This is a genomic window from Serratia sp. G204Y, assembly GCF_051172435.1.
Classification (GTDB): Bacteria; Pseudomonadota; Gammaproteobacteria; order Enterobacterales; family Enterobacteriaceae; genus Serratia; species Serratia sarumanii.
Genome location: NZ_JBPIZA010000001.1, coordinates 617224 through 673824, shown reverse-complemented (window position 1 = coordinate 673824; position 56601 = coordinate 617224). Strand labels below are relative to the sequence as shown.

Here is a 56601-nt window from a genome sequence, read left to right as displayed (position 1 = left end):
GACCATTCTCGGTCGCCCCGACAACGAGGAGAACAGCTAGCCACCGACCTTTGTTCTCTTGACGCATCCGATACCGTCTGCCCCTGCGCAGACCCGAATCAGAACCTGACTCTCCCAGCCGGACGAGGCGCGTTCCCAATCGCCATTAGATGGAGTAAATCATGTCAAACTCGAAATCCCGCAGCGGGCAGAAATTCATCGCCCGCAACCGCGCGCCGCGCGTACAGATTGAATACGATGTCGAAATTTATGGCGCAGAGCGCAAAATCCAGCTGCCGTTCGTGATGGGCGTGATGGCGGATCTGGTGGGGAAAGCGGTCGATCCGCAAGCCAGCGTGGAAGAGCGCAAGTTCATGGAGATCGACGTCGACAACTTCGACGAGCGCATGAAATCGCTGAAGCCGCGCGTCGCTTATCAGGTCGACAACACCCTGACCGGCGAAGGCAAGCTGAACATCGATCTGACCTTCGAAAGCATGGAAGACTTCTCCCCCGCCGCCATCGCCCGCAAGGTCGACGCGCTGGACAATCTGCTGGACGCCCGCACCCAGCTTTCCAACCTGCTGTCCTACATGGACGGCAAGAACGGTGCCGAAGAGCTGATCTCCAAGATCCTGCAAAATCCGGCGCTGCTGCAATCCCTGACCGACGCGCCGAAGCCGGCGGTTAACGACGAAAACAACGAGCGTGAGGATTAATCGATGAGCAACTCGCCTCAGCAACAAAATGCGTTGCAGACCACCGAGACTTTTTCCAGCGATGAATTCAGCGCGCTGCTGAACAAAGAGTTCCGGCCGAAGACCGATCAGGCCAAAGAAGCGGTCGAGAACGCGGTGAAAACCCTGGCGCAGCAGGCGCTGGAAAACACCGTCACCGTTTCTTCCGACGCCTACCGCACCATCCAGGCGCTGATCGCGGAAATCGACGAAAAGCTGTCGCAGCAGATCAACCAGATCATTCACCACGACGACTTCCAGAAGCTGGAAGGCGCCTGGCACGGCCTGCATTATCTGGTCAACAACTCCGAAACCGACGAGATGCTGAAGATCCGCTTCATGAGCATTTCCAAGCAGGAGCTGGGCCGCACGCTGAAGCGTTATAAAGGCGTGGGCTGGGACCAGAGCCCGATCTTCAAGAAAGTCTACGAAGAAGAGTATGGCCAGTTCGGCGGCGAACCGTTCGGCTGCCTGGTGGGCGACTACTACTTCGATCACAGCCCGCAGGACGTGGAGCTGCTGGGCGAAATGGCCAAGATCGGCGCCGCCTCGCACTGCCCGTTCATCGCCGGCACCGCGCCAAGCGTGATGCAGATGGAGTCCTGGCAGGAGCTCTCCAACCCGCGCGATCTGACCAAGATTTTCCAGAACACCGAGTACGCCGCCTGGCGCAGCCTGCGCGAGTCGGAAGACGCGCGCTACCTGGGCCTGGTGATGCCGCGCTTCCTGGCGCGCCTGCCGTACGGCATCCGCACCAACCCGGTGGACGAGTTTGACTTCGAAGAAGACACCGACGGCGCGACCCACGGCAACTACACCTGGACCAACGCCGCCTACGCCATGGCCGCCAACATCAACCGTTCGTTCAAAGAGTTCGGCTGGTGCACCGCCATTCGCGGGGTGGAATCCGGCGGCGCGGTGGAAAACCTGCCGTGCCACACCTTCCCGAGCGACGACGGCGGCGTGGACATGAAGTGCCCGACTGAGATCGCCATCAGCGATCGCCGCGAAGCCGAGCTGGCCAAAAACGGCTTTATGCCGCTGGTGCACCGCAAAAACTCCGACTTCGCCGCCTTTATCGGCGCGCAGTCGCTGCAGAAGCCGGCGGAATACTACGATGCCGACGCCTCCGCCAACGCCCAGCTTTCCGCGCGCCTGCCGTACCTGTTCGCCTGCTGCCGCTTCGCGCATTACCTGAAGTGCATCGTGCGCGACAAAATTGGCTCCTTCCGCGAGCGCGACGACATGGAACGCTGGCTGAACGACTGGATCATGAACTACGTGGACGGCGATCCGGCCAACTCCTCGCAGGAAACCAAGTCGCGCAAACCGCTGGCCGCGGCGGAAGTGCAGGTGGAAGAGATCGAAGACAACCCGGGCTATTACAGCGCCAAGTTCTTCCTGCGCCCGCACTACCAGCTGGAAGGCCTGACCGTCTCCCTGCGCCTGGTGTCGAAGCTGCCTTCGCTGAAGCAAAACGACGCGTCCTGATGGGCTGAAGTCAGGCCGCGATAGTGCGGCCTGGCTGATACATCAACCTCATCACAGGGAAAGAAAGATGAAGACAAAACGGTTTTATCTGGCATCGCTGTTGGCAGTCGTCTGTTCGCTCTCCGCCGCGCCGCCAGCTTTCGCAGAGCAGACAACGAGACAGCATTTGACGTCCGATGATGTCAATCTGCCAGGCAGCGACTTTTTCCGTTTCTATCGCAGTGCAGATAAACAGGAAAAAGAGAAAGCGCGGATTTATTTGCTGGGCGTGCTGGACGCGACGGAAGGAAAAAGCTGGTGCCAATACAGCCAGCTACAAACCGTCACTCTGCAGGAGTTTGTGTTCGAATTCTTTAATAAACTTCCCGCTGCGCGCCTGCACGAAAGGGCAGCCTCCCTGATTGAAGAGGCTCTGGCGACTCGCTTCCCCTGCAAAGGAGGCAAAGCATGAAACCATTATATCGTCAGCTAAAAAGCAGCCATTACTCCTCTGATTACTCTAGCCCGGGATATTTGGCAGCAGAAGCCGTTTACGCCGAGATTGGTTATGAGCTTGATACGCTTCTAAAGCAAAACCCTGGTTATGCCAATACCTGTGCCGTCCGCATGAGCCTGGCGCTGTTGAAAGCTGGCATCAGCTTCAAAGGCCGCCTGCCAATCAAAAAAGGCGCCTATAAGGGTAAAACTATTGAACCTGGAGCCAAACTGCTGGCCGATCAGTTACATCGCTCCAGTAGTTTTGGCAAAGCCAAAATTTTCTTTAATGCTCCAGATGCAGAGAAGGGTATCGGCAATAAAAAAGGCGTCGTGTTCTTCAATAAAATAACCAACTATGATGGCGGACACATTGATCTGATCGAACCAGAAAACTCGCTATTGACCTGCCATTCCCATTGCTATTTTAACTGCAAAGAAGTCTGGTTTTGGGAATTAAGCTAGTGTTCCATCGGCTTGTCAGTAAATGCATGAGGTTTGGTTTAACTGCATGCTTGCAGATCGAAAAAAACCAGAACATACATTGAACCCAGACAACGCGAAATAATTAAGCATTGAGCCATTAGCACTTAATAGTGGCTCGGTAACCCGTACCGATAGTTTTCGGTATTTAATAAGGTGCATGGCACAAGGATATAAATTGGTAATGCATTACCACACTTGCAATTCCTGCTGCTATTACCTGAGTTTTTCAACGTAACGTTAATACTACTGTTAACCCTTAATAAAGAGTGAAGAAACTATGGCTATTGATATGTTCCTGAAAGTTGAAGGTGCCAGCGGCGAATCTAAAGATTCGAATCACAAAGGCTGGACCGACATTACTTCTTTCTCCTGGGGCGCTTCTCAACCGGGCAATATGGGCGTTGGCGGCGGCGGTGGCGCCGGTAAAGTGTGCTTCAACGATCTGCACGTTAACGCGCTGGTCGACAAGTCAACCCCGGCGCTGCTGAAGCATTGCTCCAGCGGTAAGCACCTGACCAAGGTTGAGTTGTCTGTCTGCAAGGCGGGCGGTACTCAGGTTGAGTACGTTAAAATCACCCTGGACGACGTGCTGGTCACCGCCGTGCAGTACACCGGCGCAGGCGGCGAAGACACCGTGGGCGTCACCTACTCCTTCCAGGCGGCGAAAGTGAAACAGCAATACTGGGAGCAGAGCGACAAAGGCGGCAAAGGCGCCGAAAGCAGCGCAGGTTGGAACATCAAGGAAAACCGCGAAGCTTAATTTGTATGCCCCCCGGTTACGGCCGGGGGTCTAATATAGGGAAATAACAATGAATAATAACCGCCCCATTTTTTCAGCCGCATGGGCTGCAAGCACTAAAATATATAACGCGCAATATTCAGCTCAGAATGTTGCCGAGATTATCGGTGGGCGTGTAGCCATGAATATTGCGCCTAATGGAAAGTGGGAAAACACCTGCGCTGTACGCATGAGCTACATCTTGAATAAATCTGGCTTTCCCATTCCTTATGTAAAAGATCAGACCGTATCAGGTGCCGATCGTCAATGGTATTTTTTTAGAGTTAAAGATCTTATCGCTTATTTGACAAAGATCTGGGGCAAACCCGACCTTCGAGTCAAGTTCCCTCCTCCAGGTGGTGGTGAATTAGCAGGAAAGAAGGGGATCATATTGTTTGAAATTGCAGGTTGGAGCGATGCCGGAGGGCATGCTACGCTCTGGAATGGGAACGGCGATTGTTATGATCATTGTTATTTCAATGAACCAGAAGCTCGCTATACAACAAATTACGCTAACTTTTGGGTATTAAGATGAAAAAAATCCTTATCTCCTTTTTTTGTCTATATGCCACTTGTGCTATAGCACAGAAAAATCAAGAAGAACCTATTGAAAAGTGGCCACCGCAGGCAGCATACAGAAACTATTTGCAAAACTATAAAGATATCGCTCTAACCTACTGCATTTCAGTCGCTTATAAGACATCACCAGAAGCCAGCAAAGATGCAATTGCCTCATCGAATGGAATCGATGCGTGGTCATACTATGCAATTCGTGATGAAGAATCCCCTATCATTGCGCTGACAAAGCAGTACTTGCAAAAGAATTACAATGCTAAGGATGGGAAAAGCCGCTTAGACTTAATGAAGTGCATGGATATGTACCATAGTAAAGATCTTGACAAACTTGCGAAAGACTATGTACAGCGCCCTAATGATAATTGGGTGAAAGACAATCCGGATAGAATAAATGAAAATCCTCCTCGGAAATAATCAGTGAAAAGAATCTTACTGACTGTGGCCATCGCCGCAACGTTGAACGCTAATGCAGCGACAAAAATTGACTACTCCCCTGCCGAGTACCTCAAAAACTACGCGCTTAGCGTTTGTATCGCCGAGGGGTACTCAGCAAAAGAAGTCAAAAACGATGCCGCCGCCGCTGCTCGGGGTTACACGGAATTCGGCGATTATTCTCTGGAAGCGCATACCGCTGTCAGGGCGCTGGCAAAAGAATTTCTGGCAAAGCCCTATGACAGCATGTCTGGGGAGCCGATGACGATGGCAAAGTGCATCGACCTTGTACACAGCCAAGCGTTGCAAGCCATCATCAAGAAATACCAAGGGAAAGACGACAACTGATATCAGAGTTGCTCAAACGACGGCTCATATCAAAGGTTATCTCGGATGAGAAGATACACGTACTTTTTAATGTCTCTGCTGCTCGGAAGCCATGTAGTCCTTGCTGAAAACTCGCTTAATGCTTTATCGCAAGAGGCACTATATAAAAATTGGTTAACCAGCCGCTGCATTGGGAAATCCACTGACTCAGAAAGAACCAAACAAGACGCCTTCCGTTCCGCTTCCGCCTATTTAGAATTGAGTAAACTGCCGATGGATGCATTTGAACAAGGTGAAAAACTGGCTGAACAGTACGCAAATAAAAATAGCCAAGGCTCAGTTCAAGGGACTTACCATACTTTAGATTGTCTTTCACTGCAGAGCGCCAGTGAAGCTAACGTCATCTTTTCTCGCTACTCTAATCAGTAAATTAGTTATAAGAGGGTAGTTACCTTGGGATAATCAAGAAATCTAATTTCAATTCTCTAATCAACAAGCCTTCAATTAATAACAAAAGCATTTCGTAAAATTAAGACCACAACAAGCCTTAGTGAACGAGTTAAGAAACAACTTAACGGCTTGCCAAAATACCCGCCAATTTTGGCAAGCCACAGATCGAATCATTAATTATTGCACTACCTCCTAATCAGCAGGAATGCCTTATGCGATTTTCCATTGTAAAAAATAAAAGCGGCCAGGTTCCGCCGCAGAGCAGTTGCGATTTTCTGCCGCCGGGCGGCACCATCGGCCGCAGCGTGGACAACAACCTGGTGCTGCCGGACGAAGAGCGCGCCATTTCCCGTCTGCAGGCGATCGTGCATATTTCCGCTGACGGCGAATGCCGCATCACTAACCGCGGCAACGTTACCCGCGTGCTGCTGAACGACATTCCGCTGGAACGTGGCCGCCAGGTTGAACTGCAGGACGGCGACGTGCTCGGCATCGACGATTACCAGATTGAAGTCAGCGCGCTGCAACAGCACGCCGCGCCACAGGCTCAACCGGTGGCCAAGGCCGCCGCCGTTGCCGCTGCTGCGGCCCCTGCAGCCGCCGCCAAAGAAAAATCCGCCGCGCCAATCCCCAACGAAATCTGGGACAGCCTGGTGGAAGAATTCACGCCGAATGCGCCGGCCGCCGCCACAGCCACACCGCCGCCGGTCGCCAATCCAGGCAACCACCCGCTGCTGGACACTCCCGCTCGCGAGCTGAACCCGGCCGATCCGCTGGCTCAGCTGGCGGGCGATGTCGATCTGCGCCAGCTGCAGCAGCAGCAAACCGATCCGGCGGCGCTGTTCAACACCGACACCACCTTTGAGCGCGAACACATCCTGGCCGATACCACCCCCAGCGCGCTGCTGGCGGAGCAGGCTGCGCCGCCGCGCCCGGCGGCTCCCACCCAAAAAACGCAGCAACCGGAGCAAGAGCTGGATCCGCTGGCGCTGTTTGGCGGTTCATCCGCACCCGCTTCGCCAGAAGCGTTGAACAGCAACGATCCGCTGGGGCTGCTGATGGGCGGCGCCGTGCCGCTGGCCCAGCCGGAGGAACCGGTACAGCCGCCCGCGCCGCCGATCGCCGCACAACCGCAAGCGCCGCGCCCACAGCCGACGCCACCGCCCGTGCAAATCCCCGAGCCGCAGCCCCAACCCGCGCCGCAGTTCAGCCAGCAGGAACCACCCGTGCAGCCGCCGCGCCCGCGCCAGGGCAACCGCCTGGGCATCGATCCGGTCGCCTACCAGTCCGCCCAGCGGCAACATGCCGCCGCGCCGAATGGCGACACATTGGAAGGGCCGTTGCTGGCGGCGCTGTTGCAAGGCATCGGCCTCGACGATCTGCAGCCACAGCCGCACTTCGACGAACAACAGATCCGCCAGGCTGGTCGCCTGCTGAGCCTGTTCTCGCAAGGCACCGTCGCCCTGCTCTCATCCCGCTCGATCCTCAAGCGCGGCGTGAAGGCCGAGATGACCATGATCCTCGACGAGGCCAACAACCCGTTCAAGCTGCTGCCTTCGGGCAAAACGGTGCTGATGCAGATGTTCGGCAGCCAGATGCCGGGCTTTATGCCGCCGGAACAGGCGGTGCGCGACGCGCTGATCGACCTGCAGGCGCACCAGCTGGGGATGATCGCCGGTATTCGCGCCATCATCGCCGCCATGCTGCAGTCGTTCAACCCGGAGCGTCTCGAAGAGGAAGCGCGCAAGGAAGGCGTGGCGCCGCGTCTGTCGCTGCCCGCCAACCGCAAGGCTGCGCTGTGGGACTACTTCGTGAAGAACTATCAGCAAACCTCCGGCGAGATCGAGGACGATTTCCACACCCTGTTCGGCGAAGCCTTCCTGCACGCCTATGACGTTGAAGTGAATCAATACAAAGACTCACAGACCAAACCGGACGCGTAATGAATATCACCATAGCCTCTACCTCCAACCAGGGCGGCCGCGCCTCCAACCAGGATCAGACCGGCGAGGTGCTCGGCAACCGCGCCGCCTGCTTCGTGGTGTGCGACGGCATCGCCGGCTTTCCGGGCGGCGATATCGCCGCCAAACTGGCGCGCGACACCATTTTGCAAAACTTCGACGGCGAAAAGCACCTGAACGCCCAGAGCATTCGCCAGCACATCACGCGCGCCAACGCCGCCATCCACCAGCAGCAGCGGCAGTCGGACGAATACAGCAAGATGGGCACCACGCTGGTCAGCCTGTTTATCGATCGCGATTATCAGCTGGCCTACTGGGCGCACGCCGGCGACAGTCGCCTGTATCTGTTCCGCCGCGGCTACCTGCATGCCGTTACCACCGACCACAGCCTGATCCAACAGATGCAGGACGCCGGTTATCAGACCAACGGCATCAACAGCAACCTGCTGTATTTCGCGCTGGGGCTCAATGAAGAGCGCGACGCCACCTACAGCGACGTGCTGCAGCTGGAAGACGGCGACGTTTTCCTGCTGTGCACCGACGGCTTCTGGCACAGCTTCAGCCAGGCCGAACTGGAACAGTCGCTGCACATGGTCAACTCCCCCAGCGAGTGGATCGCCCTGATGCAGCAGGCATGGAAGAAAAACAATAACAGCGATAACTACAGCGCTATCGCCGTCTGGATTGGCTCACCGCAGGAAACCACCCTGCTGCATTCGCTGGCGGATGCGGAGCGGTTTCTGAGCCGCGACTGAGCAGCGCACATTCACAGCAAGGTTCACTATGAAATATTGGATGCCGGGGCTCGTCGCCCTGATGGCGGTGCCGACCGCGCAGGCGATGAACTATCGCCTGGTTTACTCCCCCAGCCAGAAGCTGGAAGTGTTTATCGATGACGTCAAAAACAGCAATCCGGCAAGCTGGTGCGGCAAAAGCATCCCGCTGCGCATCGTCTCGGCGCAAAGCCAGGATCCGGCGGTGCTGAACGACTTCCTGCCGCGCGTCGGCAATCTGCTGGAAAAGCAGTGCCCGAAAACCGGCCACCTGCCCTGGACGCTGACCGACAAGCGCGGTGAGAAGCTGGCCAGCGGCGAGGCCGCCAAAGCGCGCGGCTGGAAACCGGTGGTCAAACAGGAGGCCGTCGAGCAGCCGCAGACCCCGCCGCAGCCGGCGATCCCTGCGGCAGTAGCCGTGACCTCTCCGCAAGCGGACACCGCGCCGGCTCAGCGTTTCAGCCTGCCGCAGGGCTGCCACTTCCGCACCTTCTGGCGTGACGAAGCCAACGGCGGCGCGCTGTTCATTCCCGCCGGCGACGCGCTGCGCTGCGGCGAGGACGGCTGGCTGCAGGGCAGCGGCGCGGTCACGCTGCAACAGGGCGGCCAAACCCTCTCGCCGACGCTGTGGTTCCTGCAAGGCTATCCGCTGGCGCAGATCAACGGCGGCGATCGCGCGCTGACCGTCGTCAGCGCCAACGCCCAGCGGCTGGTTCTGGGCGGCAACCCGCAGGCACCGGGCAGCTTCCTGCTGCTGAGCTTCGAACCGAAGCTGCACGCGTGGGCGTTCAACGGCGAAGCGATCGTTGAAATGCCGCGCGTCGACGCCGCAGACGAGAACAAGATCAAACAGCGCCTGCAGCAGGCGCAAACCGCCTGGCAACCGCTGCTGAGCGCCCCCGCTCCGCTGACCTTCAAGCTGGTGGAAAAGCTGGCCGCAGACCGGGTCGATCCCGCTAGCGGCAGCTACCTGTCGGTTAACGGCGCCACTCACTGATTATAAGGAAAGCCTGTGAAATCATTAGCAAGCATGCTGCAAGGTCAGTCGATCGGCGCGGCCATCACCGCCGTCGAAAACGATATCAAGGCGAAACCGGCGGATGCCGACCTGCGCGCCGCGCTGGTGCAACTGCTGTGCCTGAGCGGCAACTGGACGCGCGCCAACGCGCAGCTGAAATCCTGGCAGGCGTTGAAACCGATCGCTCAACCGACCACGCTGCTGCTGATGCAGTCGGTCAACGCCGAGCTGCAACGCCAGGCGGTGTTTGCCGGCACGGCCGCGCCGGCGCTGCTGCGGCAGGATCAGCCCTGGCTGAAACTGATGGTGCAGGCGCTGCATCAGGATGCGCAAGGGGCGGCCGAACAGGCCCAGGCGTTGCGCGATGAAGCGCTGGAGGCCGCCCCGGCCGGCGCCGGGCGGTTAACGCTGGCCGAAGGCGACCAAGAACGGCAACTGCGTTTCGACTGGCTGACCGACGGTGACGGCCGCCTCGGCCCGGTATGCGAGCTGGCGCTGAACGGCGTTTACTACTGGCTGCCGTTCGCCGACATCGCCGCGATCCAGTTCCAGGCGCCGCAGAGCGCCATCGATCTGGTGTGGAGCCATGCGCTGGTGCGCCTGACCGACGGCCGCGAACAGGTGTGCCAACTGCCCGCCCGCTACCCGCTGGCCGAAGACAGCGACGACGCGCTGCTGCTGGGCAAACGCACCGAATGGCAACCGCTGGGCGACGGCACCCACTATGCGGGGCTGGGCTTGAAGACCTGGCTCAGCGAAAGCGACGAATTCCCGCTGCACAGCCTGCGGCAGCTGAGCTTCGACGCGAGCGCCTGAACATGAACGATAAGCGCCCACCCCACTACGACGGCGGCGATCTGCACCGCCAGGGCTATCGCTATCGTCAGGACAGCGAACGCCTGACGTCGCGCGACAAAATGCAGCCGGTGCTGCTCGACATGCTGACCGACGACGAGCCGCAGAAAAAACAGGAGGCGCAGGTGCGCAACCTGGTGTCGCACAGCGAACTGCGCCGCCGGGTGCTGCGCGATCTGCAGTGGCTGTTCAACTGCGTCAACAGCGAATCCAATCTGGATCTCGGCGATTTTCCGCAGGTGCGGCGCTCCACCCTGAATTACGGCATCGCCTCACTGGCGGGCAAGCGCATGTCGGACATCGAATGGCTCGACATTCAGCGCGCGCTGACCGAGTCCATTCTCCATTTCGAGCCGCGCATTTTGCCCGAAGGGTTGCAAGTGCGCTGCATCTCGGACACCGGCTCGCTGGAGCTGCACAACGTGTTGTCGATCGAAATCAAGGGCCGCCTGTGGTGCGTGCCCTATCCGCTGGAGTTTCTGTTCCGTACCGACGTGGATCTGGAAAACGGCCACTTCGATCTGAAAGACATAGGGTAAGGCGATGGACAGTAAACTTTTAGACTATTACAACCGCGAGCTGGCCTATCTGCGCGAGATGGGCGCCGAGTTCGCCGAACAGTACCCGAAGGTCGCGGGCCGTCTCGGCATGCGCGGCATCGACGTGGCGGATCCTTATATCGAGCGCCTGATGGAGGGCTTCGCCTTCCTCACCTCGCGCGTGCAGCTGAAAATGGACGCCGAGTTTCCGCGCTTTTCTCAGCGCTTGCTGGAGATCATCTACCCCAACTACCTGTCGCCGACGCCGTCGATGGCGATCGCCGAACTGCAGCCGGACAGCAGCAAAGGTGACATCAGCAACGGCTTCGTGGTGCCGCGCGGCACCATGATGGACAGCCAGACGCTGAAGAAAAGCGGCATCACCTGCAGCTACGCCACCGCCCATGACGTCACGCTGCAGCCGGTGCGCATCGCCGCCGTCGAGCTGGGCGGCATTCCGGCCGATATTCCGCTGGCCTCGCTGGGGCTGCAGCACAGCGGCTGCGTCAGCGCGCTACGCATTCGTCTCGAGTGCTACGAAAGCGTGACGCTCAACAACCTGCAGCTGGATCAGCTGATGTTTTACCTGGCCGGGCCGGACATGCAGGCGCAGCAGCTGCTGGAACTGCTGATGCAGCACAGCGTCGGGCTTGTCTGCCAAACGGTGGAGCCGCAGCCGCAGCGGCGGGCGCTGGCGCTGGACGGGCTGCGGCAGGAGGGCTTCGCCGCCGAACAGGCGCTGCTGCCCAACGACCTGCGCAACTTCGAAGGCTACCGGCTGCTGCAGGAGTACTTCGCCTTCCCGGCGCGCTTCCAGTTCTTCAGCGTCAACGGCCTGCGCCCGCTGCTGCAGAGCGTGCGCGAAGGGAAAAAGGCGCTGCGCCAGTTCGAAATCGTGGTGCTGCTGGATCGGCACGACGCCGCGCTGGAACGGGTGGTCGACGCCGCCCATTTGGCGCTGCACTGCACGCCGGTGATCAACCTGTTTCCGAAGGTCGCCGAACGCATCGCGATCAACGAAAAAAACCACGAATACCATCTGGTGGTCGACAATATCCGGCCGCTGGATTACGAAGTGTTCTCGGTGCAGCGGCTCGGCGGCAGCGCCAGCGAAAAACGCTACGAGCAGGAGTTTCGGCCGTTTTACAGCACCCTGAGCGCGGACGACGGCAACTATGGCGCCTACTTCTCGCTGCGGCGCGAACAGCGCACGCTGTCGGAGCACGCCCGCCGCTACGGCACCCGCACCGGCTATGCCGGTTCGGAAGTGTTCGTGTCGCTGGTGGACGAGCGGCAATCGCCGTGGCACAGCGATCTGAAATACCTCACCGCCGACGTGCTGTGCACCAGCCGCGACCTGCCGTTGATGTTGCTGCAACAGGATCAGGGCAACTTCGTGATGCCCGATTCGATCCCGATCAAGCAGGTCTCGCTGCGCAAAGGCCCCACCCCGCCGCGCCCGGCGCTGGCCGAAGGCATGATCACCTGGCGGCTGATCAGCCAGCTGCAGCTGAACTACCTCAGCATGATGGACGGCGATCCGGAACAGGGCGCCGCCAGCCTGCGCCAGTTGCTGGGGCTGTACGGCAACCTGAGCGAGCCGGCGATCGCCAAACAGATCCAGGGCGTGCGCCATTGCAACCTGCGGCCGGTTTATCGGCGAGTGCCGGAGCCGGGCCCCATCGTGTTCGCGCGCGGCATCGCCATCGATCTGACGGTCGATGAGCAGGCGTTCTCCGGCAACAGCCCTTATCTGCTCGGCAGCGTGCTGGAGCGCCTGTTCTCACGCCTGGTGGCGATGAACACCTTCACCGAGATGACGCTCTCCAGCCAGCAGCGCGGCGAAATCGCCCACTGGCAGGCGCGCATGGGCAAAAGGACGCTGATATGAGCGCGGAGATGATTGACACCGAACTGGCGCCGCCGCAGATCAACGCGCTGTATCGCCTGCCGGACGACTTCTGGCCGCGGCTGCGCAGCGCGCCTTACAAGCACGATCTGTTTCAGCTGCTGCGCCGCATCGACGCCCAGGGCGGCCAGCCTTACCTGCTGGGGCGCGCGCCGCTGCCGCGCCACGAGATGCTGCGCCTGGGCCAGGAGCCGTCGCTGTCGTTCGCGCCCTCCACGCTGGCGCAGGTGGCGCCGCGCGCCAACAGCCCGCTGCACGACGTCTCGATCTTCAGCTTCGGCCTGTTCGGCCCCAACGGGCCGCTGCCGCTGCACCTGACCGAATACGTGCGCGAACGGGTGTACCACCACCAGGACACCACCCTGCTGGCGTTCACCAACCTGTTCCATCACCGGCTGACGCTGCTGTTTTACCGCGCCTGGGCCGACGCGCAGCCGACGGTGTCGCTGGATCGTCCGGACAACCGGCGCTTCGACGAGTACCTGTCGAGCCTGATCGGCATCGGCCAGCCGGCGCAGCAGGAACGCGACAGCATCAACGCCCACGCCAAACATTTTATGGCCGGTCATCTGATTCGCCACAGCCGCGATCCGGAAGGCCTGAGCAAGATTTTGCAGCAGTATTTCAAGGTGCCAGTGCGCATCGTCGAAAACGTGCCGCACTGGCTGCGGGTGGAACCGCGCGAACAAGCTCGGCTCAAGGCCGGGCGTGGTGCGCCGCGGCTCGGCGAGTCGGCCTTTCTCGGCATCGCGGTGCGCGATATTCAGCACAAATTCCGCATCGAGCTGGGGCCGATGCCGCAGCAAGACTATGACCGCTTCCTGCCCGGCGCCGACCTGTGCCGGCAGCTGCGCGACTGGGTGCGCCAATATCTGGGCATCGAGTTCGTCTGGGAAGTGCGCCTGATCCTGGCGAAGGAACAGGCGCACGGCATCCAGCTCGGCGGCGCGCAGCGACTGGGCCTGAGCAGCTGGCTGGCCGACGATCGGCGGCAACGCGATCTCGACGATCTGATCTTCAGCCCTGAACCGCTGGAAAATCCGTTCTGACCCTATTTCGGCCGGCGCCCTGCGGCGCCAGGCCACTCTGAGACCTGAGGAAAACCATGTCTGAAATCAGCCGCTCGGTATTATTTGGCAAACTGGATAGCCTGTTATTCACCTCTCTGGAAAGTGCGACGGCGTTTTGCAAGCTGCGCGGTAACCCCTACGTCGAACTGGCGCACTGGCTGCATCAGCTGATGCAATCGCCGGACGGCGATCTGCAGCAGATCGTCCGCCACTTCGCGCTGGACGAGGCGCAGCTGGCGCGCGATATCGTCGAGGCGCTCGATCGCCTGCCCCGCGGCGCCAGCGCCATTTCCGATCTGTCCGAGCACATCGACAGCGCGGTGGAACGCGCCTGGGTCTATGGCTCATTGAAATTCGGCGCGGCGCGCATCCGCGGCGGCCACCTGCTGCTCGGCATCCTGAAAACCTACAGCCTGCGCCATCTGCTGAAGGCCATTTCCCCGCAGTTCGAGCGCATCAACGCCGATCTGTTGATGGAGCAGTTCGCCGCCATCACCGCTCACTCGGCGGAAAACGCCCAGGATGCGCCGGCGGAAAGCGGCGTCGAGAACGTATCCGGCGCGGCGCGCAGCGGTGAAAGCGTGCTGGCGCAGTATGCCCAGGATCTGACCGCCAGAGCGCGCAACGGCGAGATCGATCCGGTGGCCGGGCGCGATGAGGAGATCCGGCAAATCATCGATATCCTGATGCGCCGCCGCCAGAACAACCCGCTGCTGACCGGCGAGGCCGGCGTCGGGAAAACCGCGGTGGTGGAAGGCCTGGCGCTGCGCATCGTGGCCGGCGACGTGCCGCCGCAGCTGCGCGACGTGAAACTGTGCCTGCTGGACATCGGCATGCTGCAGGCCGGCGCCGGTGTCAAAGGCGAGTTTGAAAAACGGCTGCAGGCGGTGATCGACGAAGTGCAGTCCAGCCCGACGCCGATCATCCTGTTTATCGACGAAATTCACACCCTGATCGGCGCCGGCGGCGCCCAGGGCACCGGCGACGCCGCCAACCTGCTGAAACCGGCGCTGGCGCGCGGCCAGCTGCGCACCCTCGGCGCCACCACCTGGTCGGAATACAAGAAATACATCGAGAAGGATCCGGCGCTCACCCGCCGTTTCCAGGTGGTCCAGGTACACGAGCCGAGCGAAGACAAAGCGCTGCTGATGCTGCGCAGCACCGTCAGCCCGCTGGAGCAACACCACCGCGTGCTGCTGCTGGATGAAGCGGTGGACGCCGCGGTGCGGCTTTCGCATCGCTATATTCCTGCCCGCCAGTTGCCGGACAAGGCGGTGGCGCTGCTGGATACCGCCTGCGCGCGCGTGGCGGTCAGCCAACATGCCGAGCCTGCTCAGGTCGAAGACTGCCGCCACCGCATCGATGCGCTGCAGATAGAGTTGGATATCGCCCGCCGCGAGGCCAAGGTCGGCATCGGCGATCCCCTGCGCACGCAGGAGATTGAAGCCCAGCTGACCGCGCTGCGCCAGGAATTGGAACAGCTGACCGAGCGCTGGCAGCAGGAGCTGGCGCTGATCCAAGAGATCATCACACTGCGCGCTCAGCTACACCAACAGGAAGCGGAACCTGCCGACGAAGAGACGCAGGCTGGCCCTGACGCCGACGCGCTGCGCGCCCAGTTGGGCGAACTGCAGCAGCAGTTGAGCGCGCTGCAGGGCGAAGCGCCGCTGATCTTCGCCGCCGTCGACGCCAACATCGTGGCGGCGGTAGTGGCCGACTGGACCGGCATCCCGCTGGGCCGCATGGTGAAAAACGAGATTGAGGCGGTGCTGCAACTCTCCGACACCCTGAACCAGCGCGTGATCGGCCAACGCCATGCGCTGGATCTGATCGCCCGCCGGGTGCGCACTTCGCGGGCGCGGCTGGACGATCCGAACAAGCCGGTCGGGGTGTTCCTGCTGGCCGGGCCGTCCGGCGTCGGCAAGACCGAAACCGCGCTGGCGCTGGCGGAAACCCTGTACGGCGGCGAGCAGAACGTCATCACCATCAACATGAGCGAATTCCAGGAGTCGCACACCGTTTCGACGCTGAAAGGCGCGCCCCCGGGCTATGTCGGCTACGGCGAAGGCGGCGTGCTGACCGAGGCGGTACGCCGCCGCCCTTACAGCGTGGTGCTGCTGGACGAAATCGAGAAGGCGCACCCGGACGTGCATGAAATCTTCTTCCAGGTGTTCGACAAGGGCTGGATGGAGGACGGCGAAGGCCGCCATATCGATTTCCGCAACACCATCATCATCCTGACCTCCAACGTCGGCACCGATCTGATCGCCGGACTGTGCAGCGATCCGGAGCTGCTGCCGGAGCCGGATGCGCTGAGCGGCGCACTGCGCCAGCCGCTGCTGTCGGTGTTCCCGGCCGCCTTGCTCGGCCGCCTGCTGGTGGTGCCGTATTACCCGCTGACCGACGCTACGCTGGGCAACATCGTGCGCCTGCAGCTGGGCCGCATCCAGCGTCGCCTGGCGGAGAATCACGACATCGTCTGCACCTTCGACGACGCGGTCATCGAGCAGATCGTCAGCCGCTGCACCGAGGTGGAGTCCGGCGGCCGCATGGTCGACGCCATCCTGACCAACACCCTGCTGCCGCAGATCAGCCACACCCTGCTGACCGGCAGCGCCAACGACCAGCGCTATCGCCAGCTGCATATCGCGCTGCAGAACAACGAATTCATTTGTCAATTTCAGGCATAACGCCACGGCCGCCGAGGCGGCGGCCCTTTGAACACAGAGAGTCATCACTATGTCGGGAACCGGGATAACCAAACCGAATTCGAACAGCCTGCCGAGCGGCTATCGATTCAACGAATTCGAGATCCAGGAAGCGATCGGCGAAGGCGGCTTCGGTATAGTCTACCGCGCCTACGATCACCAACTGGAACGCACCATCGCCATCAAGGAGTACATGCCGACCTCGCTGGCGAAACGCAACGACGATCTCAGCATCGGGCTGCGCGGCGAGCGCTTCGGCAAAACCTTCCAGGCCGGGCTGAACAGCTTTATTCAGGAGGCGCGCCTGCTGGCGCGCTTCTCGCACCCCGGCCTGCTGCACGTGCTGCGCTTCTGGGAAGAGAACGGCACCGCCTACATGGGCACCCAGTTTTACAGCGGTACCACGCTGAAGAACCTGCAGGCGCAGCAGCCGGAGAAAATCGACGAGGCGTGGATCCGGCGGCTGCTGCCGCCGCTGTTCAGCGCCATCAACACCATCCATCAGGAAGGCTACCTGCACCGCGACATCTCACTGGATAACATCCAAATCCAGGAGAGCCAGCTGCCGGTACTGCTGGACTTCGGGTCGGCGCGCAAAGAGATCGGCAACCTGTCGGACGAAACGGAGATCATGCTGAAACCGGGTTTCGCGCCGATCGAGCAGTACACCGAGAACAGCGACGGCGAACAGGGGCCCTGGACCGATATTTATGCACTGGGCGCCGTGCTGCACACGCTGATCGTCGGTTCGCCGCCGCCGGTCAGCGTGGTGCGCAGCATCGAAGACAGCTATCAGCCGCTGGCCGAGCGCCGTCCCGCCGGCTACTCGCCGGAGCTGCTGCGCACCGTCGACCGCGCGCTGGCGCTGAAACCGGAAGACCGCCCGCAGACCATCGATGAAATGGCCGAGCTGTTGCATCTGCCGATCGCCGATGAAAATGAAATCATCAGCACCCCGGCCGCCGCGCCGGAGAACCTGCTGGTGGCCGCCAACCCGGCTGCGGCCGCCGCGGCCGCCGGCGCCGTTACCGCGCGCAGCACCCAATTCTCGCGGCCGATGATGGCCGGCGCCGGCGTCGCGGCGCTGCTGGCGATCGGCGCCGTCGCCTGGCTGAGCGGCGGCGAGGATGATACCCCGGCCGTAGCGCAAAACACCGAGACGTCACCGGCGCAGAAAACCCTGACGGAGCAGCCGAGCGCGCCGCAAATCGCGCCATCTGCGCCGGTGGAACCGCAAAAGGCGGCGCCGCCACCGCAGCCGGTGGCACTGGTGTACTTCAAACTGCAGCCGGGCGAGCAGGTCAGCCTCGACGGCAAGCCGCAGCAGGTGACGCCGGGCGAAAACGGCTTCGCCAGCCTGAATCTGGCGCCGGGTCGTTATCAGCTGGAGATCCGCCACAACGATCGGCTCCGCCAGCAGCAACTCAGCATCGACAACGCCGGCACCTGGCTGGTCAATCCGGCCACCGCCGGTTAATCCCGTTCTGCCCCCCGCCGCCGCGGGGGTTCCCTTTTTCATGAGACTGACGCACCACTGCCCACCATCATTGGCCGCGCGGCAAGGCCGCTGCAACGTCGGGGTATGCAGGGCACGACGTCAATCACAGAGGATGTTCTCATGTTGGATCGCATTATTGCGCACACGCCGCTGGGCCAGGAGCAGCTGCTGTTCCGCTCGCTGGACGGTATCGAGGCGCTTTCCACCCCTTTCGACTTCTCTATTGAATTGCTGAGCACCGACGCGCGGCTCGATCGCAAAGCGCTGCTCGGCCAACCGCTGACGCTGGAGATCCCGACTCAGGGCTTTCTCAGCGCCCCGCGCTACCTGAATGGCAAGATCACCGCCATCGCCGTCAGCAGCGAAGAGATCGGCGGCACGCGCTACGCGGTGTATAACCTGCACGTACAGCCGGATCTGTGGCCGATGACCAAGGATCGCAACTTCCGCATCTTCCAGGAACAAACGGTGCCGCAGATCGTCAAGACTCTGCTGGCGGAGCACAACGTGCAGTTGGAAGATCAGCTGACCGGCGACTATCGCCTGTGGGGCTACTGCGTGCAGTACAACGAAAGCAGCTTCAACTTCATCAGCCGCCTGATGGAGTTGGAGGGCATCTATTACTATTTCAAACACGAGATGGGCAAACACACGCTGGTGCTCGGGGATGCGCCCCACCACCACCAGCCCTATCCCGGCTACGAGATGATCCCCTACCACCTGACGCCGTCCGGCGGCAGCACCAGCGAGGAAGGCATAAGCCAGTGGACGTTGTCCGATCGCGTCACGCCGGGCATCTACAGCCTGGACGACTACGATTTCCGCAAGCCGAACGCCTGGCTGTTCCAGGCGCGGCAAAACCCGGTCTCGCCGACGCCGGGGCAGATCGACGTCTACGACTGGCCGGGCCGCTACACCGAGCATCAGCAGGGGGAGTTCTACGCCCGCGTGCGCCAGGAAGCCTGGCAGGCCGAGCATCAGCAGATCCGGGGCACCGCCACCGCGATGGGCATCGCTCCCGGCAGCACCTTTACGCTGTATAACGCCCCGCACGCCGACGACAACCGCGAGTACCTGACGCTGCAGGCCAACTACCATCTGAAAGAGAACCGCTACGCCAGCGGCGACGATCAGAGCAGCGAACACCGTATCGACTTCACCGTGCTGCCGGCGGACGTGCCCTGGCACCCGCCGCAGCAGGCCACCTGGCCGAAAACCCACGGGCCGCAGACCGCCCGGGTGGTCGGCCCGGCCGGCGAATCAATTTGGACCGACAAATACGGCCGCATCAAGGTGAAATTCCACTGGGACCGCTTCGGGCCGAAGGACGACGGCAGCTCCTGCTGGGTGCGCGTCTCCAGCGCCTGGGCCGGCCAGGGCTACGGCGGCGTGCAGATCCCGCGCGTCAACGACGAAGTGGTGGTGGACTTTATCAACGGCGATCCGGATCGGCCGATCGTCACCGGACGCGTTTATAACGAAGCCAGCATGCCGCCGTGGGCGCTGCCGGCCGCCGCCACCCAAATGGGCTTTATGAGCCGTTCCAAAGATGGCACCGCCGACAACGCCAACGCCCTGCGTTTCGAAGACAAGGCCGGCGCCGAACAGGTGTGGATCCAGGCGGAACGCAACATGGACACCCAGGTCAAAAACGATGAGAGCCACAGCATCGCTAACGACCACACCCACCTGGTGGGTGGCAACCAGATCAAACGGGTGGTGCTCAATCAGGCCAGCGGCGTCAAAGGCGAGGCCTCGGCGCTGACCGGCAAAACGCGCAGCGACGCCGTGGTCAACGCCTTTACCCTCGGCTCCGGCGAATCGCTGCGGCTGGAGTGCGGCGAAAGCGTGATCGAGCTGCTGGCGAACGGCCAAATCAACATCACCGGCACCAGCTTCAATATCACGGTGAAAGAAGACGGGGAGATCAATACCGGCGGCCAGCTGGATCTCAACCAGCCCGGCGGCGCCGCACGCACCGCCGCGCCGGGCGGCGGCCATCAGGCGGCGATCCAGAGCGCCGTCGATCAGCTGTTCCCTAAAGAGTAGCCAAGTGGTACGTCGGGAAAGCCGGTTAACGCCGGCTTTCGGGCGGCGGCGCCGGCAAAACCGGCTGCCGCTGTAACCCCTTTTGGCAAGGAGGTGAATGCGCTGGCGGCAAGGTCACCGACGTTTAGCCAAAACAACGGGCTGAAGCTGTCCCGTTCATCGCTTCAGCCTTCCTTATCATCAACGCCCCCTCACCACTTCTTCACCGTCTGGTAAATATCGAGGTCGAAATAGCCGTCGGCTTCGCAGTCGTTGAGATAGTGCTCATAGCTTACCCCCTCAACCGGCTGATAGCCGCTGGCCGGCAACAGCTTCTGGTAGAACTCGCCCCACACCCGCTCGAAGTCGCCATCGCTGATGCGCACGTGGTAGACCGCGTACTGCCCGGCGGGCAGCGTCTGCACGGTAACGCCCTCGCTCTCCGCCGGCAGCGCGAAATCGTCCGCCACGCTCATCACCACGTCGGCGCGCAGCTTTTCCGGCGCCACTTCCGCCGGATCGTCCCAATACAGCACCAGCCATTTGCCGAACGGCACGCCGTGGCGCTGCCGCCATGCCAGCAGTTGCTGCGAGCCCTGTGGGATCGTCTGCGGATACGGCCCCACGACTCTCACCCCCACCACCTTCTCCGCCGCCTTATCGATAATCCTCACGCTCATCGCCCTTCCCCCCCACATTGTCTCAGGCGCCGATTTCGGTACGTACGTCCAGCAGCTCGGGGAAAAAGGTCAGATCCAACGCCTTTTTCAGGAAGCTGACGCCGCTGGAACCGCCGGTGCCCGACTTAAAGCCAATGATCCGCTCCACCGTTTTCATATGGCGGAAGCGCCACAGATGGAAGCTCTCTTCGATATCCACCAGCTTCTCCGCCATTTCATAAGCTTCCCAGTAGGTTTGCGGGTTGTCGTAGATCACTTTGAACGCCGGCAGCAGATCCGGGTTGCGCTGGTAGGGCTGCGTCCAGTCGCGCTCGAGGCACTCCTGCGGGATCGGCAGGCCGTGGCGCGCCAGGTACAGCAAGTATTCGTCGTACAGGCTTGGCGCTTCGAGGATCGCCTTCAACGCGGCGTGTTTTTCCGCGTCGCTGCTGAACACCGCCAGCATCGCCGCATTCTTGTTGCCGAGCAGGAACTCGATCGAGCGATATTGGTGCGACTGGAAGCCCGACGAGCTGCCCAGCACGTCGCGAAACTCGACGTACTCCGACGGCGTCAGCGTTTCCAGCACCGCCCACTGTTCGAACAACAGCCGCTGGATCTGTTTGACGCGCGCCAGGATTTTGAAGCAGTGGCTGAGTTTGTCCTGCTGCACCAGCCGCAGCGCCGCCTGCAGCTCATGCAGCATCAACTTCATCCACAGCTCGGAGGTTTGGTGCTGTATCACGAACAGCATTTCATCATGATGCGGCGGGTTGGAGAGCGGGTGCTGGCAGTCCAGCAGTTGGTCCAGGCACAGGTAGTCGCCGTAGCTCATGCGTTTGGAAAAATCGGTGACAATCGCGCTTTCTAATTCCCGTTTGTTCATCTGTGATCTCCGTTGCGCCCAGCGCCCCATCGGCCTGGAACGTGCCGCAAAGAGAAAACAATAGTACAGAACCCGCCGCCCCGAAGGGCGATAAACGAGAGGTGCTTCGCAGATCTCACTCATCTGCGCCGCCCCTCTCGCCCCGCTTTACCCTATCAGCCCAAACAGGTCGTTGAGCGACTCGCTCATGGTCGGATGGGTGAACAGCTGATCGCGCAGCCGGGTATAGGGCAGCCCGGCGTCCATCGCCGTTTTGACGATGTTGATCATCTCGTGGGCATCGCGGCACAGCAGCGCCACGCCGAGGATCTGGCCGGTCTGCGCATCGACCACCGCCTTCAGCAGGCCGCGCGTGTCGCCCAGCACGCGGGCGCGCGGGATCGCCGCCGCCGGCAGCGTGGCGACCTTAATGTCGCGCCCCTGCTGCCGGGCCTGATCTTCGCTGAGGCCGATGCGCGAGAAGCTGGGGGTGATGAACACCGAGTAAGGCACTGCGCCGCGATCGGCCGTGCTGCGTTTACCCGCGCCGAACAGGCTGTCGCGCACAATGCGGAAATCGTCCAGCGAGATATAGGTAAACTGCGGCCCGCCGTTGACGTCCCCCAGCGCCCAAATATGCGGCACGCTACTGCGCAGCTGCGCGTCCACCCGCACGGCGCCGCGCTCATCCGTCTCAACGCCAGCGCGCACCAACTGCAAACCTGCGGTGTTCGGCGCGCGCCCGGCCGCCACCAGCAGCGCATCGAACGACTGCACGCCGCCCTGATGCACCACCTCAACTCCCCCTTCCACATCGCGCACCTGCTTCACGCCGGCGTTAAACGTGAAGCTGACCCCGGCGTCGCTCAGGATTTGCTGTATCGCCTGCGCCATATCGCGGTCTTCCCGGCCGAGCAACGCATCCGCCTCTTCGAATACCGTCACGGCGCTGCCGAACTGCGCGAACATCGAAGCGAACTCCAGCCCGATATAACCGCCGCCAATAATGCCCAACCGCGCGGGCCGCTGCGTCAACTGCAGCAGGCCGGTGCTGTCGTAACTCCGCTGCGAGCGCTCCAACCCGTCGATCGCCGGCCGGCGGCTGACGGCCCCGGTGTTGATGAAGATGCGCTCGCCGCTCAGCACCTGCGTTCCCGCCGCGCCCTGCACGCTGATGCGATGCGGATCGATAAACTCCGCCCGTCCGTCGATCACCGTAACCTGTTCAAGCCCCGCCAGGTTTTGATAATTTTTCTCCCGCAGCAGGCCGGTCACCTGCCGCTTGCGCGCCATCGCCTGGCTGAACGCCTGTTCGCCCGGCCCGTGAAGCTCGGCATCGTGCACCAGCGTTTTGGTCGGGATGCAGCCGATGTTGATGCAGGTGCCGCCATACATCTGCGCCGACGCCTCCACCATCGCCACGCGCCATCCCTGCCCGGCCAGAAAGGCCGCCAGCGTTTTGCCGGCCTTGCCAAAACCGATGATAATCGCCTGATAATCGTACATTGTGTCGCCTCGTCTCGTGATGTTCATCGCCGGTCAATCAGCGTATTGCGGCCTCAACTAGCCGCTCCAGCGGCCTCAGCGCCGCGATCTGTCGTTCGTCGGCCCCGGCGCTCCGCTTCAGACTTTCCGCCGGGTGGTAGCTGACCTGCGTTTTGCCCCGTTCGTCTTGCGCAATCAGCACCCTGAACGGCAGATCCAGCGCCAACGCCGGCCGCGCCAGCATCAGCGGCGTGCCCGCCAGCGGGTTGCCCAGCACCAGCACCGTGGTGGGCGGCATCGCCAGATGATGCTCACGCGCCGCTTTCGCGTGATCGAACTCGGCGAACAGCGTCACGCCCTTCTGCTCGGCCGTGCTGATAATGCGCTGACGCGTTTGCTGATAAGCGTAGGCGCTCTCTACCGTTCGGATTTCTTGCCCCATCGTCCCCTCCGCCACGGCAGAACAGGCCAGCATCATCAGGCTGCCGGCCACGGCCCGGTTCATGACGCTCATGCGACCTTCCCTCGCCACTGTTTCTCGAGCAAACTGCGCGCCGAATCCGCCATGATCATCACCGCGCCCGCCAACATCAGGGTGTCCTTCAGCACCAGGCGCCCGGCGCCGGAGAGATAAGGGAAACCGTGATGCGCATCGCCCAGCGCGGGCACCCAGGCCTCCGGGGTGGTGATCAAAAAGGTCAGCGTCACCAGCGGCGTGCAAAAGGAGAGTATGCCGCCCAATAGCCCCAGCCATTTGGAGAACGGGTTGGCCAGCACCAGCAGCGCGATCGCCACCTCCACCACGCCCAGGCCGTTGGAGAAGCCATAGGTATTGTTGGCCTGCTGCCAGGCGCGGGCGGCGAGGTTCAGTTCGCCTTCGTGCGTCAGATGCGCCTGATAGTCCTGCGGCATGTCATAGAAAAACGACATCAGCGGGCTGTTGGCGACGAACGGCGTGATGCTGTCCGCTTCGTAAGGGATGAATTTGAGCAGGCCAATCCATAAGAAAACGATGGCGATGCTGAGGCGAATCAGCGTTAATCCCAGCTTGTCGCCCTTGCTCAGAAAGAATAGTATTTTCATTACCGGCTCCATGTCATTGATAACTCATGCATCGCAGCGGCGCCCTCCGCATCGCTGCACTATCGAACCGATCTTAGTGCTTCGCATTACGCCGGCCCATTGCCGAAACAATCAGCTTCTTAGCCAGGAGTCTCAAAATGGATCCGCTCAGCCAACTGTTGATGCTTAACGACATGCGCGGTTATGTGGCGCGCGATTGCCATTTCAGCGGCGAGTGGCGCTCGCCGCATGCCGCCGGGGAGTGGAGTCAGATCCGCTGGCACATGGTGCTAGCGGGCAGCTGTCGGCTGGAGATCCCCGGCGGCCGGCCGGTACCGCTGGAGCAAGGCAGCCTGCTGTTCTTGCCGCACAACTCCGCCCACCGCCTGCTGCCGGAGAGGGCCGACAGCGCCACGCACCTGCTGTGCGGCGTGCAAATCTTGCCGCACAGCGCGTCGCCGCTGCTGGCGAGCCTGCCGGAATGTTTGCTGTTCAACAGCCGCCAACAAGGGCGGCTGGCGCTGCTGCAGGCGACCGGCCAGCTGCTGAGCGATGAGTTCAGCCAACAGGGCCAGGGGCACAACGCCATTGTCAGCCAGACCATGGCGCTGCTGTTCGCGCTGGCGATCCGCGCCTGGCTGGCCCAGCCAAATCAGAGCGGCAATCTGGTCGCCGCGTTGCTGCATCCGCAGTTGGGCAACGTGGTTGAACAGATGCTGCGCCGCCCGCAACATCCCTGGACGCTGGTTGAACTGAGCAAACAGGCCCATATGTCGCGCGCCAACTTCGCCCGCGTCTTTCGTCAGGTCACGCAGCAAACGCCGCTGCAGGCCCTTACCGCCATCCGCATGCAGCTGGCGGCCCGGCTGCTGGCGCGCCAGGCGTTGCCGCTGAGCCGTATCGCCGAACAGGTCGGCTATTCGTCGGAGGTGGCGCTGCACAAAGCCTTCACCCGCCACTTCGGCCTGACGCCGGGAAAATTCCGCCAGCAGGCCGCCGAGACACCGCCGGACGCTTGCCCGATCCCGGCGTAACCTCCCACCCCGCCTTACTGTTTAGTAAACAACTCGGCCGCCGCCTGACAACTCTCACAAATGCGCGATCCCATGCGGGTTTCGCCCCGGTTGCGGCTTGCCTGCGCCTGTCTTCCCTTATAGATTGCAGGCTAACGGCAGGCAGCAAGGTATCGGCAAATGGCAAATATTCGAGACGTCGCGCGGTTGGCCGGCGTGTCCATCAGCAGCGTGTCGAACCTGCTGAATAACCGCAGCCACCAGATGAGCGCGCAGACCCGTGAGCGCATCGAACAAGCGATGGCGACCCTGGGATACCGGCCGGCCCGAACGGCGGCGGCACCCGCGCCGCAGGCGAAGATCATCGGTCTGCTGCTGCCGTCGATCGTCAACCCGAGCTTTTCAGCGCTGGCGCATGCGGTCGACGGTGCGGCGCGGGCTCACCGTTACCGCGTCTTGCTCGGCAACGCCTACCGCCAGGAACAGGAAGAGGCCGCGTTTATCGACGATATGTTCCTGCACGGCGTGCGCGGCATCATCGTGGCGGCGAGCGACATTCGCCAGACCCATTTTGTCCGGGCGGCCGAGAGAGGCATGAAGATCGTCAGCTACGACAGCCCGTTCGCCGAGCCGATGGCCACCGATGCCCGGCTGTTCGACAGCGTGTCGATGGACAATATCGCCGCCGGGCGCCTGGCCGCGCAGCACCTGCTCGAACGCGGCTGCCGACACATTGTGTTCGCCACCGAAGCGACGCTGACCGTCGGGCGCAGCCACAAGATCGACGGTTTTCTAAGTGCGCTGGGGCACAGCCTGAGCGAACGCCAACGGGTGATCGAAGGCAAAGCCAACAGCGCCTACGGCGACACGGAAATGTTCGAATTAGGGCTGACGCTGGCGCCGCGCGTGCTCGCGCTGACGCCGCGCCCGGACGGCATCGTGGCGATTAACGATGCGCTGGGCATCGGGCTGATGGTGGGGCTGCGCGCCGCCGGCGTCCAGGTGCCCGCAGACATCTCGGTGATCGGCATCGACAATATCGCGCTGGCCGGCCTGGCCGAACCGGGACTGACGTCCGTCAGGCCGCCGCTGGCGGAGATGGCGCAGCTGATGGTCGAGCGCCTGATCGGCCGTATCAACGATGATGCGCAACCGCCCGGCGAGTTTCTCTTCCCGCCGACGGTCATCAGCCGGCGCTCGGTCAAAGCCGCCGGCTAAATGAAATAACAGCGTCTTCCCCAGGCGATGCGCCGCGGCATCGTCCGGATCGGTGTCAGCCAAAACAAAGGAACAGGCCGTCGGGCTTAAGGGATGCCCGCGCCTCAATGAATCAGCGTCGTGCCGTTATTTAACGTTCAGCTCAGGGTAATGAGCCGGGCCTCTATTATTCCGATTAACCACATTGGAAATATCAAAATGAAAATAAGCAAGCCGCAGGATATTGAACGCAGCGCTATCAGGAAATTGACGCTGCATATTGTCCCCCTCATGATTTTATTGTATTTCCTGGCGTTTCTCGATCGCAATAACATGGCCTACGCCGCCAAAGCGCTGGAAGATAACCTGGGCCTGACCGCCTCGGCCTTCGGCTTCGCCTCCGGGATTTTCTTTATCGGCTATTTCCTGTTTGAAATACCCAGCAACGCCGGCACCATTAAATTCGGCCCGCGCATCTGGTTCGCCAGAATATTAATTTCCTGGGGCATCTTCGCGACCCTGCTCGGCTTTGTACGCACGCCGCTGGAGCTGTATATCTGCCGTTTTATGCTGGGCGTGTGCGAAGCCGGATTCTTTCCCTCGGTGGTGTATTACTTTACGGTGTTCTTCCCGGAAAAATACCGCACCAAAATTCTCGGCATGTTCATCATCGTCCAGCCGCTGTCCAACGCCGTCGGCTCGCCGATTTCCGGCTTTATTCTCAATATTCAGCATGACTGGTTCGGGTTCGCCCCCTGGCAGCTGCTGTTTATCCTCGAAGGGTTGCCGCCGATCGTCATCGGCCTGCTGATCCCGTTCCTCATCAAGAACTCGCCCAAGGACGTTGGTTATCTGAACGTGGAGGAAAAGGCCTGGCTGATGAGCAACGCCGGCCGCTCCAAATCCGGCTCTAAAATCACGCTGGGCGACTTCCTGAAAGGGATGAAGAACAAGAAATACCTGCTCTACGCACTGCTCAACTTCGGCATGGTGTGCGGCATTTACGGCTTCGGCACCTGGCTGCCGTCGATCATTACCGCCCTCTCCGGCGGCGATATCTTCCGCGTCAGCCTGCTGGCGCTCATTCCCTACGGCCTGGCCGCGCTGCTGGTGTACCCGTGGAGCCTGTGGGCCAGCAAAACCAAAAAGCTCGGCGTATTCGCCGGCCTCAGCATGGTGGTCGCTGCTATCGGCCTGATGGGGGCGGTGACGTTTTTTAAATACGATCCGCTCGTCGCGCTGTCGTTCCTGTGCATCGCCGCTATCGGCATCTACACCGCCGTACCGCCGTTTTTATCTATGCCCGCCAATATTTCCACCGGCGCGGCCGCGGCCGCCGGGCTGGCGGTGGTCAGCTGCATCGGCAATATCGGCGGCTTCGTCGCGCCTTATGCGGTGGGCGTGCTGAACGATCTGACCGGCAGCAGCGCGCCGGGGCTGTTTTTCCTGGCCTCGTGCCTGCTGGCCACCGGGTTGATCTGCATTTTCTACTGCGCGAAACAGCGTGAAGGCGTCATCAATACTTAACGAACCAATAAGGAGTCAATCATGGGCGATCTTGCGGGCAAAAAGGTGTTTATCACCGGGGCGGAACAGGGCATCGGCCGCGCCACCGCAGAGCGGCTGATCAAGGCCGGTTGCGACATCTATTTTCACTATCACAGCGACGAAAGCGGCCCCAAAGCGCTGGTGGCGCTGGCCCATTCATTGGGGCAAAAGGCCGCTTACGGCTACGCCGATCTCATCGATAGCGACGAAACGCTGCGCTGCGTCTCGGCCGGCGCCGAGTTTCTCGGCGGCATCGATATTCTGGTCAATAACGTCGGCGGCATCGTCGGGCGAAAATGGCTGGGCGAGATCGACCGCGCCTTCTGGCAAACCGTGATCGACGTGAACATGACCACCATGCTGAACGTGACACAAAGCGCGCTGCCGTTCCTGAAGGCGGCAAACGGCGCCAGCATCGTCAACCTGGCGTCGCAGGCCGGCCGCGCCGGCGGGCACTCTGGCTCGCTGGTCTATTCCGCCACCAAGGGCGCGGTGCTCACCTGGACGCGCTCGCTGGCGGCAGAGCTGGGCGAATACGGCATCCGGGTGAACGCGGTGGCGCCCGGCCTGATCCTCGGCACCCGCTTCCATAATCGCCACACCACCCAGGCATCGGCGGAGGAAACCGTTCGCGCCATCCCGCTGGGCCGTGCAGGCACGCCGGACGACGTGGCGCGCGCCATCGCCTTCCTGGCGGCAGAGTACGACGGCTTCATCTCCGGCGCCACCCTCGACATCAACGGCGGCATCTACCGCATGTAATTCAGCCGCGGGCGGCACGGCTGCCGCCCCCTATTCAGGTATCGCCTTATGATTAAATCCTCCATCACCCACCCGCCGCTGCTCGCCGCGCTGGCGCAATGCGGGCATAAAACCCAGGTACTGATCGCCGACGGCAACTACGCCTGCGTGACGCACGCGCCGAAAGACGCCACCGTGGTCTATCTGAACCTGGCGCCCGGCACGCTCGCCGCCCCGCCGATCCTGGAAAAGCTGCTGGCCTGCATCAACGTGGAAAGCGCCGCGCTGATGGCCTGCCCGCCGGACTTCACCAACACCATCGAAGCCGAATATCGGCAGCTGCTGCCGGCACAGTGCCCGGTCGAACATCTGCCGCGCGAGGCGTTTTACGCCGCGGTCAAATCGGATCGGACGCTGCTGGTGATCGCCTCCGGCGAGCAGCGCCGCTTCGCCAACCTGCTGCTGACGGTGGCGCCGGTGGTGTGAAAAATGGACATGTCGATAGGATAAAAAGAGGGGGCTCCCCCCTCTTGCGGTTACAGATCCACAATCAGTTTTTCCAGTTCTCCTGCAAGAGCCGCATCGATATAGCTGGTAGCCCAGCCAAACAGATAAGCGAATGCAAAAATGCCCACCGTCGACGACACCAGCGTCGGCGCGAAAAACGCGGCGATAGCGGAGAGCGTGTAGCCTGCCCCGATGGACAACCCGAGCGCCTCAAGCTGATTACGGAACGCTTTCCAGCTGCCGGTAGAGAAACCCTCGATCGCGGCGTTTGTCAGGTCCGCCCCTTTAATCGCCCAATCCACGCCGGTAAACGCCTTGCCCAATACCCGCGCATTGCGGGCATACTGTTCCGCATCGATCTTTTTCAACCAGGCGACAATCGCCGCTTTATCCTGCGCCTTGAGCTTTTTGTTCAAGCCCTTCGTCAATTGCTCGTAGGTTTTTTCCGCATCCTGCACATTGCGGATATATCTGCCTTGAATTCCTGCCTCCAAATCCTTGGCGAGCTTGGCGTATTTCGCGCCGAGCTTTTCCGCAATGTCTTTATTGATGCCGGCGGCCAGGCTGACGCCATCCTTGATCGCTTTTAATTCCGCATTTTGATATTCGACGAACTCCTTAACGATATTTTTTACCGTACCTGGAGATTTCACCGGCTTACCGTTGGCATATTTCACCTCCATGCCATTCAGGTTATCCCCTCTCACCACGGCGATAAACGCGGGCCGGTTCTTATTGGCCTTATAGTAGAGACTGTAGGTCGCCATTCCGGCTTGCTTTTCCACCTTCAAATGATGAAAGCCGAAATAACTCCCGGTCGTGCGGGTCGTCGAGAACTCACCGCTTTTGCCGTTACCATGCCAGCCGTTGACGGGCCGATCGCGGTGTGAGTCTGTCACGAAACTGCCTAACGAAGAGGCGCCGATCTGCCCGGCGTTCAGGCCATTACTACCACCTTTACCGGGGGTTGAGGTTTTGCGCGCATGGCCGGTTTCGATATCCCCGATCGCCACCATTCCGCCCTTGGCGTTGACTCCCATCACCAGTCCACCCAGGCCAATGTGCTTAGCCTGATCGGCCGTCAGACCTGTGGCAGAAAGGCTCAGCGTGCCGGACGGGCTGACGCTTTCAATACGCAATTGTGCATCCGGGTTGATTCTGCGCGCCGCCTTGATCACCGCCGCCAGCTTCATGCGCAACGCCGGATCGTTTTGGATCGCCGCTATCTGTTGCTGTTCCGGGCTGTTGCCAACACTGGCGCCGCCGCGATCGCCGGAATGGCCCTTATCACCGCCCCCAGGTTCTGGGCCCGTACCACGTTCAGAACTCCAGTTAGTTCCATCCCCTTTACCGCCATAATTAAATCCAGGCATATGCTTAATCCTTATTTCTTTATTATCAACATACCGAGAAATACGCACGACGTAATTCTCGGCAAACCAATTTTTAACTGCCCGTCCGTTATAGAAATTCACAGCAACAAGAACAATGCATGGTGGCTGTGTGGCAGATCAAACAAAGAGAAACGGCGTTAACGACAGAAATATGACGACCGAAAAACTTGATAGTCATAAATAGAAGGCTCTTACAGGAGGGGGGATATGCTACGGTTTCCGATCCCGATTCAGATAACAGCCGCACACGAAGTTGGCCCAAAAGTACCGAATGTGGTCACCTGCCCTACTCTTGCACGATGAGCGGATGGCAAATAATGGCTCCCGAACTTATCGTTAACAGGAGAGTACAAATGAAAGCTTTGGTTCATGCCACCTTGCTGGCCGCCATGATGGGCGCCGCTTCCTTCAATGCATTGGCTCAGGAGACCGAGAACGTGAATAGTAAAACCATCAGGGCCATGTCGGGCGCCCCCGCCACCACTAACCTGTCCGCCGCCAAAACGGCGCTGATCGTGGTGGATATCCAGAATGAATATTATGCAGGCAATAACTTCCGCGGCAAGATGGTTATCCCGGATGGCCAGAAGGTGTTGGATAACAGTAACAAGCTGGTTGAGTTCGCCCGCAAAAACGGCATGCCGGTCTATTTCGTGCGGCATCTGGGGCCGGCCAACGGCCCGCTGTTTGCCGAAGGCTCGGTCTACGCCGAATTCCATCAGGCGCTGCAACCCGCTAAAGGGGATGTAGTGATCACCAAAGCGACGCCGAGCGCGTTCGTCGGCACCGTTCTGGATGCGCAACTGAAGAAGCAGGGCATCAAAACGCTGATTGTGGCCGGTTTGATGACGCACATGTGCATCTCTTCTACCGCACGCGACGCGGTGCCGCTCGGCTATGATGTGCTGATCCCGCAAGACGCGACGGCGACGCGCGATCTGGACGACGGCGCGGGCGGCGTGGTCGATCATCGCGTGTTGCAGCGGGCGGCGCTGGCCGCGGTGGCGGACGTGTTTGCGGAAATCAAAACTACCGAGGGCATCCTGGCGCTGCCGGTGACCAAATAAGGTTCAGCACGCCGCTCCCCGGCGGCGCACACTGCAAGAGGCGTTATCGCGGATGAAAATAGGCATTGTGGTTTTCGACGGCATCATTCCCTTTCACCTTTCGGTGCCCTTTGCGGTGTTTGAAAAAGTGCTGGCGCCTTCAGGCGCGCCGCTGTGCGAACTGACCCTGTGCGCCGCCGAGCCTGGCGAGCTGAAAACCAATGCCGGTTTTTCCATTGTGGTCAACCTTGGGCTCGGCGCGCTGAGCGGCATGGACATGGTGATCGTACCCAGTTGGGACGCTCCGGCCCGCCAGCCGGAACCCGCGCTGCTGGATGCGCTGCGCCATGCCCATGCCGCCGGCGCCACCGTCGTCGGCCTTTGCATGGGCGCATTCGTGCTGGCGGCGGCGGGCCTGCTGAATCATCGCCGGGCCACTACCCACTGGCGCTGGCTGCCGGACTTTCAGCAACGTTATCCGGCGGTGCTCGTCGAAAATGACGTGCTGTATCTCGATGAAGGGGATGTCGTGACGTCGGCCGGCACCGCCGCCGGCATCGATTGCTGCCTGCACCTGGTGAGAAAACGCTGGGGCGCGGACATGGCGGCGCAGGCGGCGCGCCAGTTGGTGGTGCCCCCTCACCGGCAAGGCGGACAATCGCAGTATGTCGCGCTGCCGGTGCAAAATACCCGCCAGGGGGATAACTTTTCCTTGGCGCTGGCCTGGGCGATGGAAAACCTGCATCAGACGCTGTCGTTGGATAGTCTCGCGCAGAAAGCCTGCATGAGCCGCCGCAGCTTTACCCGCCGGTTTCAGCAAACCACCGGCACCCGCTTTTCGCTTTGGCTGCTGAATCAGCGCCTCATCGCCGCACAGCGTTTGCTGGAAAAGAGCGACTGCTCGGTGGAAACCATCGCGGAAAAGGTCGGCTTTCCCTCTACCACCTCATTGCGGCGTCACTTTCTTAAGCAACTGAACACCTCGCCCTCGCGCTACCGGCGTGAGTTTCGCGGCGACAGCCGCACCACCGGAATATCCGCCAGCCGGGTGGTGTAGGCCGGCGACAGCATTTCGCGCTTCATTTGCCACGGCTTGACGATCCCCTGCCCGGCGAACCACACGCGCCCGCGCCCCTCCTGATTCAGGCGATCGAGGGTCGCCATCAGCCGCTCGCTGTTGCGACGCGGCGGGCAGTCGTCGAACAGATCGATCTGCGCCATGGCGGCGGCGCTGAAATCCCCCAGCACCACGCCGCCCTTCAGATAACGCCGCCCTTCCTGCCAGATGCTTTCCAGCGCGCGCACCGCCATGGCGATGATGTCGCGGCTGTCGTTGCTCGGCGTTTGCAGCCGGGCGGTGCCCATATTGCTGTAATACCCCTCGCCCGCCGAATGCGGGCTGGTTTTGATAAACACCGACACGTTGCGGCAATAGCGCTTTTCCTGCCGCAGCTTTTCGGCGGCGCGTTCGGCGTAGCTGCAGATGGCCTCGCGCATGTGCGGGTAATGCGTCAGCCGCTGGCCGAACGAGCGGGAGCAGATGATCTGCTCTTTGGCGGCCGCCTCATCTTCCCACCGCAGGCACGATTCGCCGCGCAGCTCGCGTATCGTGCGCTCCAGCACCACACTGAAGGTTTTACGCGCCAGTCGGGTATCGCAGTCCGCCAACTGCAGCGCGGTGTGAATACCCATCGCCTGCAGCTGGCGAGTCAGGCGGCGCCCCACGCCCCATACCTCTTCCACCGGGATCAGCGCCAGCAGCTTGCGCTGGCGCGCCGGATCGGATAAATCCACCACGCCGCCGGTGCCACGCCATTTCTTGGCGGCGAAGTTGGCCAGTTTGGCCAGCGTTTTGCTCGGCGCAATGCCGACCCCGACCGTTAAATGCAGCTCGCGCCGGATGCGATCGCGCACCCGCCGGCCGAACTGCTCCAGCGCTTCGCAGTGCGCCACGCCGTCCAGCCGCAGAAAGGCTTCGTCCAGCGAGTAGATCTCCACCGCCGGCGCCATCTCTTCCAGCGTATCCATCACCCGGCGGGACATATCGGCGTACAGCGCGTAGTTGGAGGAGAACACCGCGACGTTACGGCGGCGCATCTCCTCTTTAATTTTGAAATAAGGCGCGCCCATCGGCACGCCCAGCGCCTTCGCCTCGGCGCTGCGGGCGATCACGCAGCCGTCGTTGTTGGACAGCACGATCACCGGCCGCCCGCGCAGATCGGGCCGAAAGATGGTCTCGCAGGAAGCGTAGAAGCTGTTGACGTCTACCAGGGCGAACATGGTTACTGACCTTTCATCGTCAGAAGACAGGCCGGCGTCATCGTCAGTGGGTTGTTATTCATAATGGCACCAAATTACTGTTCGTGCATACAGTATTTGTATTTTTCTGGTGACGATCAAGTAGAAACCACCCCATCGCTGCTATCCGTTTGATGCGCTTTGGCTTTTAACTCAGCCTCCGTTTACCTGGAGCCGAGTTTTTCATTAACGGCGAACTTCACGCAGATCGAAACGAATCGGAATGGTCACGCTGAATTCCGCCTGCCCCGCTGCGATCTCGTTGCCGGGCGCGGGCAGTGGAGAAGCGCGCTGCGGTAACTGAAGCGCCTCCCGGTCGAGCGAAGCAACCCCACTCGATCGCAATAGCTTCACACCCAGCACGTTCCCCTGCCGATCCAACGTCACGGCAACCTGAACAATGCCCTGGCGCTGCTGGCGTACCGCCAGGGCCGGGTAGCGTTTGAAACGGCTCAAATGCGCCAACAGCAGGCCGCTCCAGACCGAGGCATCCTGGCTCGGCTGCGACGCCACGCTGGTTTGCGGCGCGGCAACACGCTTTCCATCCAGAGACGGCGGCGCGCTGGTGCTTGATGCTATTGAGCTTGCAGACGCTATTTTTTCCTGTTCCTTTTGCCTTGGACGCGGCAGTTCCGTCTTCGGTCTGATGGGGTCGTTCCGTTGCCCTTTGGCCTTGCTCTGCTGCTCCGTCGCACGCGGCGCATGAATCAGCGGAGGCATCGCCGCCTCCGGTTCCCGGTTGGCCTGCCGTTGCGCCACCGCCTGCACCTGGCGCACGCCGGTTGGCATCGGCTCTGCGTTGGGGATCGATTCCGCCTGCTCGGCAACCATCATCAACACCATCGGTTGCGCCGCGGGCAGCAACGGTGGCACCAGGTGATAACCAAGGCCAAACAACAACGCACCATGCAGACCCAACGCCAACACATTGGCGGTAGCCCAGCGCAATCGCCCGCCTGTAGGCGGTAAAGATAAATCGGCAGGTAATACGTTGTGATTCAACATGGAAAACGATACTCAGGTTAAGCGTGAAACAGACCAACGTACGCAGCGGTCAACGGCGGTCGGGGTATGTCAGAAAGGTCGTTTAGGCACGCGGCACCGGGCAGGGAACGAGAAAGAACAGACCAAACGAAAAGGAAATACCCTAATGGCAGAGTAAAAAACTTTATGACACGGTAATGAAGTATTTTGACAGCATATTTACCCTAACCGGCAGCGCACCGGGCAGAGCCGCAATGACGCGCTCGGGGTCAGCCAGCGGGAACGCGCCGGAGAGCCGCAGGCCGGCGACCTCCGGCCGGCAGCGAATAACGCCCTGACGATAACGCCCCAGCTCCATCAGGAAGTCGTCCAGCCGCATGTTGTCGGCCAACAGCATGCCTTGCCGCCAACCGGGCTCTTGCGTCACGCGGTACGGATCGCCAATGCCTTGCCGGCTTAATCTGCCGCCCTGACCGGCGTTGAGCACCGCGTTCCGATGCGCCGGCGAAAGGATCGTGACCCGGCCAAGATAAACGGCGATATCACTGTAGGTTTCCCACAGGCGAACGCTGAAGCGAGCAGCCTGCGCCACGATCTCGCCCTGCGGCAGCCTCACCGTCAACGCGCCGCTTTCCGGCGGCAGATTCACCATCATTTCACCTTCCAGCAATGCGGCCTGCTGAAGGCTGACGTTAACCGCCGTTTGCGTGTTCAGCATCAACTGCGCGCCATCCGCCAACGCGACGGTTTGCTGCTCCCCCACCGCCGTGCGGTAATCCGCCAGCCAGGGGCGCCATGGCAGCGCGCCAGAACCGATGCCAACCGACCCTACCACGCCGATGGCCGCCAGGCTTCTCAGCAACCGGCGGCGTTGCGGGTTTGGCAACTGCGACAGACTACGCTGCGCCGCCGCCCCGTTAAGCAGAGAAAAACGGGATGAAAACGCGGCGATATGCCGCCAGGCGCGTTCATTTTCCGGTTTCGCCTGATACCAACGCCGCCAGTTTTCCCTATCCGCGTCGCTTGCCTCTTCCGACATCAGCTGGGTTAACCAGGCGGCGGCCTCACGCGCGCTCTGCCGATCGATATCCGATTCCATCATGGGTTCCGCACCTGCCGTTACGCCGCCAATGCAAAGAAACAGTGCAAATTGGCGCGCTGCAGATATTGTTTTACCGAACTGGTCGACACCCGCAAACGTTCAGCGATGTCGCAATAACGCATGCCCTGCAGGTGCGCCAACAGGAAAGCCTCGCGAACGTGCGCCGGCAATCCGTCCAACGCCTGATCCAACTGTTCGAGCATTTCGAGGGTTTGTTGACGGACCTCCGGCGAGGGCGCCTCGATCGCCGGCAGCTCGCTCAAGGCCTGCAGATAGCTCTCTTCGATTGTTTTACGTCGGTAATAATTCGCCACCAGCCGGCGCGCCACGGTCGCCAGGAAGGGGCGTGGTTGCCGAATGGCAAGCAACTGCGGACTCAGTAAAATACTGATGAACGTATCCTGCGCCAGGTCTTCGGCGTGATGCGCGCACCCGACCTTCTGTCTCAGCCAATGGCATAGCCAACTGTGGTGCTCAAGGTAAAGCTGTTGAGCAAACCCGTTGGCTGCCGTGGCCTCTTTCCTTGCCATTCGGTGACACCAATTGATAATGAGATTGAAAATGATAATTATTATTATTTTAAAATTGTAACTTCTGTGTCAAGCGATTGCTGATGATTTATAAACGGCGAAAAAGTAGGGAAATACGGGAGAGAAAACGTGAAAAGGGGCCAAAATGGCCCCTGTCAGCAGGATATTCAGAAACGTTGGCTAACGCTAAACTTGATGTTGCGCCCTACGCCGGACACCGATTCGCCCAGGTAAGGGTAATAATCGCGGTTGAACAGGTTGTCCACCGCGACGCGAGCTTCGAAGCCCTGCAAACCGCTAGGCTGCCACGAGGCGAACAGGCCGTGCAATGCATAACCCGACGTTTTCGGCAGCGCCCAGACAACGGCCATTGGATCGCCGTCGGCCGGTGAACGATCCTGTTTACGCACAAAATCGCCGGTCCAGCCGAAGGCCATGTCCCACTGCGGCACTTTCATGCCCAGCATCGCGTGTGCCGTAACGGGTGGAATTTCGGCAATCCAGGTTTCGTTGCCCCACGGATCGCGCGGTGAAGCGTCGCGTTTGCCGCGAATCGAGGAGAACGACAGGCTGCCGAACAGGCTTTCGCTGTCATAAAACGATTCGAGCTCCACGCCCTCAATGGTATAGCCCGGCAAGTTGCGATAGTTCGACAACGGTTGCCCACATTGGCCCCCATGCCGTGCGGCGTCGCACACTACGCCGCGACGATAGAAAATCTCGTCCTTGCCGCGATTGCGGAACAGCGTAGTGCGGATCTGCAGGCTGTCTCGCGCCATCAACACATCGTTGAAGTCCAGCACCGCGCCAAGGCGCACGCCCGTCATGCGTTCCACCTGCAGGCCACGGCTGGTGCCGGGCACGCTGGAAGTGGCGTATTGCACTTCGTACTGTTCGTCGATCACCGGGGCGCGCCAGGTGCGGCTAACGTCGGCAAACAGGGACAGATTCGACGTCGCTTTCCACATCACGCCCAAATGCGGCGACCAGCCGGTATAGGTCACGCTGCTGTAATCATGGCCCACGAGCGGATCGCTGTCGTTATAGCGCGGTGCCCGGTTCGGTTGCCCGGTATTGGTCACATGATCGTAACGCACGCCCGGCGTCACGGTCAGGCTGCCGAAGCTGACCGCATCCTGCAGATAAACGCTGCGGGTTTCCTGTTCGCCCGCCGGCATGTAATACGGCTGGAAATAGCCGTAGTTGTAACTGGCGTTTTTCACCTGCGAGGGGTAATACATCAGGGTATCGCGCTGATGTTTATGCCAACGCGCGCCGAGCAACAGCTTGTGTTCCAGCGGCCCGCTGGCGAAACGGCTTTCATTGCTGACGTCAAACTGCCGATCGGTATAGTTCACCCAGCTTTCATTGCCCAACGTACCGAGATAGCTGAACTTTGACGCGGAATCCGGCCGCTTGTCATGCTGTTCTGTCTTCGAATAGGCATAAGACAGCGTCAGATTCAGCAACGGCTGCGCTTCCGGCGCCAGATTCCATTTCACCGAGTAATTGGTGTCCGTCTGGTCGCGATACACCAGAATGCGGCGCCACGCTTCTTCCCGGCCATATTTATCGATATCCGCCTGGCTGGGCGCGGCGATATCGTCCCGCTTGGCGGCAAAAGGCTGCCAGCCATCGGAATCGGAGCGCATCGCCGATAGCGTCAGCGTTTGCGCCTCGCTCAGATAAATATTGGTTTTTAACAGGTAGGAAGCCTGATCGTTGGCGGAATAGGCAAAGCGCGTGCCGTCCGGCCGCTTCAGGTTGCCGCCGTCACGCTTGCTCATGTAGATCAAACCGTCGGCGAATCCTTCCGGCGTACGGCCGTACAACGCGCCGCTGTAAATGCCCTGGCGATCGTTGGTGTGGTAGCTGTATTTCAGCAAGCCGCCAAAATCTTCGCCCGGCAGCAGCATATCCCCGGCATCTTTGGTCTCCAGCGTAATGGTTCCGCCAAAGCCGCCATTGCCGTTCAACAGATTGTGCGGCCCCTTATCGACCTCAACCTTTTTCAGCAATTCGGGTTCAATAAATACCGAACCCTGCCGATATTTCTCAAATCCCTTCGGCGCCCCGTCCAGCACCACCTTCACATCTTCCATGTCGCCCATGCCCCAGATATTCAGGCTTTGGCCACCCGGGCGCGGCGATCCCGCCATCCCTACGCCGGGCAAGCGATCAAGCAAACTGGCGATGTTATCGGCCTGTACGCGTTCGATGTCTTCTTTATCCAGTACCGAACGGCCGGCGGCGACGCTGTCGGACAAACCGCCGACCACCGACAGTTCCGGTATCGTCAAAGGCTGAACCGGCCCGGCGTCGACCAACCGATATCCCTGTGCGGTTTGCTGAGCGCGCAATCCGCTGCCCGCCAACAGCGTATTGAACGCGTCGGTGAGGCGGTAATGTCCCTGCAGGCCCGCGGTGCTTTTTCCACGCGTCTGTTCGGGCGTGAAAATCACTATCACGCCGGCCTTAGCGGCCGCCGTCTGCAAGGCGGGCGCCAGATCACCGGCGGGAATGGCGAAGGAAAGGATAGCGGGCTGTTCGACCGCCGAGGGTGGTGCCGACGCATCGGGCGCCGCCATCGCGGAGGTGAGCATGCCCGATAGTGCGCATCCTATCCCGATAGCGACGCGTTTCCCGGTAATGCGTTTGGCTGATGTGAACGTACGCCCTGCGCCGTTCTTGTTTTTTATGGCCATGAAGGATTCCCCTGAGTGTATTGAACTGGAAACTCAGTAGAGAGGTCACGCCAACGAAAAGATCGGGCAGAAAAAAATGAAAAAAAGGGCCGAAGTCACCGCGCCGCGTAGACGATAAAGGTCACCACGCCGAAGATCTCCAGCTGCGCCTCATCGTCGAACACGATCGGCGCGTAGGCGGGATTCATCGGCAACAGCCGCACGTCGGGGTGGCGTTGCAGCTTTTTGACGGTGAATTCCCCGTCCACCGCGGCGATCACGATATTGCCGTGCTCCGGCGTCAGGGCGCTGTCGACGATCAGCAGATCGCCATCCTGGATATTGCCGTCGATCATCGACTCGCCGCTGGCGCGCACGAAATAGGTGGCGTTGGGGTGCCGTACCAGCAGCTTGCCGATATCCAGCCTGCTCTCGACATAGTCCTGCGCCGGGGAAGGAAAGCCGCAGGCCACGCGATCGGCAAACAGCGGTAACGTCAGGGGTTCACCTGGTGAAAAAGCATACAACCTTGAATTGCTCAGCATAATCATAACCAAACTGTATATTTATACAGTTAAGCATAAACAAAACGCGAACGCGTGCAACCCCCAATCCCCCTGCGGATCACGCTTTCCCGCGTAATATAATAATTTTCTGAGTGATTTTTCCTGCAGCTTTTGGCGTTCTTCGCGTGTGTTTACACACATGATACCCACCAAAACTGTGGATAATGCGGCACTCAGACCGTTGGCGTATCGATGGGCAGGATGAGTGAGGGATTGTCATTGCGAACGGCGCCGACGGCGGGCGATACCGGTTGCCAGACGAAATCCTCTGCCTGCAGGCTGTACACGTCAGCCTGCATTTGACCAGAGGGCGGGACTAAGCGGGTGTCGCGCGCGGCCGTCGGTCTCTGCTGCGTACAGCGCCGCAAAGAACAGCGGCAGGCCTTGCCTCACGGGAGGAACGGCGGACGGCCTTACAAAATGACGCCAATAAAATTGCGACTGGCAATGGCATCAATGGGACGGCCAGAGACGAAAGTCAGTACGTTATGCCAGGAGCTTGGGATAACCCGACAAACGCTGTACCGCCACATTTCCCCTGATGGTCCACTGCGAGCTGACGGTATAAAGCTGCTCAACCGGGGATAATTTTAGCGGACGGAAAAATCTGGGGTTCCGGCGTAGAACCCCGAATAAGGAATAATCCTTAATTCATTTCAGGATTATTAATTCCATCTAAAACCTCTCGGCAATATTCTTTTTTATAGGCTTCATCATTACTTAATGACTTAACCAAAAAATCAGCATTTTTCCAACCATTATCCCAATGCGTATCGAATCCTGACTGTTCATACTTTAATGTTCTAGTTAATGAGTCTTTTATTTGTTTTTTATATTTATCAATTTTCTCATTGGTTGCCCCACAAACATCATGTGCAACACGAGCATTTGAGCCAGAAAAACCTATTGCTGAAATTGCCATCGCTTCATTTGATTTGTCGAAATCATTCGCATATGCCACAGCATTAGATAAAGCGAATATGACAAGAGCAGGTATGGTTTTTTTGTATGAAATCATCTTTCACCTCTACTCATTGATTGTTCATGGGGTCAGTTTGGATATCGAAAATTATTGTACATTAAGGCTGCTTTTTAATCAGTCTCAACTTCTTTATAGAAGGCCTGAATGCGACAAACTTGGGAAGTACTGTAGCCTGTCGCGTCTGCTGTTTCTCGGATGCTCAGTTTCTTAATCTGTCGGTAGTGCCTGATCCATCCTGCACGCTCCATCTCGCCGCTGGCGCGCACGAAGTAAGTGGCGTTGGGGTGCCGTACCAGCAGCTTGCCGATGTCCAGCCTGCTCTCGACATAGTCCTGCGCCGGGGAAGGAAAGCCGCAGGCCACGCGATCGGCAAACAGCGGTAACGTCAGGGGTTCACCTGGTGAAAAAGCATACAACCTTGAATTGCTCAGCATAATCATAACCAAACTGTATATTTATACAGTAAAGCATAAACAAAACGCGAACGCGTGCAACCTCCAATCCCCCTGCAGATCGCGCTTTGCCGCGTAATATAATAATTTTCTGAGCGATTTTTTTTTACGCCTGCTAAGCGTTTCACCGCCCCTTGCACACACGTTATCCACTAAAACTGTGGATAACCTGCAGGGGGCGCCGGCAGACGTCATTCCCTGCGCGAGCGGGATCAGAATCCTGTATAATCCCCACACCTGCTAATAAGAATTCATCCCCGTCGGCGCCTCGTCACCGACGGTCACGAGAACGTTATGAACAAGCACCTGCTCCTCGCAGAAACCGACGATATCAAACAGGAATGCCTGTCGCGCCACGCGGTCTGGCAGCGCAACGATCTGGCCCAGGCGCAACAGGATTGGCTGGCGGAAGAAGTGCCGGTCGCCCTGGTGTACAACGGCATTTCCCACGTGGTGATGATGGCGACGCCGAAAGATCTGGCGGCCTTCGCCATCGGTTTTTCGCTGTCCGAAGGCATCATCGCCTCCCCCGACGATATCTACGACATCCGCCAACAGCCGGCCTGCAACGGCATTGAAGTGCATGTGGAACTCTCGAGCCGCCGTTTTATGCAGCTGAAAGAGAAGCGCCGCAGCCTGGCCGGCCGCACCGGCTGCGGCGTGTGCGGGGTGGAGCAACTGCAGGAGGTCGCCCAGCCCATCGCGCCGCTGCCCTTCACGCAACGCTTCGATTTGGCCCTGCTCGACCGGGCGTTGGCGCAGCTGCAGGAGGTGCAAACGGTGGGGAAACTGACCGGCTGCACCCACGCGGCGGCCTGGATCCAGCCAGATGGCGCGCTCAGCGGCGGGTGTGAAGACGTCGGCCGCCACGTGGCGCTCGACAAGCTGCTGGGCTACCGCAGCCAACAGGCGTGGCTGCAAGGGGCGGCGCTGGTGTCGAGCCGCGCCAGCTATGAAATGGTGCAAAAATCCGCCATGTGCGGCGTCGAGATCCTGTTCGCCGTTTCCGCCGCCACCCGCCTGGCGGTGGAAGTGGCCGAGCGCAGCAACCTGACGCTGGTGGGCTTCAGCAAGCCAGGGCGCGCCACCGTCTATACGCACCCGCAGCGGCTCTGGCAATCGACGACGGTGGCCTAACGCCGCCGGATAAGAATCGACTATTCTCAATAGCAGGACACCAGGAAGCACCCACGTCATGATAATTCGCCCGAACCAGAACTGGTTTTTTCGCCTGTTCGCCTGGCACGGTTCCGTGCTGTCAAAGATCACCTTTCGCCTGTCGCTGAACGTGCTGATGTCGATAGTGGCGGTGATCAGCTATCAATGGTACGAACAGCTCGGCGTGCATTTGACCATCGCGCCGTTCAGCCTGCTGGGCATCGCCATCGCCATTTTTCTCGGCTTTCGCAATAACGCCGGCTACAGCCGCTTTGTCGAAGCGCGCAACCTGTGGGGCTCGCTGCTGATTACCGAGCGATCCCTGCTGCGCCAGATAAAAAGCCTGCTGCCGGACGAACCGGCGGTGCACCAGAAGGTCGCCAAGCTGCTGATCGCCTTCAGCTGGAGCCTGAAGCATCAGCTGCGCGCCACCGATCCGACCGCCGATCTGTACCACAACCTCAGCAGCAAAGAGCTGGCGGAGGTGATCGCCAGCCCGATGCCGACCAACCGCATCCTGCTGATGCTGGGCCAGGAGATCGGCAAGCTGCGCCGACGGGGGCTGCTGAGCGACATCACCTTCGAGCTGCTCGACAACAAGCTGAGCGAGCTGTCCCACGCCCTCGGCGGCTGTGAACGGCTCGCCAGCACGCCGGTGCCGTTCGCCTATACCCTGATCCTGCAGCGCACCGTTTACCTGTTCTGCAGCCTGTTGCCTTTTGCCCTGGTGACCGATCTGCATTACATGACACCGTTTGTTTCGGTGTTCATTTCCTATACCTTCTTATCCTGGGACTCACTGGCCGAAGAGCTGGAAGATCCGTTCGGCGTGTCGGCCAACCATCTGCCGTTAAACGCCATCTGCAACACCATCGAGCGCAACCTACTGGAAATGAACGACCAAAGCCCGCTGCCGCCGCCGATGAAACCCGACGAGCACTTTAATTTGATCTGATCGATTTCACCCGAACACACTGGAGCCGAATGCAATGAATGCAAATAACAATCCGCCGCAAGCCGTATTCACGCCGGTAACGCGCCATGCCATCTTCATCGTCGCCACTCTGTCGCCCGTTCCCGCCCATCTGGCGGCGGTGCGCGCCTGGTGCGGCGACATCGCCGCCGTGGTGCGTTCGGTCGGCAAACGCGCGCCGGCGGGCAACCTCACCTGCGTTTGCGGCTTCGGCTCCGAAGCCTGGGATACGCTGTTTGGCGCCCCGCGCCCTCGCCAGCTGCATCCGTTCAGCCCGATCGGCAGCGGGGAACGCGTCGCCGTCGCCACGCCCGGCGATATCCTGCTGCATATCCGCGCCGATGAAATGGATCTGTGTTTCGAACTGGCCTCGCAGCTGGTCGGCAAGCTCGGCGATGCCGTGACGGTGGTCGAAGAGGTGCACGGCTTCCGTTACTTCGATCAGCGCGCCATGATCGGCTTCGTCGACGGCACGGAGAACCCGGAGGGGCACGAAGCCTTCGACTACACGGTGATCGGCGACGAAGACGCGGCGTTCAGCGGCGGCAGCTATGTGCTGGTGCAAAAATACCTGCACGATATGCAGGGCTGGAACTCGCTCAGCGTGGAAACGCAGGAGAAGATCATCGGCCGCCATAAGCAGTCCAACATCGAACTGGATGAAGCGGTCAAACCGTCGTCATCGCACAGTTCGCTGACCACCATCACCGACGAGCAAGGCAACGAGGTGAAAATTCTGCGCGACAACATGCCGTTCGGCCGCCCCGGCCTGCGCGAATTCGGCACCTACTTTATCGGCTATGCGCGCTCCCCGCAGCCGATCGAGCAGATGCTGGAAAACATGTTTATCGGCCGCCCGGCCGGCAACTACGATCGGCTGCTCGATTTCAGCCACGCGGTGACCGGCACCCTGTTCTTCGTGCCGTCCGCCCCGCTGCTGGAAGCGCTGGCCGATCGCAGCGGCGCCGAACTGCACTGATTTTGCCTGGGCGCAGGGCCGCAGCGATCAACCTTTGGTTATCCTGCAGCCCTGCGCATCGATCACCGGCTCCCCATCCTCTTTGCTGAAAGCCCCGCGCTGCGGATCCGGCAGAATATCCAACACCGCCTCCGACGGCCGGCACAGGCGCGTGCCGAGCGGTGTCACCACAATGGGCCGATTGATCAAAATCGGCTGTTGCAGCATGAAGTCAATCAGTTGCTCATCGTTCCAGCCGGTCTCATCCAGTTTCAGCTCGGCGTAAGGCTCGACGTTTTTACGCAGCAGCGCGCGCGGCGTCATCCCCATTTCGGCCAGCAGCGCAATCAACCGTTCACGGCTGGGCGGTGTTTCCAGATACAAAATCACCTCCGGCTCAACGCCGCTGTTGCGGATCAGCGCCAACGTATTGCGCGACGTGCCGCAAGCCGGGTTGTGATAAATCTTGATACTGCTCATGACGGTTTCTCCTATCAGGATCAAACGGACAGCCGCAGCGCCAGCGCGGCCAGGGTGACGAACAGGATCGGCAGCGTCATCACCAGCCCCACGCGAAAATAATAGCCCCAGGTAATGACGATGTTCTTCCTTGCCAACACATGCAGCCACAGCAACGTGGCCAGGCTGCCGATCGGGGTGATTTTGGGGCCGAGATCGCTGCCGATGACGTTGGCGTAAATCATCGCCTGCTTGATGACGCCTTCCGCGCCGCTGCCGTCGATTGACAACGCCCCCACCAGCACCGTCGGCATATTATTCATGACGGAAGAGAGAAACGCGCTCAGGAAGCCGGTGCCGAGCGTCGCCGCCCACAGCCCCTGCCGCGCCAGCGCGTCCAACACGCCGGAAAGCAGCTCGGTCAAGCCGGCATTGCGCAGCCCGTAGACCACCAGATACATGCCCAGCGAGAAAATCACGATCTGCCAGGGTGCCCCGCGCAGCACTTTGCCGGTGTCGATCGCGCGCCCACGTTTCGCCACCGCCAGCAGAACCAGCGCGCCGCAGGCAGCGACCAAACTCACCGGCACGCCGAGCGGCTCCAGAGCGAAGAAGCCAATCAGCAACAGCGCCAATACCGCCCAGCCGGCTCGGAAAGTCGCACGATCGCGAATCGCTTCTTGGGGTATCGGTAAACGCGTCAACGCGTAGCGCCGCGGAATATCCTTGCGAAAGAACAGATGCAACATCACCAGGGTCGCCGCCACTGCGGCAAGGTTGACCGGCACCATCACCGCCGCATACTCCGTAAAGCCCAGCCGGAAGAAATCCGCCGAAACGATATTCACCAGATTGGACACCACCAGCGGCAGGCTGGCGGCATCGGCGATAAAGCCCGCCGCCATCACGAAAGCCAGTACCGCCGCAGGGCGAAAGCCGAGCGCCGACAGCATGGCGATCACGATTGGCGTAAGGATTAACGCAGCGCCGTCGTTCGCAAACAGCGCCGCCACCACGGCCCCCAGCAGCAGCATGTAGGTAAACAGCCATCGGCCTTTGCCGTTGCCCCAGCGCGCGACGTGCAGAGCAGTCCAGGCAAAGAAGCCGCTCTCATCCAGCAGCAGGCTGATGATGATGACGGCGATAAAGGTCGCGGTCGCATTCCAGACTATCTGCCACACCACGGGAATATCGCCGACGTGCACCACGCCGCTCAGTAATGCCAATCCCGCGCCGAACGCCGCGCTCCAGCCAATGCCCAGCCCTCTCGGTTGCCAGATAACCAAGGCCAACGTCAGAATAAAGATCGCTCCTGCCACTATCATCGCCGTCTCACCGCCTCTTCACATCTACATATTCGATTTTTCGTATGTGTTTGCGCAAATTTTTTACCGTTACGGGCAGCCTTTCGCTGCGCGTTGCCCCAACTCCATCATCTGTTCTGCCCGACACTGATAAGCCTGCTCAATAATCCCCGCCGCCCAAGCCGGCATATGCGGCGACAGGCGATAATATATCCACTTGCCATCGCGCCGATCGAGCAACAGCCCGCTTTCACGCAGCATCGCCAAATGCCTTGAGATTTTGGGTTGCGGCAGCGCCAATGCGCCCGACAACTCGCACACGCACAGCTCGCCGGCGTGGCGCAGCAACAGCACCAGCGTCAGACGCGTCTCGTCCGACAGGTTTTTAAACAGCTTCAGCGGCGTCAATGACGTCATGTCGCACTCCCGTTAACCTTATCGTCTCCACAAATCGCTCATGAAGATACCATTTTCATATTCGGAAAAACAAATATAAAACACAAAACGTTGTCCCCCTCGCCGAGGCATATACTTATCTTTATGCTGTTCTTGCAGGAAGGAGGCACCATGCCGCTCACATTCAAACGTTCGGAAAGGCTCTCCATCGGCACCGAAATAGAGCTGCAGCTGGTCGATGACAAGCACTACGATCTTACGGATCGGGCCGACCGGGTGGTCAGCGCGGTCGGCGACCGCCGGCGCGTCAAACATGAGCTCACCAAATCGATGGTGGAGCTGAACAGCTCGGTGCACCGCGATCTCGATGAGCTGCACGCCGAGCTGCGCGCCCTGACCCATACCGTCCGGCGCAGCGCGCAGCGCCTGGGCTGTGACGTCTGCGGCGGCGGCCGCCATCTGAGCAACGACTGGCGCAAGCAGGTCATCAGCGACAACGCGCGCTACAGGCAGCTGGCCAGCCGCTTTGGCTATCTTTCCAAGCTGGCCTGCGTGTTCGGCCAACACATCCACCTCGGCGTCAACGACGGGGACGAAGCGATGTACCTGTGCCATGCGCTGACGCCCTACTTTCCGCAGCTGATCGCGCTCAGCGCATCGTCACCGCTGTACCAGGGCGTCGATACGCGCTTTGCCAGCTCCCGTTTCAGCGCGCAGAATTCCTTCCCCAACTACGGATGCCTGGAACACATCTACAGCTGGCGCGAATTCAACGCCTACTACGAACGGCTGAACGCCGCCGGCGTGATTGAAAGCATCAAGGATATTTACTGGGATGCGCGGCCCAAACCGGAGCTGGGCACGGTGGAAATCCGCATCTGCGATACGCCGCTGCGCCTCACGCATGCCGTGCTGCTGGTCGGTTACTGCCGTCTGCTGGCTGATTTTCTGTTGCAACACCGCACGCCGATCGCGCCGGAATACGATGCCTTCACCAATTACAACAAGATCAACGCCTATCGCAGCGGTTTCGCCGCCGAATACGTCGATCCCACGACGCTGCGTCGCAGCAGCCTGACCGCCCATATCCTGCACACTCTCGACGCGCTGAGCGGTTTCGCCGAGCGACGGGAGGATCGGGCCGTGCTACAGGCGGTCGAGCGCCATGTCCGCCAGGGCATCAGCGATTCGGAGCATATCCGCCAGATGTTGCACAACGGCCTGCCGCAGGCTCAGGTGATCAAGCGCCTGTGCGATGAGCTGTTGCAACCGGCAAGTTAAGTTTCGGCTATCGATTCCATACGCCAAAGCCGCTGTTCATTATGTGCTCTTTCGCTACAATCGTGAGCACTGACATTCACCGTATCGAGGACACCATGTACAACTTCTCCCGCTATCAGGCAAAAGAACTGGCGCTGGCTTACATGAGCGGCAAAAAACACGATCTGTCGCCGCAGGAATTTTTGCAGCAGCTGAAAAGCAGCGAGCGATCGTTTGAGCACCTGCTGAAACACGGCAGTGAAATGCCGCGTGACGTGCTGGTTAAAAGCTTCTGAACGGCCGGCTGCCGGCCACTTTCCGTCTACGCCGCCGGTGGCGAGCCTGACAAGCCCGCGCATTCCCGGCCATTCACTGCCCTCCTCACCCTGCCTCAATTCGTCCTCACAGGCGAAAATCCGATAAATTCGTATTCAAAGGCGAATTATTGACATATTCGTATCCAGGTGCGAATTTATAGTCATCCTTCTATAAACATCGGAACATGTCATGCCGACGCCAATCAGCGTAATCAGCGGCGATCTGGTCGATTCCCGCCGATCAGACACCGTCAACTACCTCAATGAGCTGCACAGCCTGCTCGATCGGCTGCGGCGCGACGGGCGGTTGCATCAGGTGGAAATCTTTCGCGGCGACGCCTTCCAGGCGCAGGCCGCCCCGGAGGACGGGCTGCTGCTGGCGGTGTATATTCGCCTCGCGCTGCGGGCAACGGGCGCCGCGCACTGGGATGCGCGCGTCGCCGTCGGGCTGGGCAGCCAACGGCCCGACGCCGCCGGCTATGGCAGCGCCTTTATCAACTCCGGCAGCGCGTTGGACGCCATGGCGAAAAATTGCCGGCTGGCTCTGAAAACCGACAACGATCGGACAAACGCCATTGTCAGCGATCTGCTGCCGATGTTAGATCATGTGATTGGCCGCCTGTCGCAGACCGAAGCGCGCATCGTCCAGGCGAGAATGTTCGCCGACAGCGGCGCTGCCGTGGCGGATCAGCTGCAAAAAGCCGCCTCCACGGTCTCCGCCGCGCTGAAACGCGCGGCCTACGAGGAAATCATGCGGTTTATTCACGCCATTAACAGGATCGTCTGACTATGGATCTGACCTATGCGCCTTTGCTGGCCTGGCTGTTGCTCGTCCATCTGCTGGCGGATTTTCCGCTGCAACCGCTGAGTTGGGTGGAAGATAAAATCCAGCATCGCGCGCGTTCACGTTTTCTGGTGTTGCACGCGTTGCTGCACGGGGTGCTGGCCGCCTGGGTGGTGGCCGGTTTCGGCCTGCTGCACGGCGGGCTTTCTTCACTTCAGGTGCTGGCCAGCCTGCTGATCATCGCCGTCAGCCACTACCTGATCGATTTACTGAAGGTCACCGCGATGAACCGCCTGAGCCCGGCCCGCAGTTTCCTGCTCGATCAGGGATTGCATCTGGCGGTAATCGCCTTGCTGTGGCTGGGGCTGACGCCGAATGCCGGTGAACTGCTCGCCGCGCTGGGGCGGCAACTGGGGCGTTGGCAAACCGGCCTGGTGCTGGTGGCCTACAGCCTGATTTATCTGCCGATGAGCCTGCTGATCGGGCAACTGCTGGCGCACTGGACGCCGCAAATGCCGCCTTCGGCCAAGGCCGACAACGACTCGCTGCTGCGCGCGGGCAAACAGATTGGCTATCTGGAGAGAACGCTGATCCTGACCTTTGTGCTGCTGGGGCAAATCCCGGCGATCGGCTTTTTGCTGGCGGCTAAATCTATCTTCCGTTTCGGCGATCTGCGCCAGAGCGACGATAAGATGCGCACCGAGTATGTGCTGCTCGGCACGCTGTTTTCCTTCACGCTGACCATCATGCTCGGCCTGCTGGTCAACAAACTGCTGTAGCGGAGCGGGGGCGAAGAATTTCGCCCCCGAAGTGAGTGCCGAAGCGGCTTACAGCCACTCGCCGAAGCGGCGGATGTAGAAACGCTTCATCAACTGCGCGACCACGCAGTAGCTGACCAGCGTAGCGGCCAACCACGGGAAGTATTCCCACGGCAGCGGCTGCAGGCCAACCAGGGCGCCGAGCGGCGAGAACGGAATGTAGATCCCGAGCGCCATCACCAACCCGGTGGTCAGCAACACCGGCAGCGCCGCGGTGCTCTGAATGAACGGGATCTTCTGGGTGCGCAGCATATGCACCACCAGCGTTTGCGACAGCAGCCCCTCAATGAACCAGCCGGACTGGAACAGCGCCTGGTGTTCCACGCTGTTGGCGGCGAACACGTACCACATCAGCGCATACGTCGTGATATCGAAGATTGACGAGGTCGGCCCAATCCACAGCATAAAGCGCCCGATGTTTTTGGAGTCCCACTTGCGCGGCTTGCGCAGGAACTCTTTGTCCATCTTGTCCCACGGCAGCGACAGCTGGGAAATATCGTACATCAGGTTTTGAATCAACAGGTGGATCGCCAACATCGGCAGGAACGGAATGAAGGCGCTGGCCACCAGCACCGAGAACACGTTGCCGAAGTTGGAGCTGGCGGTCATGTTCAGGTACTTGATGATATTGCCGAAGGTCTCGCGCCCTTTGATCACCCCCTCTTCCAGCACCATCAGGTTCTTTTCCAACAGGATGATGTCCGCCGACTCCTTGGCGATGTCGGTGCCGGTGTCGACCGAAATGCCGACGTCGGCATCGCGCAGCGCCGGCGCATCGTTGATGCCGTCACCGAGGAAGCCGACGGTATGGCCGTTGGCCTGCAGCATTTTCAGCACCCGCGATTTTTGCAGCGGTGTCAGCTTGGTGAAGACCGTGCGCTGCTCCACTTCGCGCGCCAGCGTTTCATCATCCATCTGTTCAATCTGCAGCCCGGAGAGCGGTTCACCCGGCTCCAGCCCGACGTCGCGGCAAATCTTGCAGGTGATCACCGGGTTGTCGCCGGTCAGCACCTTCACCGTCACGCCGTTTTCCTGCAGTGCGGCGATCGCCTGCTGCGCGCTCTCCTTCGGCGGATCGAGGAAGGTCAGCAACCCTTGCACCACCATGTCGCGCTCGTCGGCCACGCTCAGCGGGTCGGCCGGGCGTTGCGCATCCAGCTCGCGCGTCGCCAGCACCAGCACGCGGAAACCGTCTTCGTTATACTCGCGGGCCAGCGCCTGCAGCGCCGCACGGCGCGCGTCGTCCAGTTCCAGCGTCTTGTCGCCTTCACGCACGTGAGTGGCGATCTCCAGCATCTCCTCTACCGCGCCCTTACAGATCAGCTGCTGCTTGCCATTTTCGTCCGCCACCACGATCGACAAGCGGCGGCGCACGAAATCGAACGGCAGCTCATCCACCTTGCTGAAACGCCCCAGGGCTTCGATCCCCGGTTTGCCGCGCCCGAAGCGGATCACCGCCTGATCCATCAGGTTCTTCATGCCGCTCTGATGGAAGCTGTTCAGCCAGGCCAGGTGCAGCACCTCGTTATCCCTGGCGCCGTTGACGTCGATATGGTGCTCGAGAATGATGCGGTCCTGGGTCAGCGTGCCGGTCTTGTCGGTGCAGAGCACGTCCATGGCGCCGAAGTTCTGAATGGCGTTCAGGCGCTTCACCACCACCTTGCGGCGCGACATGGCGATCGCCCCTTTTGCCAGGTTGGAGCTGACGATCATCGGCAGCATTTCCGGCGTCAGGCCGACCGCCACCGCCAGTGCGAACAGCGCCGCCTCGCTCCAGTCGCCTTTGGTGAAACCGTTGATCAGCAACACCACCGGCACCATCACCAGCATGAAGCGAATCAGCAGCCAGCTGACGCTGTTCACCCCGCGATCGAACGCGGTTTGCGCCCGCGAACCGACGATCGACTTGGCCAACGAGCCGAAGTAGGTGCGCCCGCCGGTCGCTACCACCACCGCCGTGGCGGTGCCGCTGGCGACGTTGGTGCCCATCAGGCAGACGTTGGAGAGCTCAAGCAGCGCGTTCTCGCTGGACACTTCCCCTTCGCTCGACTTCTGCGCCACGCTGCCCATGGCATCGTATTTTTCGATAGGGATCGCTTCGCCGGTCAAAATCGCCTGGCTGATGAACAGATCGCGCGAGGCGATAAGGCGCACGTCGGCCGGCACCATGTCGCCGGCGGAGAGCTGAATGATATCCCCCGGCACCAGTTCGCGGATCGGCACTTCCAGCGTCAGCGGATGCGCGCTGTAGCTGCTGCGGCGCAGCACCGTGGCGGTGGTGCGCACCATCGACTTCAGCGCTTCCGCCGCTTTGTTGGTGCGGTATTCCTGCCAGAAACGCAGCAGCCCGCTCAGCGTGACCATGATGAGAATGATAATGACGCCGGTGAGTTCAGTTTCTTCACCGCTCTGGCGCGGCAGCCAATAATCGGTAAAGAAACTGATCGCAGCCAGCACCATCAGCACGAAGATAAACGGGTTGTTGAAAGCCTTGATCAGCTGGATCAAGGCATGCGGCGCCTTGTCGTGGGCAACCTGATTGGCGCCGAACTGCTCCAGCCGCTCATCGGCGTCGTCCTGAGTCAAACCGTTGCGGTTGCACTTCAGGTTCGCCAGCGTTTGGGCGATGCTGTTGGTCGCTTCTTCCGCAATGGCGTAGGTCACCGCGTCTTTATCACGGCGACGCGTTCTTTCATTAATCTGAGTCATAACGCTATTCTCTTATTTTCGTTCTGCGCACAGGGATATCCCGCCCGATAAACAGGTGACTCTGCGCAGAGTGGAATTTTTTAATTAGCGTGACTGAATAGCGTGATTACCCTGTCAGCCACGCAAGAATCATTTCCCTTCCGGGGTCATCGTCCATAACGCCTCCTTAATGCCCGCGTTATTCAGGCCTACCTGAATAAACACGAACATATAATCAAGTTAATAAATATTTATATCATTACTCAGACCGGTAATTCAGACGCAACGCGCCAGCGAACGGCGCTCACGCTTTTTTCCAGGCTGACGCGGCAGACAATACCCTCAATTTCTTTTTGTGCGGCCGGCGTGGCGGTAATTTCCGCGCACACTTCCAATTGCCCCGGGCTGGAAATATCGGCGCTGCGCAAAGATTGCAGCCGCAAGGCGACGCCGTTCAGCGCCTGCAGAATGAGGGTACGCACCAGAATTTCATCCTGCTCGCCACAGGTCACCTGAATGCGATAGCACAGTTCCAGATCGGTCGCCTGCTGGTGCGGCTGCAGATTGATGCGCTGGGCGGCCTCGCGCAGCAGGATATTGGCGCACAGGATCACCAACGTGGCGACCACCGCATCCCAATGCTGGCCCAGGCCGCACAGGACGCCGATCCCCGCCGAACACCACAGCGTGGCGGCGGTGTTGAGGCCGCGAATGTTCAGCCCTTCACGCATGATAACGCCGGCGCCGAGGAAGCCGATACCGGATACGATCTGCGCAGCCACGCGGCCGGCGCTGGCCGGATCGGTGGACATGGAGCTGAGAATAAAGACCGCCGCGCCGGTCGCCACCAACGCATTGGTGCGCAGGCCGGCCATGCGTTGGCGCCACTGGCGCTCGGCGCCAATTACCGCGCCCAGGCACATCGCCAGCAATAAATTTAAAACGAAAGGAGTCATAGCCATGACTGTCCCCTTAATTAACCTCAGGAGATAAAATCATGTGCTGTTTAGCACACGCAAAATCGCGCCGAAAATAAATCAGCGAATCAGCGTACTGTGCCTGGAGGGAAAAGGCTGTGGCTGCAGAATACCATAATAACGTCCAACTCAATTCACCTGAAACCATCAGGCCTCAGGAAACGTTTTATATTCGGGTGTGCACAGCTCAGGAATAACTGGAGAGGGGTGCTGCCCGCCAATAACGGCAAGCAACAAATCAGAAGAGAATTGGTCAGCTTGCCTTATTTGTTTTATTACAACTACAACTGTCCAATTGGGTTTCTCCACTGAAATTTTGGCTGAGTATAGTGACGTCGGGTAATGAAGTAAAGGCTAATTTATTAAACGAAAAATAAACTGAAATACCGCGATGATATTTCGATGTCACAAATCGGCAGCGACAGCGTTGGGCGGCAGTGCGCTTATCGGTAAACTGCTCCCCTTCATCTTTCAAGGATGCCCCCGATGAAACATCGGCTTTCCCCGCTCGCGCTCGCGCTGCTCGTCAGCTATCCCGCCGATGCCCTGCTGCTGCAGCAAGGCGACGCGCAGTTTGAACTCGATCCCGCCACGCTGCGCATTGCCGCCGGCGCTGTGCCGGTCAATCTGGCGCAGCCCGCGCAACAGGTGGAAGATCTCACCGCGTCGCCACAACGCGCCAGCTGGCGCTGGCCGCAGAGCGCGGTCAAGGTTAGCGCCCGTCTGGAAGGCGGCGATCTGCGCCTGAGCTTCAGCAGCGACCGGCCACAGCTTCTGAACTGGTATCGCCTGCCGCCACAAACAGAAACGCTGCTGTTGCCGATCGGCGAAGGCAGCCGCATTCCGCTCGACAACGCCGTCTGGCGCCATTACCTGACGGCGGAAATGACGCCGCTGGATACCAACTGGGATCTGAAGCTGCCGCTGTGGGGCCAGCAGCACCAGGGCAAGGTCTACAGCTGGCTGATGTTGACACCGTTCAGCAACCGGGTCACCTTCGCCTCGGCGCAGGAAAAGCTGGAGATGCGCGCCGGGCATCAGTTCAACCGCTTCAATCAGCAACAGGCATTCGAGGTGCTGCTGCACGTCGGTGACACGCCGCTGTCCGGCGCCCGCCGCTATCGCGACTATTTGCAACAGAACGGCCAGTTCAGCAGCCTGCGCGAGAAGATAAAGCAGGCGCCCGAAGGCGAAAAGCTGATCGGCGCCACCCATGTCTACCTGTGGGGGGACAAACTGCTGGCGGCGGAAGATGTCAAAGATTGGCCGGGGTTGCTGCACTACCTCGCCTCTCCCGCCGCCGAAGCGCTGCGGCAGCGGATGGATGCCGAGAGCAGAAAGCTCCTGCTGCAGCTGGCGGGCAAAACGCCGGAGGGCTGGCAGCAACAGCCCCTGATCGACGGCATTAACCAGGCGTTGACGGCGCAAATTCCGCTGGGCGCCACGCCGGATGACGCCGACTTTCTGCAGGCGCAGCAGCGCCAGGCCGCTGCGGTTCAGGAGCGGGCGCAACAGGAACTGGGGCGCTGGCTAACCCCGGCAGACCGTTGGGGGCAAGGGCTGGCCGAACCGGTGATCGACGCGCTGCGCCAGGCCGGCTTGCCACGCCTGTGGTTAGGCACCGATAACTGGACCGCCGCCTTCCTGCACCCGCAGGCGGTAACCGCCACCAAAGCGGCCGGCTATCTGATCGCCAGCTACGACTCCTACGATACCGCCATTGCGCGCGGCGTGAACGACAGCTGGCTCACCGCGCAACTGCCGACGGCGCTGCGGGAAAGTTGCGCCATCGTGCGCGCCGACGGCAGCAAGAAACCCGGCTTCGGCAAACAGGGTTACTACCTCAACCCGGGCTGCGTCCTGCCCTATTCTCAACGGCGCATGCGCGAGCTGGTGCAACTGGCCGGGTTGAACAGCCTGTTCCTCGACGTGGACGGCACCGGCATGGTCTCCGACGACTATCAGCCCGGCCACCCGACCGGCGCGGCGCAGATGGCCGAGGCGCGCAACGCCCGGCTGGCCTGGTTCAGCGCCACCCTTAAGCTGCCGCTCGGCTCGGAGGACGGCAATGCGGTGACCGCCCGCAGCCTGATGTTCGCCCACGGCATGGAAACCTGGGGATTCGGCTGGGGCGACAAGCAGATGAATCAGGATAAATCCTCGCCCTATTATCTCGGCGCCTGGTGGCCCAACGCCCAACCGGCGTTTTTCTTCCGCCCCGCCAAGGTGAAGCAGCCCTACCGCACCGTCGAATTCGATCCGCGCTATCGCCTGCCGCTGTACCAGGCCGTTTTCCACGATGCGATCGTCAGCAGCCACCACTGGAATTACGACAATCTGAAGTTCAGCGACGTTCAGACCACCCGCAGTCTGCTCAGCCAGCTGTACAACACCGCGCCGATGTTCCATCTGAGCCGCGCCACCCTGGCGGCCCGCCTGCCGGCGATCAAACGCGCCGACGCCGCCTTCCGGCCGTTGCATCAGGCCCTCTGGGACAAAGCGCTGACCGACTTCCGCTGGCTCGATCGGGACGGCTGGGTGCAGCAGACGAGCTTCAGCGACGGGTCGACGCTGACCGCCAACTTCAGCGCGCGGCCGTTCGCCGGCGTAGCGGCCCACAGCCTGCGCGCCAAACTGGCCGACGGCCGCACGTTCGACGTTGCGCCTTAGCAAGGTCGCCGGCGATGAGCTACGCTAGGCTATATTTCCGACGACCCGCAAGGAGTGGCTGATGACGCCTCTGATCCACACTCTGCTCGACGAGATTTGGCAAAGCCTGGGGCAACGCCCCGCGCCCTGCGACCGGTTAACCGTAAGCGGTACCGGCGCATTGCCCTCGGCTTTTCCCGTGACCGAATTGGCTACCGCCGCCTGGAGCGCCGCCGGTTTGGCCTGCGCCGAGTTGCTTCGCCGCGAGGCAGCCGATGCGCCGCAGGTCTGGATCGATCAACGCCTGGCCTCGCTCTGGTTCGGCTGGACGCTGCGCCCGCTGGGTTGGACGCTGCCTGCCGCCTGGGACGCCCTGGCCGGCGACTACGCGACGGCGGACGGCTGGATACGCCTGCACACCAATGCACCGCACCATCGGCGGGCGGTGGAACAGGTGCTGGGCCCGGCACCGGACAAAGGCGCGCTGGCGGAACGCGTGCTGGGCTGGAAAAAAAGCGAGCTGGAGGAAGCGGTGATCGAAGCCGGCGGCTGCGCGGCCCAAATGCGCTCGGCGGCCGCGTGGCGACAACATATTCAGGGCAAGAGCGTGGCGCTCGAACCGCTGATCCACGCCTCGCTGCAGCCGGAAGCGCCGC

The 56601-nt window shown here is 60.5% G+C and carries 54 protein-coding genes and 2 pseudogenes (2 of these 56 cut by a window edge); 36 read left to right on the top strand and 20 right to left on the bottom strand.

Going from position 1 to position 56601, the window contains the following annotated elements; translation table 11 throughout:
- The 20 genes from tssA to ACSBQQ_RS03230 form a co-directional block, all read left to right on the top strand.
- Positions 1-40 carry the end of a type VI secretion system protein TssA gene (gene tssA / locus ACSBQQ_RS03325; protein WP_060427888.1) on the top strand. 992 nt of this gene lie to the left of the window's left edge, so only the last 40 of its 1032 coding nucleotides appear in the window; its start codon lies off the left edge, out of view; the stop codon is at positions 38-40.
- A 121-nt stretch (positions 41-161) separates the two neighbouring features.
- The gene (gene tssB, locus ACSBQQ_RS03320) at positions 162-698 is read left to right on the top strand and encodes a type VI secretion system contractile sheath small subunit (RefSeq protein WP_033635026.1); all 537 of its coding nucleotides are present in this window, start codon (positions 162-164) and stop codon (positions 696-698) included.
- 3 nt (positions 699-701) lie between these two features.
- Entirely contained in the window at positions 702-2207 is a 1506-nt protein-coding gene (gene tssC, locus ACSBQQ_RS03315) for a type VI secretion system contractile sheath large subunit (RefSeq protein ID WP_016927259.1), read from the top strand.
- Between the two features lie 67 nt (positions 2208-2274).
- Positions 2275-2658 (top strand): Rap1a/Tai family immunity protein, encoded by a 384-nt coding sequence (locus tag ACSBQQ_RS03310; protein ID WP_049194641.1) that lies wholly within the window; start codon positions 2275-2277, stop codon positions 2656-2658.
- Positions 2655-3146 (top strand): T6SS effector amidase Tae4 family protein, encoded by a 492-nt coding sequence (locus ACSBQQ_RS03305; RefSeq protein WP_025159845.1) that lies wholly within the window; start codon positions 2655-2657, stop codon positions 3144-3146. The genes ACSBQQ_RS03310 and ACSBQQ_RS03305 overlap by 4 nt, the downstream gene beginning before the upstream one ends.
- Before the next feature lie 298 nt (positions 3147-3444).
- Positions 3445-3927 carry an Hcp family type VI secretion system effector gene (locus ACSBQQ_RS03300; RefSeq protein ID WP_004961372.1) on the top strand — a complete coding sequence of 161 codons (483 nt, stop codon included), beginning with the start codon at positions 3445-3447 and terminating at the stop codon, positions 3925-3927.
- Positions 3928-3976: 49 nt separating this feature from the next.
- Complete coding sequence (locus ACSBQQ_RS03295) at positions 3977-4480, top strand: type VI secretion system amidase effector protein Tae4 (RefSeq protein WP_071883819.1); 504 nt, start codon at positions 3977-3979, stop codon at positions 4478-4480.
- Entirely contained in the window at positions 4477-4935 is a 459-nt protein-coding gene (locus ACSBQQ_RS03290; RefSeq protein ID WP_033653617.1) for a T6SS amidase immunity protein Tai4 family protein, read from the top strand. The genes ACSBQQ_RS03295 and ACSBQQ_RS03290 overlap by 4 nt, the downstream gene beginning before the upstream one ends.
- An 18-nt stretch (positions 4936-4953) precedes the next feature.
- Complete coding sequence (locus tag ACSBQQ_RS03285; RefSeq protein WP_196239299.1) at positions 4954-5301, top strand: T6SS amidase immunity protein Tai4 family protein; 348 nt, start codon at positions 4954-4956, stop codon at positions 5299-5301.
- A gap of 69 nt (positions 5302-5370) precedes the next feature.
- Complete coding sequence (locus ACSBQQ_RS03280) at positions 5371-5709, top strand: T6SS amidase immunity protein Tai4 family protein (RefSeq protein WP_223181965.1); 339 nt, start codon at positions 5371-5373, stop codon at positions 5707-5709.
- A gap of 233 nt (positions 5710-5942) precedes the next feature.
- Positions 5943-7673, top strand: a complete 1731-nt coding sequence (gene tagH / locus ACSBQQ_RS03275) for a type VI secretion system-associated FHA domain protein TagH (protein ID WP_039565456.1) — start codon at positions 5943-5945, stop codon at positions 7671-7673.
- Positions 7673-8446: a PP2C family protein-serine/threonine phosphatase gene (locus ACSBQQ_RS03270; protein WP_015378289.1), complete on the top strand. Its 774-nt coding sequence runs from the start codon at positions 7673-7675 to the stop codon at positions 8444-8446. Before tagH ends, ACSBQQ_RS03270 begins: the two co-directional genes overlap by 1 nt.
- 28 nt (positions 8447-8474) lie before the next feature.
- The gene (locus ACSBQQ_RS03265) at positions 8475-9461 is read left to right on the top strand and encodes a hypothetical protein (RefSeq protein WP_039565453.1); all 987 of its coding nucleotides are present in this window, start codon (positions 8475-8477) and stop codon (positions 9459-9461) included.
- Positions 9462-9476: 15 nt separating this feature from the next.
- Complete coding sequence (locus ACSBQQ_RS03260; protein WP_265093611.1) at positions 9477-10298, top strand: type VI secretion system accessory protein TagJ; 822 nt, start codon at positions 9477-9479, stop codon at positions 10296-10298.
- A gap of 2 nt (positions 10299-10300) precedes the next feature.
- Positions 10301-10876: a type VI secretion system baseplate subunit TssE gene (locus tag ACSBQQ_RS03255; RefSeq protein ID WP_047571529.1), complete on the top strand. Its 576-nt coding sequence runs from the start codon at positions 10301-10303 to the stop codon at positions 10874-10876.
- A gap of 4 nt (positions 10877-10880) precedes the next feature.
- The gene (gene tssF / locus ACSBQQ_RS03250; RefSeq protein ID WP_049211930.1) at positions 10881-12767 is read left to right on the top strand and encodes a type VI secretion system baseplate subunit TssF; all 1887 of its coding nucleotides are present in this window, start codon (positions 10881-10883) and stop codon (positions 12765-12767) included.
- Positions 12764-13834, top strand: coding sequence for a type VI secretion system baseplate subunit TssG (tssG, locus tag ACSBQQ_RS03245; RefSeq protein ID WP_049211932.1), 1071 nt, complete (start codon positions 12764-12766; stop codon positions 13832-13834). The genes tssF and tssG overlap by 4 nt, the downstream gene beginning before the upstream one ends.
- Positions 13835-13890: 56 nt before the next feature.
- Positions 13891-16545: a type VI secretion system ATPase TssH gene (gene tssH / locus ACSBQQ_RS03240; protein ID WP_049211933.1), complete on the top strand. Its 2655-nt coding sequence runs from the start codon at positions 13891-13893 to the stop codon at positions 16543-16545.
- Positions 16546-16594: 49 nt separating this feature from the next.
- A complete protein-coding gene (locus tag ACSBQQ_RS03235; RefSeq protein ID WP_060427885.1) occupies positions 16595-18040 on the top strand; it encodes a serine/threonine protein kinase in 1446 nt (481 codons plus the stop codon).
- Between the two features lie 141 nt (positions 18041-18181).
- Positions 18182-20110: a type VI secretion system Vgr family protein gene (locus ACSBQQ_RS03230; protein ID WP_033653607.1), complete on the top strand. Its 1929-nt coding sequence runs from the start codon at positions 18182-18184 to the stop codon at positions 20108-20110.
- 191 nt (positions 20111-20301) lie between these two features.
- Here the strand turns inward: ACSBQQ_RS03230 and sbmC are convergent, their stop codons facing one another.
- The 5 genes from sbmC to rclC form a co-directional block, all read right to left on the bottom strand.
- On the bottom strand, positions 20302-20769 hold the full coding sequence (gene sbmC / locus ACSBQQ_RS03225; protein ID WP_033647817.1) for a DNA gyrase inhibitor SbmC: 468 nt from the start codon (positions 20767-20769) through the stop codon (positions 20302-20304).
- Positions 20770-20791: 22 nt separating this feature from the next.
- Complete coding sequence (kynA, locus tag ACSBQQ_RS03220; protein ID WP_033635042.1) at positions 20792-21634, bottom strand: tryptophan 2,3-dioxygenase; 843 nt, start codon at positions 21632-21634, stop codon at positions 20792-20794.
- Between the two features lie 147 nt (positions 21635-21781).
- Positions 21782-23119, bottom strand: coding sequence for a reactive chlorine resistance oxidoreductase RclA (rclA, locus tag ACSBQQ_RS03215; protein ID WP_060427883.1), 1338 nt, complete (start codon positions 23117-23119; stop codon positions 21782-21784).
- Positions 23120-23156: 37 nt separating this feature from the next.
- Positions 23157-23573, bottom strand: a complete 417-nt coding sequence (locus ACSBQQ_RS03210; protein WP_053091697.1) for a DUF302 domain-containing protein — start codon at positions 23571-23573, stop codon at positions 23157-23159.
- A gap of 35 nt (positions 23574-23608) precedes the next feature.
- Positions 23609-24181 carry a reactive chlorine resistance membrane protein RclC gene (rclC, locus tag ACSBQQ_RS03205; RefSeq protein WP_086556934.1) on the bottom strand — a complete coding sequence of 191 codons (573 nt, stop codon included), beginning with the start codon at positions 24179-24181 and terminating at the stop codon, positions 23609-23611.
- Positions 24182-24318: 137 nt separating this feature from the next.
- Here rclC and ACSBQQ_RS03200 point away from each other — a divergent pair, with 137 nt between their 5' ends.
- The 5 genes from ACSBQQ_RS03200 to ACSBQQ_RS03180 all read left to right on the top strand — a co-directional run bounded on the left by ACSBQQ_RS03200 (position 24319) and on the right by ACSBQQ_RS03180 (position 29145).
- On the top strand, positions 24319-25194 hold the full coding sequence (locus ACSBQQ_RS03200; RefSeq protein WP_060427881.1) for a cupin domain-containing protein: 876 nt from the start codon (positions 24319-24321) through the stop codon (positions 25192-25194).
- A 159-nt stretch (positions 25195-25353) separates the two neighbouring features.
- Positions 25354-26391 (top strand): LacI family DNA-binding transcriptional regulator, encoded by a 1038-nt coding sequence (locus tag ACSBQQ_RS03195; RefSeq protein WP_047571525.1) that lies wholly within the window; start codon positions 25354-25356, stop codon positions 26389-26391.
- A 270-nt stretch (positions 26392-26661) separates the two neighbouring features.
- Positions 26662-27897 (top strand): MFS transporter, encoded by a 1236-nt coding sequence (locus ACSBQQ_RS03190; RefSeq protein ID WP_170929829.1) that lies wholly within the window; start codon positions 26662-26664, stop codon positions 27895-27897.
- A 21-nt stretch (positions 27898-27918) separates the two neighbouring features.
- Positions 27919-28680 (top strand): SDR family NAD(P)-dependent oxidoreductase, encoded by a 762-nt coding sequence (locus ACSBQQ_RS03185; protein WP_060427879.1) that lies wholly within the window; start codon positions 27919-27921, stop codon positions 28678-28680.
- Positions 28681-28728: 48 nt separating this feature from the next.
- The gene (locus ACSBQQ_RS03180) at positions 28729-29145 is read left to right on the top strand and encodes an RbsD/FucU domain-containing protein (protein WP_060427877.1); all 417 of its coding nucleotides are present in this window, start codon (positions 28729-28731) and stop codon (positions 29143-29145) included.
- Positions 29146-29195: 50 nt separating this feature from the next.
- Here ACSBQQ_RS03180 and ACSBQQ_RS03175 read toward each other — a convergent pair whose 3' ends face one another.
- A complete protein-coding gene (locus ACSBQQ_RS03175; RefSeq protein WP_033647825.1) occupies positions 29196-30539 on the bottom strand; it encodes a colicin-like pore-forming protein in 1344 nt (447 codons plus the stop codon).
- A gap of 374 nt (positions 30540-30913) precedes the next feature.
- Between ACSBQQ_RS03175 and ACSBQQ_RS03170 the strand changes: the two genes are divergently transcribed.
- Complete coding sequence (locus tag ACSBQQ_RS03170; protein ID WP_033647826.1) at positions 30914-31627, top strand: cysteine hydrolase family protein; 714 nt, start codon at positions 30914-30916, stop codon at positions 31625-31627.
- 52 nt (positions 31628-31679) lie between these two features.
- Positions 31680-32663 (top strand): GlxA family transcriptional regulator, encoded by a 984-nt coding sequence (locus ACSBQQ_RS03165; protein ID WP_048321738.1) that lies wholly within the window; start codon positions 31680-31682, stop codon positions 32661-32663.
- On the opposite strand, the gene umuC is transcribed toward ACSBQQ_RS03165, so the two are convergent.
- From umuC to ACSBQQ_RS03120, 9 genes and pseudogenes are all read right to left on the bottom strand, one after another.
- Complete coding sequence (umuC, locus tag ACSBQQ_RS03160; RefSeq protein WP_060427876.1) at positions 32600-33886, bottom strand: translesion error-prone DNA polymerase V subunit UmuC; 1287 nt, start codon at positions 33884-33886, stop codon at positions 32600-32602. The two genes, ACSBQQ_RS03165 and umuC, sit on opposite strands and share 64 nt — an antisense overlap.
- 204 nt (positions 33887-34090) lie before the next feature.
- On the bottom strand, positions 34091-34801 hold the full coding sequence (locus tag ACSBQQ_RS03155) for an energy transducer TonB (RefSeq protein WP_158702817.1): 711 nt from the start codon (positions 34799-34801) through the stop codon (positions 34091-34093).
- Positions 34802-35072: 271 nt separating this feature from the next.
- The gene (locus ACSBQQ_RS03150) at positions 35073-35990 is read right to left on the bottom strand and encodes a FecR domain-containing protein (RefSeq protein WP_033647829.1); all 918 of its coding nucleotides are present in this window, start codon (positions 35988-35990) and stop codon (positions 35073-35075) included.
- Positions 35991-36007: 17 nt separating this feature from the next.
- Positions 36008-36520: a sigma-70 family RNA polymerase sigma factor gene (locus ACSBQQ_RS03145; protein ID WP_060427872.1), complete on the bottom strand. Its 513-nt coding sequence runs from the start codon at positions 36518-36520 to the stop codon at positions 36008-36010.
- A gap of 167 nt (positions 36521-36687) precedes the next feature.
- Entirely contained in the window at positions 36688-39225 is a 2538-nt protein-coding gene (locus ACSBQQ_RS03140) for a TonB-dependent receptor (protein WP_060427870.1), read from the bottom strand.
- Between the two features lie 95 nt (positions 39226-39320).
- Positions 39321-39755 carry a translesion error-prone DNA polymerase V autoproteolytic subunit gene (gene umuD / locus ACSBQQ_RS03135; RefSeq protein WP_033635060.1) on the bottom strand — a complete coding sequence of 145 codons (435 nt, stop codon included), beginning with the start codon at positions 39753-39755 and terminating at the stop codon, positions 39321-39323.
- 188 nt (positions 39756-39943) lie between these two features.
- Positions 39944-40114: pseudogene (locus ACSBQQ_RS03130) on the bottom strand (SOS response-associated peptidase family protein); the annotation flags it as partial.
- Between the two features lie 302 nt (positions 40115-40416).
- A complete protein-coding gene (locus tag ACSBQQ_RS03125; RefSeq protein WP_126171699.1) occupies positions 40417-40788 on the bottom strand; it encodes a hypothetical protein in 372 nt (123 codons plus the stop codon).
- A gap of 212 nt (positions 40789-41000) precedes the next feature.
- Positions 41001-41192: pseudogene (locus tag ACSBQQ_RS03120) on the bottom strand (DNA polymerase V); the annotation flags it as partial.
- Positions 41193-41498: 306 nt separating this feature from the next.
- On the opposite strand from ACSBQQ_RS03120, the gene fdhD reads away from it, so the two are divergent.
- From fdhD to ACSBQQ_RS03105, 3 genes are read left to right on the top strand one after another with little or no spacing between them, the layout of a single operon-like run.
- The gene (gene fdhD, locus ACSBQQ_RS03115; RefSeq protein WP_033635061.1) at positions 41499-42341 is read left to right on the top strand and encodes a formate dehydrogenase accessory sulfurtransferase FdhD; all 843 of its coding nucleotides are present in this window, start codon (positions 41499-41501) and stop codon (positions 42339-42341) included.
- Between the two features lie 58 nt (positions 42342-42399).
- Positions 42400-43317: a bestrophin family protein gene (locus tag ACSBQQ_RS03110; protein WP_033635062.1), complete on the top strand. Its 918-nt coding sequence runs from the start codon at positions 42400-42402 to the stop codon at positions 43315-43317.
- Positions 43318-43351: 34 nt separating this feature from the next.
- On the top strand, positions 43352-44314 hold the full coding sequence (locus ACSBQQ_RS03105; RefSeq protein ID WP_033635063.1) for a Dyp-type peroxidase: 963 nt from the start codon (positions 43352-43354) through the stop codon (positions 44312-44314).
- A 27-nt stretch (positions 44315-44341) separates the two neighbouring features.
- On the opposite strand, the gene arsC is transcribed toward ACSBQQ_RS03105, so the two are convergent.
- From arsC to ACSBQQ_RS03090, 3 genes are all read right to left on the bottom strand, one after another.
- Entirely contained in the window at positions 44342-44773 is a 432-nt protein-coding gene (gene arsC, locus ACSBQQ_RS03100; RefSeq protein WP_048321742.1) for a glutaredoxin-dependent arsenate reductase, read from the bottom strand.
- A gap of 20 nt (positions 44774-44793) precedes the next feature.
- A complete protein-coding gene (locus tag ACSBQQ_RS03095; RefSeq protein WP_048321743.1) occupies positions 44794-46077 on the bottom strand; it encodes an arsenic transporter in 1284 nt (427 codons plus the stop codon).
- A gap of 69 nt (positions 46078-46146) precedes the next feature.
- On the bottom strand, positions 46147-46473 hold the full coding sequence (locus ACSBQQ_RS03090; RefSeq protein WP_048321745.1) for a metalloregulator ArsR/SmtB family transcription factor: 327 nt from the start codon (positions 46471-46473) through the stop codon (positions 46147-46149).
- A 150-nt stretch (positions 46474-46623) separates the two neighbouring features.
- Here ACSBQQ_RS03090 and ACSBQQ_RS03085 point away from each other — a divergent pair, with 150 nt between their 5' ends.
- From ACSBQQ_RS03085 to ACSBQQ_RS03070, 4 genes are all read left to right on the top strand, one after another.
- Positions 46624-47733 carry a YbdK family carboxylate-amine ligase gene (locus ACSBQQ_RS03085; protein ID WP_060428223.1) on the top strand — a complete coding sequence of 370 codons (1110 nt, stop codon included), beginning with the start codon at positions 46624-46626 and terminating at the stop codon, positions 47731-47733.
- 95 nt (positions 47734-47828) lie between these two features.
- On the top strand, positions 47829-48008 hold the full coding sequence (locus tag ACSBQQ_RS03080; RefSeq protein ID WP_004935085.1) for a hypothetical protein: 180 nt from the start codon (positions 47829-47831) through the stop codon (positions 48006-48008).
- Between the two features lie 211 nt (positions 48009-48219).
- Entirely contained in the window at positions 48220-48816 is a 597-nt protein-coding gene (locus ACSBQQ_RS03075; RefSeq protein ID WP_033635069.1) for a hypothetical protein, read from the top strand.
- 2 nt (positions 48817-48818) lie between these two features.
- Complete coding sequence (locus ACSBQQ_RS03070) at positions 48819-49592, top strand: DUF3307 domain-containing protein (RefSeq protein ID WP_033635070.1); 774 nt, start codon at positions 48819-48821, stop codon at positions 49590-49592.
- Positions 49593-49640: 48 nt separating this feature from the next.
- Here the strand turns inward: ACSBQQ_RS03070 and mgtA are convergent, their stop codons facing one another.
- Together mgtA and ACSBQQ_RS03060 are read right to left on the bottom strand one after the other, a co-directional pair.
- Positions 49641-52340 (bottom strand): magnesium-translocating P-type ATPase, encoded by a 2700-nt coding sequence (gene mgtA / locus ACSBQQ_RS03065; RefSeq protein ID WP_033653591.1) that lies wholly within the window; start codon positions 52338-52340, stop codon positions 49641-49643.
- Positions 52341-52582: 242 nt separating this feature from the next.
- Positions 52583-53281, bottom strand: coding sequence for an MgtC family protein (locus ACSBQQ_RS03060; RefSeq protein WP_025303346.1), 699 nt, complete (start codon positions 53279-53281; stop codon positions 52583-52585).
- Between the two features lie 501 nt (positions 53282-53782).
- Here ACSBQQ_RS03060 and ACSBQQ_RS03055 point away from each other — a divergent pair.
- Both ACSBQQ_RS03055 and ACSBQQ_RS03050 read left to right on the top strand, forming a co-directional pair.
- Positions 53783-55966 carry a glycoside hydrolase gene (locus ACSBQQ_RS03055; RefSeq protein WP_060427868.1) on the top strand — a complete coding sequence of 728 codons (2184 nt, stop codon included), beginning with the start codon at positions 53783-53785 and terminating at the stop codon, positions 55964-55966.
- A 61-nt stretch (positions 55967-56027) separates the two neighbouring features.
- On the top strand, positions 56028-56601 hold the 5' portion of the coding sequence (locus tag ACSBQQ_RS03050) for a CoA transferase (protein WP_060427866.1). It continues 812 nt past the right edge of the window; the window shows 574 of its 1386 coding nt (coding positions 1-574); its start codon is at positions 56028-56030; its stop codon lies beyond the right edge, outside the window.

Coding starts and splice junctions, on each gene's coding strand:
- ACSBQQ_RS03195 (WP_047571525.1), top strand. CDS start 25,354: ATGGCAAATATTCGAGACGTCGCGCGGTTGGCCGGCGTGTCCATCAGC.
- rclA (WP_060427883.1), bottom strand. CDS start 23,119: ATGTACGATTATCAGGCGATTATCATCGGTTTTGGCAAGGCCGGCAAA.
- ACSBQQ_RS03070 (WP_033635070.1), top strand. CDS start 48,819: ATGGATCTGACCTATGCGCCTTTGCTGGCCTGGCTGTTGCTCGTCCAT.
- ACSBQQ_RS03230 (WP_033653607.1), top strand. CDS start 18,182: ATGTTGGATCGCATTATTGCGCACACGCCGCTGGGCCAGGAGCAGCTG.
- ACSBQQ_RS03165 (WP_048321738.1), top strand. CDS start 31,680: ATGAAAATAGGCATTGTGGTTTTCGACGGCATCATTCCCTTTCACCTT.
- tssF (WP_049211930.1), top strand. CDS start 10,881: ATGGACAGTAAACTTTTAGACTATTACAACCGCGAGCTGGCCTATCTG.
- ACSBQQ_RS03095 (WP_048321743.1), bottom strand. CDS start 46,077: ATGATAGTGGCAGGAGCGATCTTTATTCTGACGTTGGCCTTGGTTATC.
- sbmC (WP_033647817.1), bottom strand. CDS start 20,769: ATGAGCGTGAGGATTATCGATAAGGCGGCGGAGAAGGTGGTGGGGGTG.
- ACSBQQ_RS03125 (WP_126171699.1), bottom strand. CDS start 40,788: ATGATTTCATACAAAAAAACCATACCTGCTCTTGTCATATTCGCTTTA.
- ACSBQQ_RS03150 (WP_033647829.1), bottom strand. CDS start 35,990: ATGATGGAATCGGATATCGATCGGCAGAGCGCGCGTGAGGCCGCCGCC.
- ACSBQQ_RS03235 (WP_060427885.1), top strand. CDS start 16,595: ATGTCGGGAACCGGGATAACCAAACCGAATTCGAACAGCCTGCCGAGC.
- ACSBQQ_RS03140 (WP_060427870.1), bottom strand. CDS start 39,225: ATGGCCATAAAAAACAAGAACGGCGCAGGGCGTACGTTCACATCAGCC.
- tssH (WP_049211933.1), top strand. CDS start 13,891: ATGTCTGAAATCAGCCGCTCGGTATTATTTGGCAAACTGGATAGCCTG.
- ACSBQQ_RS03145 (WP_060427872.1), bottom strand. CDS start 36,520: ATGGCAAGGAAAGAGGCCACGGCAGCCAACGGGTTTGCTCAACAGCTT.
- tssG (WP_049211932.1), top strand. CDS start 12,764: ATGAGCGCGGAGATGATTGACACCGAACTGGCGCCGCCGCAGATCAAC.
- ACSBQQ_RS03055 (WP_060427868.1), top strand. CDS start 53,783: ATGAAACATCGGCTTTCCCCGCTCGCGCTCGCGCTGCTCGTCAGCTAT.
- tagH (WP_039565456.1), top strand. CDS start 5,943: ATGCGATTTTCCATTGTAAAAAATAAAAGCGGCCAGGTTCCGCCGCAG.
- ACSBQQ_RS03090 (WP_048321745.1), bottom strand. CDS start 46,473: ATGACGTCATTGACGCCGCTGAAGCTGTTTAAAAACCTGTCGGACGAG.
- umuD (WP_033635060.1), bottom strand. CDS start 39,755: ATGATTATGCTGAGCAATTCAAGGTTGTATGCTTTTTCACCAGGTGAA.
- ACSBQQ_RS03175 (WP_033647825.1), bottom strand. CDS start 30,539: ATGCCTGGATTTAATTATGGCGGTAAAGGGGATGGAACTAACTGGAGT.
- ACSBQQ_RS03290 (WP_033653617.1), top strand. CDS start 4,477: ATGAAAAAAATCCTTATCTCCTTTTTTTGTCTATATGCCACTTGTGCT.
- umuC (WP_060427876.1), bottom strand. CDS start 33,886: ATGTTCGCCCTGGTAGACGTCAACAGCTTCTACGCTTCCTGCGAGACC.
- ACSBQQ_RS03180 (WP_060427877.1), top strand. CDS start 28,729: ATGATTAAATCCTCCATCACCCACCCGCCGCTGCTCGCCGCGCTGGCG.
- ACSBQQ_RS03105 (WP_033635063.1), top strand. CDS start 43,352: ATGAATGCAAATAACAATCCGCCGCAAGCCGTATTCACGCCGGTAACG.
- ACSBQQ_RS03075 (WP_033635069.1), top strand. CDS start 48,220: ATGCCGACGCCAATCAGCGTAATCAGCGGCGATCTGGTCGATTCCCGC.
- ACSBQQ_RS03255 (WP_047571529.1), top strand. CDS start 10,301: ATGAACGATAAGCGCCCACCCCACTACGACGGCGGCGATCTGCACCGC.
- ACSBQQ_RS03310 (WP_049194641.1), top strand. CDS start 2,275: ATGAAGACAAAACGGTTTTATCTGGCATCGCTGTTGGCAGTCGTCTGT.
- arsC (WP_048321742.1), bottom strand. CDS start 44,773: ATGAGCAGTATCAAGATTTATCACAACCCGGCTTGCGGCACGTCGCGC.
- rclC (WP_086556934.1), bottom strand. CDS start 24,181: ATGAAAATACTATTCTTTCTGAGCAAGGGCGACAAGCTGGGATTAACG.
- ACSBQQ_RS03170 (WP_033647826.1), top strand. CDS start 30,914: ATGAAAGCTTTGGTTCATGCCACCTTGCTGGCCGCCATGATGGGCGCC.
- ACSBQQ_RS03270 (WP_015378289.1), top strand. CDS start 7,673: ATGAATATCACCATAGCCTCTACCTCCAACCAGGGCGGCCGCGCCTCC.
- mgtA (WP_033653591.1), bottom strand. CDS start 52,340: ATGACTCAGATTAATGAAAGAACGCGTCGCCGTGATAAAGACGCGGTG.
- kynA (WP_033635042.1), bottom strand. CDS start 21,634: ATGAACAAACGGGAATTAGAAAGCGCGATTGTCACCGATTTTTCCAAA.
- ACSBQQ_RS03060 (WP_025303346.1), bottom strand. CDS start 53,281: ATGGCTATGACTCCTTTCGTTTTAAATTTATTGCTGGCGATGTGCCTG.
- ACSBQQ_RS03080 (WP_004935085.1), top strand. CDS start 47,829: ATGTACAACTTCTCCCGCTATCAGGCAAAAGAACTGGCGCTGGCTTAC.
- ACSBQQ_RS03185 (WP_060427879.1), top strand. CDS start 27,919: ATGGGCGATCTTGCGGGCAAAAAGGTGTTTATCACCGGGGCGGAACAG.
- ACSBQQ_RS03085 (WP_060428223.1), top strand. CDS start 46,624: ATGCCGCTCACATTCAAACGTTCGGAAAGGCTCTCCATCGGCACCGAA.
- ACSBQQ_RS03200 (WP_060427881.1), top strand. CDS start 24,319: ATGGATCCGCTCAGCCAACTGTTGATGCTTAACGACATGCGCGGTTAT.
- ACSBQQ_RS03210 (WP_053091697.1), bottom strand. CDS start 23,573: ATGCTGGCCTGTTCTGCCGTGGCGGAGGGGACGATGGGGCAAGAAATC.
- tssB (WP_033635026.1), top strand. CDS start 162: ATGTCAAACTCGAAATCCCGCAGCGGGCAGAAATTCATCGCCCGCAAC.
- ACSBQQ_RS03265 (WP_039565453.1), top strand. CDS start 8,475: ATGAAATATTGGATGCCGGGGCTCGTCGCCCTGATGGCGGTGCCGACC.
- ACSBQQ_RS03190 (WP_170929829.1), top strand. CDS start 26,662: ATGATTTTATTGTATTTCCTGGCGTTTCTCGATCGCAATAACATGGCC.
- ACSBQQ_RS03305 (WP_025159845.1), top strand. CDS start 2,655: ATGAAACCATTATATCGTCAGCTAAAAAGCAGCCATTACTCCTCTGAT.
- ACSBQQ_RS03295 (WP_071883819.1), top strand. CDS start 3,977: ATGAATAATAACCGCCCCATTTTTTCAGCCGCATGGGCTGCAAGCACT.
- tssC (WP_016927259.1), top strand. CDS start 702: ATGAGCAACTCGCCTCAGCAACAAAATGCGTTGCAGACCACCGAGACT.
- ACSBQQ_RS03280 (WP_223181965.1), top strand. CDS start 5,371: ATGTCTCTGCTGCTCGGAAGCCATGTAGTCCTTGCTGAAAACTCGCTT.
- fdhD (WP_033635061.1), top strand. CDS start 41,499: ATGAACAAGCACCTGCTCCTCGCAGAAACCGACGATATCAAACAGGAA.
- ACSBQQ_RS03300 (WP_004961372.1), top strand. CDS start 3,445: ATGGCTATTGATATGTTCCTGAAAGTTGAAGGTGCCAGCGGCGAATCT.
- ACSBQQ_RS03110 (WP_033635062.1), top strand. CDS start 42,400: ATGATAATTCGCCCGAACCAGAACTGGTTTTTTCGCCTGTTCGCCTGG.